This is a genomic window from Psychrobacillus sp. FSL K6-4615 (genome assembly GCF_038008225.1).
Classification (GTDB): domain Bacteria; phylum Bacillota; class Bacilli; order Bacillales_A; family Planococcaceae; genus Psychrobacillus; species Psychrobacillus psychrotolerans.
Genome location: NZ_JBBOYQ010000001.1, coordinates 461,371 through 519,041, shown reverse-complemented (window position 1 = coordinate 519,041; position 57,671 = coordinate 461,371). Strand labels below are relative to the sequence as shown.

Genomic DNA, 57,671 nt, shown 5'->3' with positions numbered 1-57,671 from the left:
TCTCAAATATCGAGCTACTGGATATTCATCGGAGTATCCATATGCACCATGTATTTGCACCGCATCATCTGCTGCCTTATTAGCAAAATCGCATGCCTGCCATTTTGCTAGAGATGTTTCTCTTGTGTTGCGCACACCTTTGTTTTTTAGTTCGCCTACACGGTATACGAGAAGGCGACTCATTTGAAGTCCGGCCTCCATCTTAGCAATCATCTGTTGAACAAGCTGATGTCTGCCAATCTCTTTTCCGAACGTTTGACGTTCTTTGCTATACTTCACACTTGCTTCCAAACAAGCTATTGAAAGTCCAACAGCTCCTGCTGCTACTGTGAATCGACCATTATCTAGGGCTGACATGGCAATCTTAAATCCTTCTCCCTCTTTCCCAAGAAGATTTTCTTTTGGCACCCGCATATTGTCAAAAAATAGCTCTCCTGTATTTCCTGACTTAATACCATATTTACCTTTAATCGCTTTAGATGAAAATCCGCCCAGTGTACGCTCCACGATAAACGCACTAATACCATGGTGCTTTTTAGATTTATCGGTATAAGCAAAAACAATAAAATGATCAGCCACATCACAAAGAGAAATCCATGTCTTTTGGCCATTTAATATATAGTCGTCACCATCAAGCACTGCTACTGTAGACATCGAAGCTACATCTGAACCTGCACCTGGTTCTGTTAAACCAAACGCTCCAATTTTTTCACCATTTGCTTGTGGCAACAAATATTTTACCTTCTGCTCTTCTGTTGCCCATTGCATTAAGGTCATGGAATTTAAACCGGTATGAACAGAAACTGCCGTCCGAAAAGCCGTATCTCCGCGCTCCAATTCCTCACAAACAATAGCAAGTGAATTATAATCCATTCCACTGCCACCATATTTTTCAGGTATACAAACACCCATCAATCCAAGGTCTGCGAGTCTTTTCCAAATGGCAGGATCAAATGCACCGTCTAATTCCCATTTTGCCATATGAGGAATTATTTCATGATCTACAAACTGCCGAACTGTTTTGCGCAACAGTACTTGTTCCTCTGAGAAGTCAAAGTTCATCTTTACTCACCTCTAGTACTAGATTCTTTTATTTCTACGCCTCTTGCTGCCATCTCTCTTATATATAATTCGCCAGGAACGATTAATTCAGGAGGATATACTCCACGATTTTTGATGACGTTGTTTCCAATCATTTGCGCAACAATGGAAATCGTATTTGCTGTAGCTCTAGCCATTGCTGTTTCACCTGAAAGGGAGTCTTTTTTGGTCGCCAGTTCGTAAGTGAAGCTTGTAGGCATCCCATCTTTTAAACCTTCTACAATTACCCGCAGCAATACTGCATCCTCTTTATCCCCGAGTAACAACTGAGGTGTTAGGACTTCCTTTAATACATCTCGAGCCTTTACCATATTGCCATTCACATTAACAACTGTATTTTTGTTTGTTAGCCCTAAGTCTACGAGCAGTTTGAATTTTTCTGCATGTCCTTTATATCGAATCGTTTTGTATTCAAGTGTATCCACATTCGGAAAAGATTTAGGTAGAGTTGAAGTCCCACCTGCTGTATGAAATGCCTCCAGTTCACGATATCCTTCAAAAGTAATCGGTTCTACTTCTGAAAGTGAAGGAATTTCCTGAAGTTTCCCTTCTCTCACGACATGTGAAGCATCTGTGTAATGATCGAAGACCCCTTCCAATGAAAATACAATATTGTAACCAAAAATCCCCTCTGGTTCAACTGGTATTCCACCGACATATAAACGAATAGCATTCACTTCATCAAGTTTGGAAGCTCCGTATCCAGCCAATATATTAATCATTCCAGGAGCAACACCTAAATCTGGAATTAGAGTAATCCCCTTAGCTTTAGCTTTTTCATGAAGCATTAATACGTGATCCGTTGCTCCTCCAATATGTCCTCCCAGATCAATAGAATGGATTCCCTCTTCTACAGCAAGCCGCGCTATTTTTTCGTTAAATGTATAAAATAATGCATTTATAACTACATCCGCTTCTCTCATGATTTTGCGTATGCTATCATCCTCGTTAGCATCTAGTCTTAAAACTTCAATCTTGGAGTTTTGCAATCTTTCCTTAAACATCTTCGCTTGACCTACATCTAGATCACATAAAAGAACCTTATCCACGTTTGGGCTTAACACTAAATCGCGAGCTGCTTCTTTCCCCATTAACCCTGCACCTAATACAGCAACTATCATATAATTTTCCCCCTATTATTCTGTGTCTATTTGTGCGCGTTGTAATTTCCCACTGTAGTCTATATATATGCTCTTCCATTCTGTATAAACATCTAATGCTGCTACCCCTGAATCGCGATGTCCGTTTCCAGTCCCTTTTGTTCCTCCAAAAGGCAGGTGAATTTCTGCGCCTGTTGTACCTGCGTTAATATATACAATTCCAGTATCTAAATCACGCTGTGCACGGAATACTTTGTTGACATCATTCGAATAAATTGAGCTGGATAATCCAAATTTCACTCCATTATTTACTTCAATTGCTTCTTCTAGAGAACCTACTTCTATCAAGGAAACAACCGGACCAAAGATCTCCTCCTGCGCTATTCGCATATTTGGCTTCACGTTTGTAAATAACGTAGGGGCATAATAATTTCCTTTTGCCAACATACCCCCACTTAATATTTCCCCTCCAGTTAGGAGAGTTGCCCCTTCATCTTGTCCAATTTTTATATAGGAATGGATTTTTTCCAGAGCATTTTTATTAATAACTGGACCAATTTTCACCGTTTCATCTAGTCCATCGCCAATCGTTAGTTTTTCCATTTGTTCTAGGAGCATTTTTTCTAAGTCTTCTTTTACATCTTTATGCACAATAACTCGGCTACATGCTGTACATCTTTGTCCCGCTGTTCCAAAGGCACTCCATAAAATACCTTCCACTGCTAATGGTAGGTCTGCATCCTCCATGACGATTACTGCATTCTTTCCACCCATCTCAAGAGAAACTTTCTTTAAGTGACGACCACCAAGCTCGGCTACCTTACTCCCTGTTTCTGTAGAACCAGTAAACGAGATTACCTTTACATCTGGATGTTCAATCATAGCTTTCCCAACTTGAGAACCTGACCCAAAAACGACATTAGCCACTCCAGGTGGAAGTCCGGCTTCCTCAAAGATTTTAGCCATTTCATATGCCATCATCGGAGTTTCCGTTGCCGGTTTCCAAATAAATGCATTTCCTGCCACTATAGCGGGAAAGGATTTCCACGTAGCAATTGCCACTGGAAAATTCCATGGTGTAATGAGCCCCACTACTCCAATAGGTGAACGGACGCTCATCGCAAACTTGTCTGCCAATTCCGATGGGGTTGTTTCTCCAAATAATCTGCGCCCTTCTCCTGCCATGTAAAACGCCATATCAATGCCTTCCTGAACTTCTCCGCGTCCCTCTTCAATTACTTTTCCCATTTCTTTTGTTAACACTTGAGCAAGGTGCTCTTTCTTTTCTTTCATTATCCTACCAATTTCATATAAATAATCTGCACGTTTAGGTGCAGGAACGAGTGCCCATTTTTTTTGTGCTTTTACTGCGGCTTCTACCGCAAGATTTACATCTTCTTCCGTAGATAGCCTCACCTCTGATAGCTGTTCCCCATTTGCAGGATTTACCACTGGTGTATAATCTGCACCCTCGGAGTCTTGCCAATTGCCATTAATAAAGTTAGTTAGTTTCATTTTATTCCCTCTTTTCACTTTTAAATGTAAACGCTTCCATTATTCATATATTCTATAAAATTTCATAAATCCCTTTAAAAATCTTTGGATATTTAGAATGAAACTTTTTCACCCTGCTTTCGTATAAATGGTAGAGAAAAATTTAAGGAGGAAATTGTTCATGAATAATCATGAAATTGACTACAAATTATACGGTGATGATATGCAATTTGTTGAAATCGAATTAGATCCCAAGGAAACAGTTGTTGCCGAAGCAGGAAGTTTAATGATGATGGAAGACGGTATTTCTATGGAAACTATTTTCGGCGATGGCTCATCCGGTTCTGCTGGTAGCGGCGGTGGTCTTATGGGCAAATTAATGGGTGCAGGTAAGCGTATGCTTACAGGAGAGAGTTTATTCATGACAACTTTCACTAATACAGGTAGTGGAAAAAGACATGTCTACTTTGCATCACCTTACCCAGGTAAAATTATTCCATTGGATTTAAGTCAATACCGTGGCAAAATTATTTGTCAAAAGGATGCTTTCTTAGCAGCAGCAAAAGGTGTTACAATTGGCATCGAATTTCAACGTAAGTTAGGAGCAGGCTTTTTTGGTGGTGAAGGTTTCATCATGCAAAAACTAGAAGGTGATGGCCTCGCTTTCGTTCATGCTGGTGGGGCAATTCATAGAAAGTCTCTTCAGCAAGGAGAAGTTTTACGCGTAGATACTGGGTGTCTCGTAGCAATGACTGCGGACGTTGACTACAATATAGAAATGGTCAAAGGAGTTAAAACTGCCTTATTTGGTGGAGAGGGATTATTCTTCGCTACTCTTCGTGGTCCAGGTACCGTATGGATCCAGTCACTTCCGTTTAGTAGATTGGCTAGTAAAGTATTTGCAGCAGCTCCCCAAACACCTGGTGGTGGTTCAAAAGGTGAAGGTAGTATAACTGGTGGATTATTTGACCTGCTAGGTGGGAAATAAATCAGAGTCCTTGAGAATGGCTTGCTTTTTAAGCCATTCTTTTTTTTATGAAATTATAATATTTTATACCTTGAACTAAGTGCCCCAAGTATTTTGAACAATATAATCCAACTAATATAACCCTGATTTCTGTTTCAAGTGACGCTTTTCACATTAATCAATAAAAAATATATTTCTCAACAAGAGGATTTTGTAATGTAATTTATTGAACTGTACTTTTACTCCAATTATCGGGAGAGTATTCCTGAAATACGGACCAAAAGTCCATATTACAGCAGTTATCCGTTACATGCTCTATGTTACAATAAAGACAGATACAGCAACTTGGATGATTAACTTAACACATATAATTTGGAAGCTAGGTGTAGATATGGTTCTAGCTTCAACCAAATATATAAAAGGAGGAGATGTAAACAATGGAAAATCAATATAATAGTATTATAGTAGCGGTAGATGGTTCAAAAGAGGCTGAATATGCATTCCGCAAATCGATTGATATTGCATATCGAAATGAAGGAGCGCAATTACATATCGTAAACATTATTGATACGCGTTATTTTGGAGCTTTTGATCAAGAAATTGCGGAGGAAGTTAAAGAACAATCTCGGGAAATCTTAGATCGCTATAAGGCTCGCTCTATAGCGGCTCGTGTTGAAAATGTAAATATCATTATTGAATATGGTTCACCTAAAACAGTAATAACAAAAGAGATTGCTAAATCAGTGGAGGCAGATTTAATTATTTGCGGCGCTACTGGACATACGCCAGTAGAACGCTATTTAATTGGTTCGGTATCTGAAGCAATCGTGCGTTCAGCTAAATGTGATGTATTAGTCATTCGTGAACCTGGTTCAACAATATAAAAAAAGCGGCCAGACTTTCAAAAGTCTGGACGCTTTTTTTATGGGATTAACTTATTCACCTTTTAGGGAACCGACATTGGAGGATTACTTAAAAAAGTAGAGAAGCTACGTGACTGTATCTCGTAGCTTCTCCTGATTCATTTACCCTATTACAGAAAGCTTCATCCGATGTGTAAGTGCAATGTCCATGTACCTTACTTTACCTAGATACTTTGTGTATTTGTTTGAACTAATGCTTTTCTATCTTGAGCTTCATGCATTTTAACCATTACAAAACGTGCAATCGGTTGAATAACCAAGCTTTCTAAGAATAGAGCTATTAAAAAGTTACGTGGCCAAATTTGGATAAAGTTAGTAAAGATTTCAGTTGTAAATCCATTCCCCATGATATCTCCAACAATAGTCATTGTAAATGACATACCTAAAACTGTGAACAGTGTACGGAACATAATACGAGCAGCAAAACCGTCTGTTGGTGAAATAAATTTAGATGCTAAAAATTCAGCAAAACGACCGATAGCTAACGGTTCAATAATCATCACAATAACCCAAATAATAGGCAACAGGATTAACATATCCATTGCAACCTCACTGTTAAATCCTCCAGCTGCAAGAATTATGTTGATTGATCCTATAAATAGTACTGATAATGTACAAATGATTGCGCCGAATATCGCGCCTTCTTTACCATTCCTTGGTAGTCTTTTATCTTGATGCATATCTTACTTATCTTCCTTTCAAAAAGCTTATTTAGACCTTGGCAATTAATATGAAGCAAAACAGTCGATTTTTATAATAGAGGATAACGTTATAGAGAGAAAAACTCTTTGAAGTGTCCAAGATTTTTTCATTTAAATCCAATATGCAAACCATGTTATTATGGTGGTTTTCGCTTGGATTAAAGATAGTCCACAGATTCCTAAGTGCACTATTAAAAGCTGTTTCATTAAACAGCTGACAATTCCTACAATATTACAGAGTTACTGTACTCTTTTTTAGATATTGGTTTTCCTTTTCAGAAATTCTTTAATAAAGTTGGTAATAGTTTTGAAATTTTTATTAAGGGATTAGTTGATTGCTGAGTTAAACAAAGCATCATTGCTCCTTCAATTGAAGCAGTCAATAATAATGAAATGGCAGTAGCCTTTTCAACCGAAAAACCATCCGCTAATAGTTTAATGTAATAAATTTGCTCTATATTTTCATACAAATCACTACAAGCGGTTCGGACAGGCTCACTCATTGTCGCCATCTCACTAACGATACTGCTAAATGTATAGCCAGTGATGGTCCCATCCTTTTCAAAACTACGAATTAACTTATCGATCATGGAAATTATGGCATCTTCAGTCGAAGGATGCTTACTGAAAATCACTTTAATATCTGTTGTAATATCTTCTTTTAAAGCATGTAAACAAGTTATTAAGAGTTCGTCTTTGCCATTTGGAAAGTGGTGGTAAAGGGCCCCTTTTGTAACGTTACATGCTTTTAAAATTTCTGTTAGTCCTACAGTTTTGTAGCCTTTTTGTTGAAACAGTGTTGTAGCAGTTTCAATTATGAGTGATTTAGTATCCATATCTGAATTTCCTCCTAACATACCGACGGGTCTGTTTGTTAGTATAACAAATTTTTAACAACATTCTAGTATTTTGTTTATTTAATTAAATGGCAAAGTACCCTATACACCCTCCGATTGTTTATCTCCCTTTCTTACACCTTCATATAATATTACGAGGAGCATTATGCCTTATGTTCCTACAATACAAGATAGGAGGTGGATACGATGGAGTCTTCTACAGGATTATGGGTTGGTTTGTTAGGTATCGTTTTAGGGGTGCTAGGTTTCTTTTATGCTCCGCTTTGGCTAGGTGCTGGAGCAGTTCTTTTGGGGCTAGTAGCTTTAGCTTATTCTCACAAGTTAATAGTAGGTTGGATATCATTAATACTCGGTGTAATTGTTTTAATATGGACATTTTTGTTATGATGTTGAACAAAATGCATCTTGTTAAAAGAATGGCAACGTGTTAAGCTTATTTAAATTAAAAATTTTGATAATTTAATATATTTTTCTTATCCAGAGAGACGGAGGGATTGGCCCGTAGATGTCTCAGCAACCAGCCACGTTTAGGTATGGTGCTAATTCCAAATAGACGTTTGACGTCTTGAAGATAAGAAGACAAACTTCAATATTACTTGAGGGTTCTCTTCTTATTAGAGAATCCTCTTTTTTTTATTTTAATTGTAAAGGATGAGCATCTAATGTCAAAGAACAGTATCGATACACAGTTAGTTCAATTGGGCAACCATAGTGATGAGAAAACTGGTGCGGTAAATCCCCCTATTTATCTTTCAACAGCTTACAAACATAATGGGATCGGGCAGTCAACAGGATATGATTACACACGAACTAAAAACCCAACTCGCGCTATTTTAGAAGATGGAATTGCAAAGTTAGAAGATGGAGATGCTGGCTTTGCCTGTAGTTCTGGCATGGCTGCTATACAATTGGTTTTGTCCCTTTTTCGCTCAGGGGATGAATTAATTGCGCCTGATGATTTATATGGTGGAACCTACCGGTTATTTAACCAGTATGCAAATTCTTACAATATTCGTACCACTTATGCAAAGTTTGAATCAGCTGAAGAAGTAACAGCATTGATAACCAAAAATACAAAAGCTTTATTTATTGAAACCCCAACAAACCCTTTGATGTTGGAAATTGATATCCAACTATTTGCTGAGGTTGCAAAAGAGCATAATCTACTTTTAATCGTAGACAATACATTCCTTACTCCTTACTTACAGCGACCTATTGAAATGGGTGCTGATATTGTCATTCATAGTGGTACCAAATATATTGGTGGACATAATGACGTTCTTGCGGGACTTGTCGTCTCGAAGGGTGCGGAACTTAGTGAACAGCTGCAAACTAATCATAATGCAGCAGGAGCCGTCCTTTCTCCTTTCGATTCTTGGTTACTCATAAGAGGATTAAAGACGCTTCATCTACGTATGAAGCAACATGATTTAAACGCTAAAAGAATTACAGAATTTTTAAAGCAAGAGCCTGCAGTTAAAGATGTATTATATCCCGGGGTTGGTGGGATGTTGTCCTTCCGTTTACATAAAAGCGAGTGGGTTGCCCCTTTCCTAGAGAATTTGAAATTAATTGTATTTGCAGAGAGTCTTGGCGGTGTGGAAAGCTTTATCACTTATCCTGCTACACAAACACATGCGGATATACCGGAGATGGAACGAACTGCACGAGGGGTTGATAATAGTCTCCTTCGTTTTTCGGTGGGAATTGAAGAGGTCGAAGATTTAATAACAGATTTACAACAAGTATTTAATACTTTAGAAAGTGAGGTTTTAAAATGAGTGATTTCAAAGAGTCATTGGAAACTAGTCTAGTCGTCGCCTCTACTCGTGGAAAATCAGAAATAAAAACGGGAGCTGTCAATGTTCCTATTTATTTATCCTCCACTTTTCATCAAGAAAGCTTTGATAATTTCGGCCCTTATGACTATAGTCGATCGGGAAACCCTACAAGAGAAGCACTTGAAAAAACCATTGCGGAACTAGAGGGAGGAACTAGAGGACTTGCATTTGCTTCGGGAATTGCAGCTATTTCTTCTACTTTTATGCTTTTGTCTTCTGGCGATCATATCGTTATTACAGAAGATGTATACGGCGGTACCTTTCGCTTTGTTACTGAAGTATTGCCTCGTTTTGGGATTGAGCACAGCTTTGCAGATTTTACTGACATCGATGCAATTACAAGAGCAATACAACCCAATACAAAACTAATATACATTGAGACACCCTCGAACCCTTGCTTGGGTATCACTGATATTCATGCAGTAGTAGAGCTTGCAAAGTCCCATGACTGTTTAACCTTTTTAGACAATACATTTATGACACCATTATACCAACGTCCACTGGACTTGGGAGTAGATGTCGTTTTACATAGTGCCACAAAATTTTTATCCGGACATAGCGATGTTATTGCAGGACTTGCAGTTACAAAAGATGATGATTTAGGTAATCGTTTAGCATTTATCCAGAACTCATTCGGTGCTATTTTAGGTGCACAAGATTCATTTTCTCTCATACAAGGGATAAAAACACTAAGTGTACGATTTGAAAAATCTGCTGAAACTGCGAGAAAAATTGCCAACTATTTAAGTGGGCATGATTTAGTCGAAAAAGTATATTTTCCTGGACTGTCCACTCATCCAGGATTTGATACACATAACAGACAGTCGAGTAGTGCCGGTGCAGTTCTTTCCTTCCGTTTACCAAATAGATCCATTGCTAAGTCATTCGTAGAAAATATTAGGATTCCTGTATTCGCAGTTAGTCTTGGCGGAGTAGAATCCATACTCTCCCACCCTGCTCAAATGTCTCATGCAGCAATGCCTAAAGCAGAAAGAGAAAAGCGGGGCATAACAGATGGCCTTCTACGTTTTTCCGTTGGATTAGAGAATGTTGATGATTTAATAGCTGACTTTGAACAATCGTTAGAAATAGCATCCAAACAACAGGAGAAAGTAGGAATATAAAATGTCAAAATCACTAGTTGTAAATACACCATTCAAAGCAGATCACGTAGGAAGTTTTTTACGACCAGCTCGCTTAAAAGAAGCTCGTCTACAATTCGAAAATAATGAAATAACTGCAGATCACTTAAAACAAATAGAAGATGAAGAAATTACAAAACTAGTCACCAAACAAAAAGATATAGGACTCCAGTCTATTTCGGACGGAGAATTTAGACGTAAATGGTGGCATTTCGATTTTCTTAGTGGATTTGACGGGGTAGAGTTTTATGAAACAGACAAAGGATTAACGTTTAAAGGTGTACAAACAAGAGCACATGGTATTAAAGTAACCGGAAAGATCCGGTTTAGCACGCACTATATGATTGAACACTTTAAGTTTCTTCAAGGAATAGTTGGTGAAGCTGTAGCTAAATTTACTATACCTAGCCCTAATATGTTATTGTACCGTGCTACTATTGAAGAGGGAGTTTATGCGAGCCAAGAAGAATTGTTTGCAGATTTAGTTGTTGCTTATCAAGATGTGATTCAAGCGTTATACGACGAGGGCTGTCGTTACCTTCAAATTGATGATACTTCTTGGGCAACTACTTTTTCTGAGGAAGGCATTGCTTCTTTAAAAGAAAAAGGGATGGAATTAGATGAGGCATTAGCTTTATCGGCACGTGCCATCAATGAATCTATTGCAAAACGTCCCCATGATCTGTTAATTACTATGCATATTTGTCGAGGAAACTTCAAGTCCACATATATTACAAGCGGTAGTTATGAGTTAGTCTCAGAAACTATTTTTGCAAGACTAGATGTAGACGGTCTTTTTCTAGAGTTTGACGATGAACGCTCAGGTGGATTTGAACCACTTCGTCACGTTACTCGTTCAGACTTATCAATTGTATTAGGATTAATCACATCCAAACATGGAGCTTTAGAGGATACAGAACTTGTCAAAAATAGAATTACTGAAGCAACTAAATATGTTCCTCTAGAACAACTTTGCTTGAGTCCTCAATGCGGGTTTTCTTCAACCGAAGAAGGAAACCTTTTAACGGAGAAAGAGCAATGGTCTAAAATTCATCATGTGATTCAAATTTCTCAGGATGTATGGAAGTAATGAGTTTTTAAACTAAAGGTGTGCATCCAGATAGTATGGATGCACACCTTTATAAATTTCTCGCTTTCTCATACTTCTATCTGCTTTGCTTGTACTACTAAACGATATTTATTAGATCTTGGTGGAGAGACTTAGCTTTACTTAGATGTTACCTCCCCGAATTGATAGTATTAAACCTATTTAGTTTTACCTGTCAGGTTTTAGGTAGGTTGCAATGGGTAAATATAGAGCAGAGGTTATAAACATGAAGGAGGAATTTAACATGGATAGTCAACAGTACGAGCATGCAACAGATGAAGTAGTAGAAGAAACCGGTGCCTATACATGCGAAGCCGGGATTACTAAAAGATTAAATAAGGGTGATAAATTCCCTTCTTGTCCAGAATCAGAAGTAGTTACTTATTGGAAGCATGCTGAAGGTCATCACCATAATTCAGGTGAACCAGTAACAGAGGCAGGCCGATATATAGATGAAGATGGTGATGAGTTAGACCTTGCAGAGGGTTCTACTTTTCCAAATTGCCCTAAGGCAGATACTCCTACACAATGGAGACATGCTGGAAACTAATTAATTGAAGAAAAACAATAAAGCTCGGCACAATGAAACTTAATTCATGTGCTGAGCTTTAACTATTTTAAACTATAAACCTAAATTTTTTGAGATAATTACCTTCATTATTTCATTTGTTCCAGCGTAAATAGAAGCAACTGGAATGTCTCGATATCTTCGTGCAATTTTGTATTCTTCCATATATCCGTACCCACCATGTAGTTGCATACATTCAATTGAAATTTCTCTGGCAGTTTCGGTTAGCCAATACTTCGCCATCGATACTTTAGTAACTACTTCTTTCCCTGCAATATGATCCTCAATTAGTGATTCCAAAAACGATTTGCCAAGTTCTATTTTGGTAGCCATTTCTACTATTTTGAACTGTGTATTTTGGAAGGATGCAATTGGTTTTCCAAAAGCTTTACGAGACTTCACATAGTCCATTGTCATTTCTAACATGTCCTCTGATGCAATTTGAGCAGAGATAGCTACTACTAGTCTTTCCTGCTGTAGTTTCTCCATCAAGTAACCAAAGCCTTTTCCTTCTACTCCGATTAAATTAGAAACTGGAATACGACAGTCCTCAAAGTACAATTCGGATGTATCCTGTGCATGTAAACCAACCTTGTCTAACTTGCGCCCTTTGGAAAATCCAGGAGCACCCTCTTCTACAACCACTAAACTTATACCCTGATGCTTCGGTTCTGCTTTTGGATTCGTCTTGACTACTACTAAAAATAGGTTGCCATTAATACCATTAGTGATGAATGTCTTTTGTCCATTTAAAACATAATGATCTCCATCGCGGATTGCTGTAGTTTGAATATTAGCCAAGTCTGAACCAGCTCCTGGCTCGGTCATCGCAATTGCAGTGATAAAGTCGGCATTTATACAGCCTGGAAGCCAGCGTTCTTTTTGCTCCTGTGAACCAAAGGACTCTATATAAGGCACAACAATATCATTATGCAGTCCGACCCCTACTAGACTTGAACCAACCCTTTCTAATTCCTCCGACATAATTACTCCAAAACTAAAGTCTAAACCTAGCCCACCATACTCTTCTTCTACTTGTGGGCATAAATATCCCATCTCGCCTAATTTTCTCCAAAATTTCTTTGGAATTAATCTGTCCTTTTCCCATGAATCATAATGGGGGACAGCTTCTTTCTGTAGGAAATTTTGTAAAGATTTACGGAATATCACATGCTCTTCCGTCTCAAATCTATATCTGCCCATTATTAGACCCCCTATTCAATTCTTTCAATAATCGTTGCATTCGCCATACCCATACCTTCGCAAATAGCTAGTAGACCATAGCGTCCACCAGTGCGTTCTAGCCTATGCAGCATCGTAACTAATAGCTTTGTCCCTGTAGCTCCTAACGGATGACCGAGTGCTATAGCTCCTCCATCTGGATTTAACTTTTCAGGGTTGGCACCCGTTTCATGAAGCCAAACTAGTGGAACTTGCGCAAAAGCTTCGTTCACTTCATAGGTGTCCATGTCTTCAATTGAAAGACCAGCTTTTAAAAGGACTTTTTTGGTCGCTTCAATAGGACCAGTTAACATAAGCGTCGGGTCAGACCCCGTTACACTGCGAGCAATAATACGAGCTTTAGGTTTTAGGCCAAGCTCATCTGCCTTTTTACGAGACATCAGAAGAACTGCAGAAGCTCCATCACTCATTTGACTGGCATTCCCCGCTGTAATTACACCATTTTCATCAAATACTGGTTTCAATCCACTTAATACCTCAACAGTTGAGCCTGCACGGGGCCCCTCGTCAATTTTGAAGCTTGTTATTGTTCCATCTGCTTGTAAAACGTCTACTGGAATAATTTCTTTTTCAAAATGACCTTTTTCAATTGCTTCGAAGGCCTTAATATGACTTTCTGATGAATACTTATCCAACTCTTCACGGGTTAAATTCCATTTCTCTACCATTCGCTCTGAAGATAACCCTTGATTGATAATTTCATATTTCTCGCTAAGCTTAGGACTTACTTTTGTATTTCGTACATTTGAAAACATAGGCTCCCGTGTCATGCTTTCTACGCCTCCAGCTATGACTATGTCCATATCTCCCGAGGCAATTGCTTGCGCCCCAAAATGGACTGCTTGCTGACTCGAACCACATTGACGATCAATAGTAACGCCTGGTACATGTATTGGGAAACCTGCAATTAACGCTGATGTTCGAGCGATATTCCCACTTTGTTCCCCTATTTGTGTCACACACCCTAAAATGACATCATCTACATCTGCTTTATCCACACCTGCACGCTTTACTAACTCATCTAAAACAATAGCTGCAAGTTCATCAGGACGATATTCTGAAAATGCCCCTTTTCTTCTACCTATTGCTGTTCTAACCCCATCTACTATTACAACCTCTGTCATCTCATTTCCACCCTTCGTTTTACTACTTCCAACTACAGCACCTTTACTCGAAATCCTTCCAGTGCTTTTAGGCCCGCACGATGCGGGTCATGCAGTCATTGCGACACGATGTCGCGAACTTAGACTGCCTTCCCCATAGGCGCTTTCGCTTTTCTTCCTGTCCAGCTCTGGGCACCAGCCTCTCTAGTCGCTTCAGTATTTCGATAAAGGCAAAGGACACCTTTACTCGAAATCCTTCCAGCGGTTATCGAGGCTAGATGGTGCCCTCCGCTTTTCTTTTTGTCTAGCTACAGCGCCTAGCCCTTCGAGTCACTTCAGGATTTCGATAAAGGCAAAGGACGCCTTTTCCGAAATCCTTCCAGTGCTTGTCAGGGCTTTCTCAGGCGCTTTCGCTTTTCTTTTTACCTCGGTTGCATTCGGATTGCTCCGTCTAATCGAATTACTTCTCCATTGATATATTCGTTTTCAATCATAAATACTACTAAATTAGCAAACTCCTCTGGTCTACCTAACCTTTTGGGAAATTCTACTAGAGACTCTAATTTTTCTATTACCTTTTCTCCTAAACTTTCTGCCATCGGTGTATGGAATAATCCTGGGGCAATTGCATTTATACGTATGCCAAATGAAGATAAATCTCTTGCAATTGGAAGTGTCATCCCTACTATTCCGGCTTTGCTAGCACTATAAGCTGCTTGCCCCATTTGACCCTCAAATGCCGCAACTGATGCTGTATTGATAATAACGCCTCGTTCAGTGGATTCCTCGTTTATATCATTTTTGGTCATTTCCGCAGCCGCTAACCTTAAGGTATTAAACGTTCCAATTAAATTAATATCTATAACTTTCTTGAAGTTTTCTAAAGGCATTACTCCAGATTTTCCAACTACTTTTTGTGGAGGAGCTATACCTGCACAATTCACACAAATATGTATGGATCCTAACTTTTCTACCGTATGCTGTATTGCCTTAATGACAGATTCTTCGTTGGTCACATTAACTATTTGGTATGTGACGTTATCTCCGAATTCTTGAGTGGCCTTTTTTGCTAATTCTTCATTTAAATCATAAATTACTACCCTAGCCCCTTTTTCAAGTAAACGTGTAACAGTAGCAAGCCCCAACCCCGATGCTCCACCTGTTACAATTGCTACTCTGTTCTGAATATCCATTGCCACACCCCTTTTATATTATCCGAATATTTTCAATAATACATTTTAATTATAACGTAAAAAGTCCAAGGGAAAAGTATTATTCCCTTGGACTCAATTACCTTTTGTTTACCGTAGTGTTTTTAAAGCACCACTCCACGCTAGTAATTGATCTAGCATTTTATTTGCGTTACCTTCATGATAATCAGCAGGCTTGAATAAGGTCATATTTTGAAAGTCAGTCATTAACGAGAAGTTCACTGCGGTTTGAACATCTGCCACCTGTAGTTCTCCTAAGATTAGACGCATGTTTTCATGTGCACGTGCCCCTCCTAAACTTCCGTATCCTACAAAACTAGCCGCCTTATTGTTTAATTCAGGTTTTAAGTAATCTAATGCATTTTTTAAAGCCCCGCCTACTGAATGGTTATACTCCGGAGTTATAAAAATATAGCCATCATATGTAGCCATTTTCTGAGACCAATTTCTTATGGCAGAGTTTGCTTCTTCCTGCTGTTCTGCATGTATCTCTTGGCCAAGAAGTGGTAATCTATAATTTATCAAATCTACTAATTCATAGTCAGCATCCTGTCGTTTGCAAGCAAAATGATACATCCATTTCGATACAGCCTCCGCGTTTCTCCCTTTTCTAACGCTTCCTACTACAATGCCAATTTTAAGTTTTTCTATTGCCATAATTTTTTCCTCCTTCAGACTCTTATCAATTATTGATAGTCTTCTGCACTACTGACATAATATATATCATTTCCATTTGAGTAATTTCTACACCTATCATTCTATATTTTTAAAATATGCTATAGTGGTTTTAATAATTATAAAATGACCATTTAGATTGAAGGTGTTGAATTGGAGCTGGTGTTGATTATTTTGCCGGTTTTTATTATTTTCTTTATCGGATTTGTTGGACAAAAATTTATTGGTTTTGATATTAAATCTATCTCAACTGCTGCACTATACCTAATGTCTCCATTTTTAGCTTTCCGAACATTTTATACAGCTGCCTTAACGCTGGAATATTTATATATCGTAATATTTTGCCTAGTTTTAGCTTTTATATTACTAATAATTACTTGGGTTACTGGAACTCTTATGAAATCATCGCGGTCGCAGCTTTCTGCTATGATTTTAGGTGGCATGTTTATGAATAGTGGAAATTATGGAGCTCCAGTAGTGTTATTTGCTTTAGGGGCTACCGGTTTTGACTATGCCGTAATGATTATGGTTTTACATGGTTTGTTTATCAATACATTTGGTATATTTTTTGCGTCTCTTGGTGGAGGGGAGAAAGCAACATGGCAACAATCACTGCACCGAGTTATTAGAATGCCAGTCGTTTATGCAGCTGCACTTGGAATTCTTTTACAAGAAACACAATTGACTGTGCCACAGGCAGTAATGGAAGGAGTCGGGCTTGTAGCAGATGCCTCGATACCAACCGTAATGCTCGTTCTCGGGATGCAATTAGCCGTCATTTCTCGTAAAAAGGTTGCCTATCGGTATGTAGCCGCAGTTTCTGTTATTCGGATAATTATTTCTCCCTTACTTGCTGTTGGAATTTTATACTTCCTGCCAGTTAATGACACGGTTAAGCAAGTTGCGATTATACTAGCAGCTATGCCAACCGCTGCTAATACCACGATGCTAGCATTGCAATTTAATACGGAACCCGATCTCGTTTCATTTACAACTCTTGTTACCACACTTATCAGCATTATTTCTATTCCGCTAGTTCTATTTTTCTTAGGGATATCTTAAGAGTGTAATAGAGAATTTTTCATTAACGAATCCTTATTAGTTTTTCTAAACTTTTAAGGATTTTTTATATTTAAGAATTAGACAAGCTCTTGCTCCATAGGATGAATAGAAGGAGTGATTGCATTTGCAAAATCCAAGTTACCGAGGAAGTTATAAGCCTTTCGTTTCACCACGAGACCCATGTCCCCCTATTACCATAAAGTATTTTGTGTTACCACCACAAATTTTCACTAACTTCCAACAACCAGGTCTACCTCAAAATTCTCCAGAGGAAGCACTAATGCAAGGTTCTCTTTGGCCCAAATTTGTGGATGGCTTTTCCCGAGAGGAAGGAATTTCATGAATGTTTTTGATGAAAGAATGAGACTGTTAAAAACAGTACAACAAATGGATTTCGTTGTGGTTGAATGGACATTATACACGGATACACACCCAAACGATGAAGATGCTTTAGAACAATGGAGAGAAGCTATTAAAAATGCTGCAGTGGCACGCAAACAATACGAAAATAAGTTTGGTCCATTATCACTTAAATCCATCCCCTCAAGGCAGGCGCTTGAATTAGGTTGGCGTTGGAACCAAGATCCTTGGCCATGGCAGTTATGAGAAAGGAGAAATTAGATGTGGGTTTATGAAAAAAAGTTACTTTATCCAGTTGAGGTAACAACTTGCAATCCGATGCTCGCTAGATATCTGATGGAACAATATGGAGGTGCTGATGGAGAACTAGCGGCTGCTCTTAGATATATGAATCAGCGTTATACCGTTCCGGATAAAGTAATCGGACTCCTTACAGATATTTCCACCGAAGAATTCTCACATCTTGAAATGCTTGCTACGATGATTTATAAATTGACAAAGGATGCTACCCCTGAACAATTAGAAAAAGCTGGTTTAGGTGCACATTTCGTTAATCACGGACACTCCCTATTTTATGAGAATGCTGGGGGTGTTCCTTTTACAGCTACGTATATTCAATCTAAAGGAGACCCTATTGCAGATTTATATGAGGATATTGCTGCAGAAGAAAAAGCACGTGCCACCTATCAATGGTTAATCGATATATCAGATGATCCCGGTATCAATGATGCTTTACGTTTCTTAAGAGAACGAGAAAATATTCATTCACTTCGTTTTCGTGAGGCAGTTGAATTACTAAAAGATGAAAGGGATAGAAAGAAAGTCTTCTAAAAAAAACCGCATGGTCCTCTTAGAATTATTCTAAAAGACCATGCGGTTATATTATTTTTTATCTTTTTCAAATAGGACAATCAATGCAGGTAATAGAATACCGCGTATTAAGAATGTGTCCAAAATAATTCCTACAGCTACGATAAATCCAAAAACGAATAACAGTTGGATTGGCTGCGTCATCAATACAGCAAACGTTGCTGCAAGTAGTATCCCTGCAGATGAAATAACTCCACCTGTGTGAGATACTGCAATTTCTACAGCCTTTTTCACAGGATGTTTCTCTCGTTCTTCCAAATACCTAGAAATAAGAATAATATTATAATCGATTCCTAGTGCTACTAAGAACACGAACGAATACAACGGAACACGATTACTAATCGTATCGATATCGAAGAATAAATTCGATAAGAACATACCTAGACCAAGCGCTGCCAGGAACGACAATAGAATAGTTCCCATCATGTATATTGGCATTTTGACAGATTTCGTTAGCACGATTAACAATATAAAGATTAATATTGTTTCCAGTACAACGATAAGGATTAGATCGCGACTATTTACTGAACGATCATCTACTTGTGAAGCTGTTTCACCCGCAAAGTATAAATCACCCTCAGCATTGCTATCTTTAACAATACTTTCCTCATCCTCTATCATTTTTTCAAGAGCATCCATCGACTCTGTTGAATATGGACTTTCCTCAAATGTTAATTGGAACTGTGCTGCAAGTCCATCTTCTGAAATCCCCGTAGCTCTAACAGTACTAACTAAATCTTGCTGTAATAACTGCTCGATTAGACTAGCTTGTGTCTCTTCCGTAATTTCACTTTCAGATTCAAATAATACAGTTGTAGGAGCTAAATCCCCTTTTGCAAATTCATTCTCTATAATTTCATACCCTTCCCGGGATGGCATATCATCAGGGAAAGATTTCATCGTATCAAATTCATAATTTAAATTGAACAGATTTAATGCCGAAACGATTAAAATAACTAATATAGAAACGGCAGCAACTATAGGTTTATGGACAACAAATGATGCAATTTTGCTCCATAGAGAGTTTGCTTTTACTTCTGTCTCCCCGTACTTTGGAATACGTGGCCAAAATGATTTTCGACCGAAAAGTGTAAATAATGCTGGGATTAATGTGACAGCGGCAAGCATAATAACAAGCATTGTTGTTCCAAAAATTGGTGCGAAATTACGATAATCTCCGAATGATGCAAAGAATAATACTAGCATTGCAGCTAAAACTGTACCACCTGCAAAAAATACAGGAATTCCTGTCTCACGCATTGCGTACTTCATAGCGTCAAATTTAGTTTCATAATTCTTTAACTCTTCTCTGTAACGAGAAAATACAAACAATGAATAATCAATTGTTGCCGCAAACAATAAGATGGACATGATTGATAATGACTGACTTGCTAAATCTAATCCGTTAGCTCCTAGAATCCCAAGCAACTGGTTTACTACTTGATACACAATACCTGCTGCTAAAAGCGGAATTAGTGCTAATAATGGAGAACGATAGATGACAATTAAAAGAATTAAAATAATGCCTACTGTCGATAATATTAAAACAAGATCAGCACGTTCAAATAGATTTGTGGTATCTACAGCAATTCCAGCTGGTCCAGTCATATATACTTTCGAACCGGTTTCCTCGGTCACAATCTCACTCACCTGATCCAGGCTTTCCTCTAATTCAGAGGTTTCCAAAGAAGTAATAAAACTTAGTGGAATAACAGATGTTTTCTTATCTGCTGAGAAAAATCCTTCGAGTGCTTGTGGTGGCAAACTACTTAAAGGAATCATCTCCTTCAAACCGTTTATATTTGCAGCCGCAACTTTATCTAAGGCTGCTACAAGAACTTCCATGTCTATTTCCTCTTTAGACTGTAGAACTAAAATTCCCGGTAAACTTTCTGCATCTTTAAAATGCTCGTCAATATTTTCCTGTGCAATAACCGACTTGGCATCCTCTGGTAATGAGGCTACACTAGAAACTTTATGATCGCCTGCACCTGGTGCAACTATTGTAAGTACTACAGTAATTGCTATCCAAATACCTAAAGTAATCCACATACCTTTTCGAGTTGCAATAAAATCAGTTACTCTACCTAGTACCTTTTTCAATAAGTCCACTTCTTTCTTTTTAAATTTAAGTGACATCAGTGTCACTTTGGATAAAAAAACATACCTGTCATTTACATTATGTGTAAAAGTGACTTGTATGTCAATCAATCGCGCTGAAACATACCTTCACTTAAAATTTCTTTAATAGAAGCTACCCATTCGTCACGTGGTATACCAAAATGATTGGGAATAGCAATAGTTTGAAATATCATTCCCAGAATTATACCATCCGATAGATGTCTCTTAATCACCTGCTCATTCTTCCCTTGCTCAATTAAACCTTGAAACTGTTTATACATATCCCTGTAGTATCCAGTTAACTGTGCCTGATTGGATGAAATGACTTGATTGGGAGATTTTTTAGGGATTTGGCTAATAATCTCCAGTATTTGATGAATTTCACTATGCTTAAAAATAAAATCAATAACTATAGAAAACTGTGTTTGGAAATCCCCATTTTTATCAAGTTCATTAAATTCTTGAAGAAATCGATTCATTTCATACATGAGAAACTCTAAGATTAATTCATCTTTGTTTTCATAATATTTATATATACTTCCACGAGAAACTTCCATCATCGAAGCTAGCTTACTAAATGTGAAAGCATCGTAACCATCCCCAATTAGCAATAACTTCGTTGCTTTAAATAACTCTTCATCAGTAAACTTACGTTCACGCGCCACATAACTCACCTCACTACACAAATAGTATAGTACATAGATGTACAAATTTAAACCATACTTACCTTAGTGAACTAAATTTATCTTTTTATTAACTTAGAGTTAAAAATATTTAAAGAACAGTGTGAAATCGAGTTAATTGACAATTTTTGACTACTATACTATCTCGTATTCAAAGTAATTTATATAAAAAGGGAGTTTTTTTTATGGGTAAATTTGAAAATAAGGTAATAATCGTAACAGGTGCAGCAGGTGGAATTGGAAAAGTAACAGCCAAAAAATTAGCTGATGAGGGAGCAAAACTTGCTCTTGTAGATTTAAATTTAGAAGCTGTTCAACAAGTAATCGTTGATTTGGGCTTAGATAAAACTCGTGCAATTGCTCTTCAAGCCAATGTGGCAAAAGAAGAGGAAGTCAAGGCTTATGTAGATGCCACAGTTCTTAAATTCGGTCAAATTGATTGTTTCTTTAATAACGCAGGTATTGAAGGTACAACTAAACAAATTGAAGACTATCCAATTGAAACATTTGATTTGGTTTACAATGTCAATATAAAAGGAGCCTTCCTAGGCTTGAAATATGTGTTACCAGTGTTGAAAAAACAAGGATTTGGTGCTGTCGTTAACACAGCAAGCGGAGCAGGACTAATGGCTTCTCCAGGTATGGTTGGTTATATCATGTCGAAACATGCATTGATTGGTATCACCCGTGTAGCAGCTCTTGAAGCAGCACCCTTCGGTGTACGTGTAAATGCCGTTGCTCCGGGAATCATCAATACACGCATGATGCGTCAAATTGAAGAGAATACTCTACCTGGCCAAGGTGAAGCAGCTACAAAAGCATTCGCTTCAGCCGTTCCAATGGGACGCTACGGCGAAGCTGAAGAAGTCGCAAATGTGGTATCTTTCTTATTATCTGATGAGGCTTCCTATGTTACTCAATCCATCTACACAGTCGACGGTGGACAATTAAATCAATAAGACACATCCCTTAGATGGGGATCTAACACCTATTTGGTTTTTTCGTATTAATAATATAATCGGTACCAACTCTAGATCTATAAAATATTATTAACCCCATATTAAAAGCGCCACCCTTTCTTTTGAAAGGGTGGCGCTTTTAGCATTAATAATTAGCAATTGTTGTGGCGATTTGATCGATTACTGGAATTGTACTTGACTTATTTTTTTCTGTTAACACCGTGAATATAAGTGTTTCACCACTTTTAGTTTTTGCATAGCCAGCGAGAGATTTTATGTTTTTTAGACTACCTGTTTTGGCCGTTACATTACCTCTAGCAGGGCTTGCTTTTAATCTGTTTTTAAGCGTACCACCAATTAATCTATCGGAAGATCCCGCCACTGGTAGACTTTTACTATAGATAGGATACCAAGGCTCCAAGCGTACTAAGTACAAAAGTTTCGAAAGTTGGCTAGAAGTGACTTTATTGGAATAGGACATTCCGGAGGCATCTTCAAAAGTCCATTTGGAAGCATCCAGCCCAATCGATAATGCGTATTCATTCATAACAAGAAGGCCTGCCTTCCAGCTTCCTTCATCATGTATTACTTTTCCCATTTCCTTTGCCAATACTTCTGCATGTGTGTTATTACTTAGTTTCATAAATGGAATCATTAAATCCTTTAGTTCCATGGACTTCCTTGAAGCAAGAGCTTTTGCATTTACTGGCACTTTACCCTGCACAACTTTTGAAGCTGCAGTGAACGTAATACCTTTTTCTGCTAATGACTTTTTAAATACATCTAATGAGTAGGCTGTTGGATCCGTAACAGAAATCCATTCTTTTATACCGGAAGTTCCTAATGGAGAGTTTCCAGTAATAATTACTTTATTAGTTCCCACTTTACGAGTTACCTTTAATGTGTTTTTATATCCTTTAGGTACCGTTTTGGAGTTATTGACTACTTGTAAAACACCTGTTGCAGGTGTTAATGTAATACTTGTTGCTCTACCATTCTTACTTGGTTTTGCTGTAACAATAACCGATCCTGCATCATAATCCCCGTTTGGCGAAAGCGTTAACGCCGAGATAGGTGCAGCATAGTAATATGGCTCGTCCTCAGCTAAAATACCTGCAGAAAGTCGAACTTTGTCATACCAAGTATCATCTCCGACTAAATTTCCATTAACCTTTTTGATACCTTGTCTTGCCAATGTTGCTGCAAAATTATCTAAATGTGTTTTTAATAATGTTGGATCCCCTTGACCTTTTAAATAGAGATTTCCTTTTAATATACCCTTTTCTACTTTACCTTCCGTCAAAACTGTCGTAGAGAAACGATACTTCTCACCAAGTGTTTCCAGTGCAGCTGCACCTGTTAATAATTTCATTGTGGAAGCAGGAGTAATCCTTTTGTCTCCGTAATGTTCATACACAATTTCTCCAGTAGCAGCATTCCTTACCGTGACACTTGTAGAGGCACTTTTCATGCGATTATCAGCCATAATAGTATTGAGTTTAGTTTTTAAACTACTATACGAAGTAGCTGCCTCAACGGTATTATTTTCACTTGTAGAAATAAAAACAGATCCACTAATCATCACAATTGATACAACAGAAACTAATAGCTTTCTCCAAATCCTCACTCTATTCCTCCTAATTCGTCATTTAGTTACTGTTAGTTTAACACGTAATTGTCAGATAATAAGGAACTTTTTTAATCCTTACAATAAAGTGAACAATTTACCTAGTAGACATTACTACAAATTAAATTTATACTTACCTTAGCTACTTTGCAAAGCAAGGTAGCATTTCTTTATACAACTACTTTGTTATGCAAGTTAGTGGGAGGGAGAAATAAATGTCCATTAGAAGTCAACTACTCAAAGGAATACTTGATGGCTGTGTACTTGCCGTTATCGAAAAAGAACCAGTCTACGGTTATGAACTTTCTAAAAAACTCCAAAAAGTTGGTTTAGAGGATGTAAGCGAAGGCACGATTTACCCTGTTTTATTAAGACTTCAAAAAAACAAGCTTATTATTGGTGAAATGAGACCTTCTGAATCTGGACCCAATCGCAAATATTATTCATTGACTTCAGCCGGACAAGAAGCTCTTGAAACAATTTCTATAGAATGGAACCAGTTATCAGTACCTATTAATGCTCTATTATCGAAAGGGGATGAACCATTTGAAAGCACGTGAGTTAATCGAACAAAATAACAAACAAAGAGCACTATTGACGGAGGAAAATGAGAAATATTACACGAACTTATTACTTTATATTCGAACGAAGCTAACCTTATCAGAGCAACAATCAGAGGAAGTTTTGATGGAGATGTTAAATCATCTTACGGAAGGTCAACTAGATGGTAAAACAGCGCAAGAAATCTTTGGCAATGATCCTAAGGGTTATGCAGATGAGATTATTAGTCATTTACCGCGTGAAAATAAACGCAAGAGCTTCATATTCGTAAGTGAAATAGCTATAAACTTGGTTGGATGGTTTTTAATAATGAGAAGCATAATTATTCCTATAATTGGTACTAAAGCTTCTGAAGAAGTATATATCATTTCTTCCCTACTTCTCATCCTATTGATAATGGTTATGACAGCTTTAGGAGTAAAAATGATATTCGGTTTAATAAGTCAAAGATCTTTTGATGAAAATGCTACTGATAAAAAGATGATGATTAGGGCTGGTTTATATGGGCCAGGAGGATTCTTAGTTATTTTGATCACTAGTTTTTTTGTAAAAGAGATAGGTCCATCCTTTATATTACCGTGGCAGTCTTCACTTGGTATAAGCGCTATATGTTACTGACTTCCTGGACCATGAAGAAATCTAGAATTTAAGTAACATAGACAGATGGAGAAATTACTCCCTCTCCATCTGCACTCAATATTTAGTCAATGGGTGATATAGCATTCGTTTTATCTATATAGATAAAGGCATCGTATCTGCTCCCAATTCTAGAAGGAACGTAATTTCCATAGGCTTCGAAGTCTGGATTATACACGACACCAATAGCCCGATGCCCCACCCAATCATTAAAGAATGTTCGATTCTCCTCGTCAAAAATCAGAAGCTTATCAGAAGCTTCTACACCATGCAGCATATCTTCCCATGAGTCTTTTCTTGCAGGTGGCACAGTCATTCTCTTAGGAGTAGTTCCCCACTCATCTGCCGCAATAACCTCGCCACTATAAGTACCAAATCCAACCGAAAACACATTTTCACGCTTGTTCTGCATACGAAGAATTTCTCCTACGTTTGTCAGACCTTCCTTTTTCATATCTGTTGCCGATGCATCTCCAATATGAGTATTATGTGCCCAAATTATTATTTTCGAATCTTTCCCATGATAATCCATAATTTCGTTAATCACTTCGACCATATGCTCATCACGAACATTCCAGGAAAGTTCATCACTGCGAACCATCGCTCTGTAATATTCTTCTGCATTTTGTGCGACTAATGCATTTATCTTTAAATTTAAATGTGCCTCTTCCTTATCTTCATACTGCTTTTCATTTGTGCGAATAGATGAAACTAACTTTGTTACTTCCTCCACACAAGCATCCGAGATGTGAATAGAGGAAAATGCATACGTTTCGGGATGACGGTTAAAAGGCTCAAAACAGGATATTGCTTTTTTTGCAAAAGCCATATCAGTTCCTTCCGGATTTGTTTTCCGCAAATAGTTTATCACTTCATCTAAAGATTCCCATAAACTATATACATCAATTCCGTAGAATCCTATTTTCCTGTTATTTTTTAGTTGCTTATTATGTTTTTCTAACCACAAAACTAATTCCGAAATCTCTTCATTTGCCCACATCCAAGTAGGCCAGCGTTCGAATACATTTAGTACATTTTGTTTGTTGAGGTCTGTATCGTATCCTTTTATAAATCTATTTACTCGCTGAGTAGATGGCCAATCTCCTTCTACCGCAATTAGAGTAAATCCCTTTTCTTCAATCAGTCGCTTTGTTAACTCTGATCGAACTTTATAAAATTCTGAAGTTCCATGACTAGCTTCTCCGAGTAATACAACTCTAGACTCTCCTATAGCTGTTAAAAGAGGAGTGAAATCCCCTGGAGTATTAAATGGGAATGCAAACTTTTTAATAGCTTCTGTAAGTGATGTTATCGTAAACACTCCTTTTCATAGAAGTTTGCGTTACTCCAGTATGCTTTATACTGATAAAAAGTTATTGCAAAAGATAAAAAACAACTAGTATTTAGAAGTGGATATGGTATGATAGGAAAAATTAAAAAGCTATGAAGAGAAGAGTAGGTAATCGAATATCTTCAAAGAGAGCCCTAGTAGCTGTGAATGGGTAAGAATGAAGTTACCGAAACAAGCCTCTGAGCTTCACATAGGACTTGTACAGAACAAGGTATTATGTGACAGTTGCTCCTGTTATCGAGCTAGAGTATAAGCATGTATACATGCCGTACTTGAAAAGGTCACTAATGGCGACATTAGGGCAAACTAGGGTGGCACCACGACATATTAATCTCGTCCCTAAGACAACAGTCTTGGGGGTGGGATTTTTTTATTGACCAAATTTAAATATGTCGGAGGTTTTAAAATGTACTCATTCAAATGGAAGTTCCCAATTTTATATTTGAGTTCCGTTGGAGTTGCCAATATTGGAGGATGGATATACCTATTAGCAATTAACCTAATGGTATTAGAAATAACAGGATCTGCTTTAGCAGTTGCCACTTTATATATTATCAAACCTATCACACAGTTGTTAGTCGGACCTTGGGCTGGAAGTATAATTGACCGTGTTTCTACTAAACATATTATGGTCTACTTGGACCTATTTAGAGCAATATTAATCTTCTTCATCCCTTTTTCTAATTCCATCTTCATTATTTTTACACTAGTGTTTTTCATACAAATGGCTGGTGCAATTTTTGAGCCAGCCTCCTTCACTTATATGACGCTTTTACTACCTGAAAGTATAAGACATCGATTTAATGCAATCCTTAGCTTTGTCCATTCGGGTGCATTTGTAACTGGTCCATTAATTGCGGGGATTTTATTTATGATTGGTTCCCTCAAGGAGGCATTATTTGTAAATGTCTTTATTTTTCTATTATGTGCGGCTCTTGCACTTCTTTTGCCTAAGCAAATGTCTTCAGCTTCTCATGAAAATTCAAGAATTACTTGGTTAAATATCCGGAATGACTGGAGTTTAGTTGTACGTTTTAGTAAAAAGGCTATCCCATTTTTCGTCTTATACATGATGTTTCAAATGGTAATGCTACTTACTGCAGCATTAGATTCCATGGAAGTAACATTTGCCAAGAAGATTCTCAATCTCTCCAATACTGCCTATGGTTCCCTTGTCACTATCGCTGGTATCGGATTTTTAATAGGTGCAATCTGCACTAATGTGCTAGTAAGATTCGTTCCCGCTAAACTTTTAATGAGTATAGGAACACTATTTGTCTCCATTGGTTATATAATCTACAGTTTTTCTACAACCTATTTGTTAGCTAGCATCGGTTTTTTTGTACTTTCATTTTTTCTCTCTATTTCTAATACGGGATTTATGACATACATTCAATCGAATATCCCTACCGATATGATGGGAAGAATCTCAAGTATTTATGAGATGTTTGCGAGTTTTATACAAGTCATCACTATTCTTTTAGTGGGACTAGCCTCTCACTGGTTTTCTGTAAAAGAGGTTGTCATAGGATGTTCTACTCTAATGTTTAGTACAGCTCTTTACTTAACCTTACTTTCAGCTAGTAAAGTTAGGAGTAAATTAGCCTAATAGTATTCAACTTTTTGGTCTTTACAAAATTCATTTGAATATCTTTATAAGAATAGACCTTAAAAGTTTTTTAGTAACCTTAAACCGTGGTACGATTGGACAATAAATGTGTGAAGGACCAGGTGACGTTAACAAATGAAGAATAAAATTCAACATCTTACAAAAAGACAATGGATTATTTGGGGCGCCTTGCTATTAGTTTCAGTTTTCGTCTTATTAAACAAAGATATTGTGACGTCCTTATTACAAGGAGATATAGATGAGGTCCAACTCTTTCTAGAAAGAAATATCGGCTATGCACTATTTTTTATGGCACTAGTCATGATCATACAAAATTCATTTACTATATTTCCACTTATTCTCGTGATTACGATCAATATCACATTGTTCGGATTTATAAATGGCTTTTTGTGGAGTTGGTTTACGAGTATTATTGCATCCGTTATTGTGTTATATGGGGTTCGCTATGTTTTCCAAGAAATTATTATCGAGAAATTCAACAAAGGTTTAATAGATAAGGTAGATGCAAATGGTTTTGCCTACGTACTTCAAGGTAGACTCTTTCCATTTATCCCAACTAGTCTTATAAATATTTTGTCTGGACTAAGTACAATTCGTATAATACCTTTCACAATAGCTACTGCAATTGGGAACTTCTTATATTTCTTTGTTCTTGCATTGATTCCCGTTGGAATACTTTCATCGGATGTAGATGAGTATGTCATTTTCGGTGTTATTTTTGCGACTATCCTTATTTATTATTTAGTGAAATATTTGAAACACCATAAAAAGAAAGAGAAAGAAAAAACGGAGCCGGCAGAATAAGTTGTAGGAGTGATTTTTTGAAAGTAGCTATTTTAACGGATATACATGGAAATGAACTCGCATTACGAGCAGTATTAAACGAAATAGATACTAAAACAGATGTGCAAGAAATATGGTGTCTGGGGGATATGATTGCTATGGGACCAGATACGAACGAAGTTCTAAATATACTATTTGACCGCTCCGATGTTCGAATGATTACCGGAAATCATGATGAAGCAATACTAGCCCTTATTTCAGGGGAGGGACATCCCGAGAGCTACAAGCATACACGTGAACATCATGAGTGGATTGCAAATCAACTATCCCATCAAAATATCCAACGACTAGAGCAACTCCCACGAGTTATAACGAAAGAAGTTAATGGTACACGCCTTTTGGGAATTCACTATCATATCGAGCCACATCTCTTAGAAGCTAATATAAGAGAGGAGCCTTTTCATCCTATTTTAAAACCTACATTAGAAAATACGTGGAGTATGTTCAGTGAATATCCGGCGGATATCATCTGCTTTGGGCATAATCATCCCGAGCATTTATTCCAAATGGACAACAAGATAATGCTGAATCCAGGAGCTCTTGGAGTGTCTAAAGGAAATACCGCACCATATGCAGTATTAGATTTTACTTCAAGCAAACCAAATGTAACCATCCATCACGTCGCTTATGACAAAGAAGCTTTTCTACAAAAGTTCGAAACACTTCAAGTACCACAAAGAGAAATACTGTTTAAGCTTTTTTATATTTGATGTATCCAAATCTCTCCCAAGTACTACACTTTGGAGAGATTTTTTACTTACTCTCTGTCATATACTTACGCTACTGATTTCTTTATTTGTATTCACTTGCATAACGAAATTTAATTACAATTAAAAATAAAAGGACATGTTAGCTAAATACGATCAATTGATTTTCCATAAGGAATTATTTTTAGCCTCTACCTATACTCCCCTTTATTAAGATCCCAATATATTTTAACGTTTCTTTTGTCCTTGCACCTTGAATAATGCTTTGTGAAAATTGACAAGACTATTCCCTATAATTCCACCTATAATAGCACCAGTCCCTCCTGTACCAATAGCAGATAAAATAAACACAACGAGTGGTGGGTTATTCCCAGTTGCGATTAATATATAAATAGCAAATAATATACCGAAAATGCAAAAGAGAATGATCCAAATATAATGGTGTATTGTTAAAGACACCATTGATTCCTTAGCCATATAAAATCCCCTTCCATTAAATTAAATGAAAAAGGACAGAAAATGGAACTCTCTGTCCTTCTTTCATCTAAAATCACTCACTGCACTAATTTTACTTTAAAAAAGCAGCAGTTAATCTCCTACATCAACTAGTTCTTCGAGAATATAAACTTAGTCAAATAACGTTACACTATATAGCCACCAACAACATTTTTGGAGAATATCCCTTTAAGTAAATACTCTCCATCTGCTCCCAAAACTAAACCTCTAACTACGTGAATGTAGAGATTTCCACCACTATGCAACATTGTACAACCTTTACTTTTACTGACAGCTTCGGGATTTTGCAGGCTAAAGAAGATTCCTAGGAATATTTAATTTGGACAAAGGCTAAATAACCCCTTCTTGAGCAATAATATTTTTGGATTTTCAAGCTATAACATAAAAAGGACATCCATCTGGATATCCTTTTTGTCTATAATCATTTATAAAATTCTGTCGGTATCGCACCAATATTTCTGCGGTGGTACAGTAAAGGCTCTTTTGCTGCATTTTGAATATGAAGAACCTCGCCTATCATAATTGTATGGTCACCAGCTTCTACTTTGTTAAATACTTTACATTCTAGTGTTGCTAACGAGTTAGAAAGCACCGGCAAATTCAATTCTGATTTGTTCCATTCACACTCTGCAAATCTATCCTCCACTTTACTAGCAAATAAATTACATATATCTCCTTGGTCAGCAGCTAGAATATTTACTGTAAACTTATCTACTTTTAAAAACTCTTCATATGAGTATACTCGCTTATCAATAGACCATAATATTAATAATGGATCTAACGAAACTGAGGCAAAAGAATTTACAGTCAATCCCATGGGCTTCCCATCACTATTAAAAGCTGTCACTACTGTAACTCCTGTAGGATAATTTCCCATTGCTGCTTTAAAGCTAGCTACTTGATCTATTTTATTGTCCATCTTATAACATCCATTCTCTTTTTCTTTTAAGCATATCAAAACCATACATTTCTTTCACACATTTGGATTCATTCCACGCTATTTTGTTTAAACTCCCTATTATCGGGTAAATATATACTAGAACACATTACTAACAAAAATGGAGGAATTATACATGACAGTCAAACTAACAGTTGAAAATGCAGTTCAAGCAAAACAAGAAATTGAAAAACTTGAAACACAAGGATACGTTCGAGACAATATTCATATTTTCGCCCATTTTAAAGAAAGAGCCGACGATATCAATGATGCATTAGACACTTCAGATGTTGGGATGAAAGAACAAGGCTTTTTACAATCATTTAAAAACATGTTCACTTCTCGAGGAGACGAGCTTCGTAACAAAATGGAAGCTGCCGGTATTTCTAAGCAAGAAGCAGAAGCAGCTGAAAAAGAATTAGATGAAGGTAAACTAGTAATCATTGCTCATAATTAAATAATCGAAGTATATCCCATTCCTTCATAGGAATGGGTTTTTTAATTATTTTATTCACTAATTGGCGTTCTGGTGATGAACACTTGTAAATGGATCAAGCGATATATGCTGTTAATGTATTATGTACGGAATTCATGACTTAAACTTCAGACTTTCCAATTGACTAATCGAGCAAATATTTTTTCTTACCCAAAACATGTCGTGCATTTTCAATGAAATTCGTAAAGCTTCACTGTAATATCCTTCGGTTTACTCTTCCCTTTTAAAAGACCTCTCATGCTGAAGTAACCACTCTTTTCTCCACAAACCACCTGCATAGCCTGTTAGTCTTCCATTTGATCCGATAATTCGATGGCATGGAATGATAATACTTAATCTATTTTTGCCATTGGCGGTTCCTACTGCTCTAACAGCTTTTTCATTATTAATGGCAGTGGCAATATCTTTATAGGACCCGGTTACAGCGTATGGAATCGTTGTCAAAGCGGTCCATACCTTTTTTTGAAATTCTGTACCCTCAAAGTTATAAGGAAATGAAAATACATGACGCTCACCCTTAAAATATTCGTCCAGTTGAATAGAACAATCCACTAAAACCTGTGGGGTTTCAGAGTTTACTGTATTACTCACTTCATCCCCTTCAATAAACATAATAGAACTAACTACTTCCTCTGTTCCCACTATTTCTACTATGCCAATTGGAGATTTGTAATCTAATTTATTCATATAAAGACCTCCATAGATAAAAGGTGGCATACGCTTGCCAACCTTGCCAATTTGTTGCTACTTCTTTAATTTCCTCTATTGTCGGTTTACGATTAAGCCCTAATGGAACCTTTAAAGCATTATGAAGTCCGACATCTGCTATCGGAAAGGCAGATGATTGATGTAAGCATTTCATCAGCGCATAATCCGCTGTCCATGGTCCTACTCCCCTTATCCCCAGTAACGACTTTTTTGCTTGCTCATACGTTGGTTCTTGCAGCAACATTTCTTTTGTTAATTCTCCATTTGTCATAGCTTTTGCAACTCCAATTACATATTCAGCCTTCCGAACAGTAAATTGTAGTGTTATTAACTCCTCTACGCTTAGAGTCGCAATTCTTTCATATGTTGGATATAGCCAAAAAGTATTCCCTTCAAAGGTAAGGCACTCCCCAAAGTGTTCAACAAAACGTTGCTTTAATTTGTACGCAAAGGTTAAATTTATTTGCTGCCCCATTATTGCCCAAGTCAACGCCTCAAATAAGTCTGGTATACACATCATCCGTAACCCGTAATATCTCTTGTGAATTTGTTGTAATACCTTGTCTTGTTTAGCAACCTCATAAAAAAGGCTCAAGTCCTGATCCAAATCAAACCATTCCCAAATATACGATGCTATTTCTTCATGACTGGTGATAGACAATGGTTGTGAGGGAAAATCTACATGAATTACATGTTGAGCAAACCCGATTCTACACAAGATTAATTCTCCATTTACTTTAATCAGCTTATATAGTATCTCATCTCTAATTTGATGTAACACTTCTTCTTGGGACCTACCCAAGAACACTAGGCATTCATCAAAACTGAATTCCTTCGGTGGATATATCTCAATAAACGTTCCGTGATTGCTCCATTGCATTACAGTAGCTCCTTTTTCGCAAGAATTCGATATTCACTTGGTGAACAATTCTTCAAACGACGAAACGCCTTATAAAAACTTGAAGGACTTTGAAATCCAACTTTATAGCAAATCTCAAGATTTGATAGATTTGCACTGCAAAGAAGATAGGCTGCTTTATCAATTCTTATTTTCTCCAAGTAAGTACGCGGAGTTTCTAACGTTTCCTGCTTAAACAAACGCTCCAGATAAAAAGGACTAACACCGACGCTATTCGCAATGTCCTGTAATACCAACTTTTCTTTATAATGATTAATTAAGAAGGCGGTTACATTTCTGACTAGTTCAGTACGCGGGGAATGGTCAACTTCTGGCTGACATCTTTTACAAGCACGAAAACCAGCATGTTCAACTTTATTGATGTCATAATAGAAATCTACATTTATTTTTTTCGGCTTTCTAGATTTACACGATGGCCGACAGTATATTTTAGTGGTTTTTACTGCCGTAAAAAATAATCCATCATACTTTTGATCGCAAGCCATGACTTTATCCCACATTTCATCAAAAGAAAGATTAAGTATATCCTCCATTGAATTCCACACCCTTCTAGGTCAGTAATCGTATAACAATGAAGTATCTTGTAGCTCCATTAATTGTGCAGCATTGCTGTCTAAAAAGGAAATGATTTTATCAGATAGGGCATTACCAAAGCTAAAACGTTGCACTCCCAATTCCTGCAGTACATGACAATTTGTAAGTTCCGGTAAAGACAATACATTAATTGGAGCATGTATGGCCATTGTGATTTCTTTAATCTCGTCATAGTCAATCATTCCAGGGACAAATATTCCACTAGCTCCACTCTCAACATAGGCCTTTGCACGATTTACTGTTTCATAGAAAGGGTTTTCTGTTTGAAAGTATGTATCAGTTCTAGCATTAATATAAAAATCTTGATAGCCATGATTATCTAATGCCATTCTGATTGCTGATAAAAGAGTACAATGTTCTTTCATTGTTCTGAGCCCCATTTGTTTTTTGAGTGAGTCTTCAATATTAATGCCAGCAACCCCAACATCTGCCGTCCTTAATACATTTTCAACAATTGTTTCCTTATCTTCTCCATAGCCTGCCTCAATATCTGCAGTAACAGGTATTTTCACATTTGCTGTAATCGTTTTAATAACTCCAAGATGTCTTTCAAAATCAATTAATTCTCCGTCAGCATATCCAAATGAGTTCGCAATTCCCCAACTTGTTGTACCAATTGCTTTAAAACCCACCTTTTCTAAAGTTAAAGCGGATAACAGATCCCATGCATTACCTAAAAATAATATTTCTTTTGATGAATGTAATTTATTGAATTCCTGAATGAGATTCATTATAACTCCTCCTAATGGTTGTTTACATTCATTTTACAAGGAGTTTGCGCCTACTTCGTCCTCATTCTTGCGCTTATGGTCGACAAAGTAAAAAATGCCAGGACCCATACGATTCTAAATTCGATGGGTACCAACATTTAAATTTTAATTTTCTTTTCTTCCAAAACCTGAAAGGACATTTAGGGATTGGACTGAATATATCAATGAAGTTTTTTTCTAACTGTATCGATTTCATTTTTAGTTTGGCTTCTGAAAAATCCAAGGTCATTCATGATAGTAACAAATTGGAAACCTTGTTGAATTCGTTTTACCGCGTCTTCCGCCGTTCCAGCAACGATGCCGGGTACAATATTGTACTTCTTACAGGTATCCAGTACCTTATTGATCACAACTTGTAACTCATTGTTGTTATTGTCACCAAAACAACCCATATCCTGTGACAAATCAGCAGTTCCAATAAAGATACAATCGAGACCTGGTGTCTGACAAATCTCTTCAATATTTCCGACAGCCTTTAGAGTTTCACACTGCATAATGACATAGGTATTATCGTTCACTTCACCTTTGTTATAATCCTCATACCAACCCCATCTTGGTCCACGCCCAGCGCCTATCCCTCTTTTTCCAAGAGGTGCAAGCTTCATATTTTCAATAATATATTGTGCTTGCTCTTTAGTTTCCACCATGGGGATCATCAGACCATGAATACCCACATCCAGCATTCTGGACATCATAGGACCATCATTTGGATGATAAACGCGAGCGAGCGGTGCCATATCATACAGTTCCGCAGCTCGTATCATATTCACTGTGGTTTCCATATCGGTTTGAGCATGCTCCATATCAATAAGGACAAAATCGAAATCATTAAGTCCTAAAATCTCTACATTAGTCGGTGAGCTTGAAGCAACGAACGCACCTAAAACATGCCCTTTCCTCTCTAGCTTCTCTTTGACCAAATTACGCATCTTCATGAAAACTCTCTCCTTTTAACCACTGTAGATATTCAGCCAAGCATAGATTCGTATTTACTTACGGTAGTTTTCTATGAATTTACCGTAGGATTCATTGTACTCTTCTCTTAAAGGATAGAAAATATCCATGTTGAGCACCGGTACAGGGCTGTCGTAGACAGAAATATAATGCTCCACACCGGCCGGAACTGTAATCCAAGATCCTTTGGTCATGCGGTAAGGCACACCATCTACATAATAGTCACATTCACCTTCTAAAATAAGCGCAATCTGCTCATTTTCTTCATGGATATGCGGGTTCTTCTCATTCCCATTTTCAACTTTATTGATTGTGGCGTTGATATGTTCTGCACCCATTCCGAATACCTTCCGCGTGATGCCTTCTCTTACAAATTGCCAAGGTAGATTGTCCAGATTACCGTAATCAATTTTTGTCATTTATAGTTCCTCCTGTTTTAAATTATTATTTTACCCTGTTACTTTTTGTCTTTATTGGAAATCGAACAATTTTTTCGGATTCTTTTTAGTCATGATGTTAATTTCTTCTTCGGTGATTCCAAACTGTTTTTCTAAAGCATTGACGAAATTATACATTCCTTCTACCGGCGAGCCATTAGCGGCCTGACCGTAATCTGTATCAATAATTATACTGTCCACACCACAGGCATCTATCATCTCTTTCGCCACGGACAGATCTACTACTGCTTCCACTTTCGATCCACTATCTTTAAACACACAGGCGTTAATCTCAATATAAGCACCCATGTCCGCCCATCTCTTCATATCATCAATGCTTGCTCCAACCTGATAATGCGGGTGTGTTACCAAGACACGTTTCATCCCCAGTTCAAATGCTTTTTTGACTGTAGCTTCCACTTCGATTTCATTGCCATGTCCGGTTGCCAATACCATATCATGCTTAGCCAAGTACTGAATTACTTCTACAACCTTAGGATTAAGAGTTCCATTTTCATCGGCAATAACTATCGGTTCTTCCTCTACATCCGAAGTACCTGCTCCGCCAACAAATCCAGATTCCTTGTGTCCGTCGATATGGGTTTTAGAAGAAACGGTTGGAAGGTAAACCATTGCCGTGCCCATTTGTCTGGCCTTATCCACAGCATCGACATTAAGGCCACCAACTGCATTATTCAGAACAAGGCATCCGTAAACCTTACAGGTGCCATTTCCTAAATGCTTCTCTACCATTTTCGTTCCCAAAAGTGCTGGAATATAGTGATCCTTTACTACGAATCCTGCATAGCCGGCTTCTTCCGCCAACTTCAGCATCTCTGCTGCATCCACTGCTCTGTTTGCTGTGGATGGCCCACAGTGTACATGCACATCATACATACCATTTAATATACTTCTATTCATTTCTATTCCTCCTCGGATTATATAGTTAAGAAAAAGCCATTTTCCTATTGAGCTAACAAGACTACAAGCTAGTAGTTATTCTATATATACCGGTATTTGCCAAGATTCCAGCGATAATAGAAATCACTATTGCCACTAGGAACAATTTATTAAAGACTTTCGTTCTTTCTTCAGCGCTAGGTTTGAATAATGTTCCATAAGCAGCCAGGACCATTGCTCCACCTAGTGACAAAGGACTAATGGCAGCAGTGAATCCACCATTAATAACTGTACTTATCAATTCAATATCCATAAACGAATTACCGGTCGAAAAATTCAACACTTGAATTGAGGGAATTAAAGTCGGAATAGGTCCCGCAATTGCTAGTGAGAAAAAGGACATGATCGACGAAGTGATGCCTAGTAAAGGTGCCACCGTCCATTCTGTAGAAATGGAAGATAACAAACTACTTAAAAGTGTTAAGCCTCCCATCGATTCAATAACACTAAGGAGGTTCCCAATTCCTATACATAGGAATATTGTTTCCCAAGGTACACCGACAAAAGCATCTTTTTCATCGGCAGCCTTAGCCAATAGCAAGACTATACTAAAAACTAATGCTGTAAGTCCTGCATGGGTATTTAAAAACATAATGGAGAGAATCATCAATATCAGCATCAGTAAGGTTAACTTTTGTTGACCATTGAAAGCTGGAAGGTCTATTGGTGCTGCATTATCTTCCAATGACAACATATCCTCAGCGTGTTGTTTTCTCTTCCATCCGCGAAACCCTATATAAACTAAAATCCCGGCGATAGAGAACAGGATTGTACCATTTAGTAGAATTTGAGTTGCATAATTAGGGAAGCCAGCATCATTGACAATCAAGTTCGCAGTATTCCCAAATACCCCGACTGGTGTCATAAGCGTAGCGTTGGCTCCAAAGATGGTCAGAACGCCAATCATAATCGGATTGTAGCCCATCTGGTAACCAACACTCATCGTAATTGCAGGTAACACCACATAACCAGTCAAACCACCTGGATCGACAATTGTTATGAGAGCACTTACCAAAAAAACTATAAGAGGATACACAATAGCATAACGGTCAAATGATACAAACAATTTCTTGGATAGAAGCTCCAAGGATCCATTATTTTGTGCAATCGCAAAGAAGAAAAACATCCCAAACAAATTCAGAAATAGACTCGTAGGAAAACCACTGATAACCTCACTGCTAGACAACCCGCCTATCATTCCTAGTACTATTGCAACTGCAAGGGAGATAATTCCTATATTTTTTTTCGTGTATACTCCCACTGCGATTACAATAATTAGGAATAATAAAGAAATTACTGCCATTTGATCCCTTCTTCCTATACTTTTTTAGCAGTTAGCCAATATAAGTGAAGCAACCTTCATTTGCTATCTTCAACTGTTTTAGTAATTATAGATTACCAAAACTGTGAAAGCGTTTTCTATATCATTTGATACATCTGTTTTTTATTAATTCAATAAATTACGAAAGTAAAGAGATATTGGAGAGCAAAATTAGTATAATGAATGAAATGAGTATCGTTTTTATAGGTTCATTTGTAATAAACAATTGTCATTACTACAATTTGCACAGAAAAATTTATAGAGGGGGAATTGAACATTGTGGGAAAAAACAATCTTTTTTTCGAGGATCAGTTTACAGAATTTAAGCCTCTCTTATTAGAAATTGGGGAGAAGTACTTACTGGAGAAAGGCAGTGTCATAACGAATAATCTTGATACTTTATACTTGTACTATGTAGAAAGTGGAATCTTTAAATTATCAGTCAACCACATTGAAGGAGACAGCAAGACGATTTGCTTTCACGGGGAAGGTTCTATTTGCCCCTACTCCTTAAGCAGACCTATTAATGGTAAATTCCATATTGATGTTGATTTCTTTATGATAACTGCAATCACCGATATTAATACGATTCGCATCCGACCAAAGGATTTCTATCAAGCACTGAAGGAGAATCCCGATCTTAGCATCACTATGCTAGATTATGTCATTATGCACTCTAATCTATTTATGCATGAGTCGGTTACCCTCAGCTATGATTCAGCCTTTGTTAAGACCTGCAATATCGTTTACATGTACAACCACTACTTAAACAAGATCGGTATAAACCTTACCCAGCGAGAAATAGGTGAGATTATTGGAGAAACAAGGCTAGAGGTTGCCCGTTCCCTAAAAAAATTACGTGACCAGAGAATCATTAAAACATCTCGAAATTGCATTGAAGTATTAGATCCAGAAGCCCTCAAACTCAACTGTAATCTGGATTTTGTTTACTGATTTAGTAGCCAAAATTCAGTTTACAAAGCACCACCATATTTTAAGAAGTTCAGTTCTTCATTTCCAGTGATTCCTAATAGTGAGATTGTTCTTCCCTGCGAAAATAATTTCTAAATTAGTTTTCATGTTATCGGTAGCATTCTAATCTTTAAATACATCTTTACATCCACACGTTTACACTCCTTTTATTTGGCCGCTTTATAAAATCAGTACCCTCTCTCGTTTCCCTTTCTATAAACTCCCAGTCAATTTCTATGTTTTTTCTAACTCTTTGTAGAAGATCAAAAGTGTTTCTATTTCACTTATCTCGTTTTATTGACGGGTACACGTTTTCCTTTGGATGTTGGAAGGAGTTTTTTTATAGCACAAATTATTTGTAGTAAAAAAATAGCTTTTAATCCGGTAGGACTTGCTAGGAAAACTTACGTAAGAATTTCTTAAGAATCTAGTAAGATAAAAGAAAGTTTCCTCTTTTATACTAAGGTAAGTCAGAGCAGGAGAGAAAATTCATCTAACTTGTCTCTCCCCCAAAAATCGACTTACAAAATTAGTAAAATGGAGGAATTAAAAATGAAAAAATTTTTATTATTAATGATTGTTACTTTGTTATTATCACCCATCCGTTCACTTGCAAGTGAAAATACTGTTCCATCAGGTATGTTGGTTAGGGATATTGAAAAAACCGTTGATGAAATCATGGATAAGTATATTGGTAAGGAGATTCCAGGTGCGGCAATTTCCATAGTTAAGGATGGAGAATTTGTCTTATTAAAAGGATACGGTCAGTCCGATATCGAGACAAAGTCACCTGTAGACCCAGAAAAAACAGTCTTTGAAGCTGCTTCTGTTTCTAAGGTTTATACCTGGAGTGCCATCATGCAACTTGTAGAAAAAGGTAAATTGGATTTACATGAAGACATTAAAGAATACCTTCCTAAAGATTACCTGAATTTAGAGTTTAATAAGAAAATAACACTACTTGATTTAATGAATCATACTGCTGGCTTTGAGGATAAAGCGGAAAACTTATTAACATATCAGCCTGAAAAATTGATTCCTCTTAAGGACTTCCTCACAAATAAAAATCAGCCTAAGCAAGTCTTCGAGCCTGGTACAGTGATTTCTTACTCTAATTTTGGTACATCGTTAGCCGGTTACATTATTGAACGGATATCCAAGCGACCTTTTGCAGAATATATGCAAGAAGAAATTCTTGAAAAACTACAAATGGAAAACTCTACTTTCGAACAAGAATATGATCATATGGCTAACATTCTAAACAACAAAAGTAATGGATATGAGAAGCAAGGAGATCAGTTCGTACCAATGGAAAGAGTTTATGTAAATGATGCACCCGCCGGGTCCCTCAATACAACGGCAAAAGATATGGGCAATTTTATGCTTGCACATTTAAATAAAAGCCAAACAGGGACATATCAGTTATTTGAACAAAAGGAAACACTAAGCACAATGCACGAACAAACATACACTGTAAACCCTAATTTACCAGGAGTTGCTCATGGTTTTTGGGAGAGGTTCAGTGGAGATAATCGTGTAATTGAACATTCCGGCAACTTAGTTGGCTTTACTTCACAACTCGCTTTAGTTCCTGATCAGAACTTTGGATTAAGTATTTTAACCAATGTCGCTGATGAAGCTACTGGTATTCGAACAGATTTAATTACAGCATTGGTTGGTGAAGCAGAGAAACCCTTACAAGTTTCTCCGAGTGAAAATGATGGGGTTGTACAAGGTACTTATAGAATGGCACGCGGTATTTACTCCAACTTCCTAAGTATTTTGCCTATCATTAGCAATGGCGATATTGTAGTAAGTGAAAATGCCAAAGGCGGCATTGATGTAAAAATACCGGGTGAAAAAGAGACCTTTCAATATACCGAGACAAACCCATTTTTTTACGAAAGAGTTATTAACCATAAAACCATTCTGGATAAATCGGGTATGGATACCAATCAACTAGCTTTTGAGGTAGACAACGAGCAAAAGGTCACTAAGATGTCCTTTGGAATTGTTTCTGATTTTACCTCCGTAAAAACGATAGATCGTGTATCCTTTAATATGATTTTAATCTCGATTTGTTTGCTGGCATTCTTTTTATATACACTCTTCTTCTTATTCAATTTCATTAGAAGATTCATAAAAGCGAGGAAAGAACCAGTTCGAAAATTATCAAAAGGTTACGTTACTGCTGCTATTCTTGCTAGTACAGGAACTATTGTAACGCTAAATATAATTATCTTATTTGTTCGTTTTACGTCCGATAATTTCCAAATTTTATCGCCCTTACGCATTCACTTGTTCGTCAACTGGTTACTTCCTCTAGCGACGATTATTTGCACTTACTTTATTTTAAAGAATCTCAAGCAAGCGACACCTTTAAGTAAGGTTTTACAATTATTTCCAGTTATTTTATGTATCCTATTTTCTATTATATTATCCCAGTTCCATTTCTTTTTCTAAAAAATCCAATCAGTGCTTTTGAAAAAGAGAAGCTTTTAACAGGTGTCTCAGACCCAAGTGGCTAGCAAAAGTAAGTATTGGTCAACGATTATTCACGTAACGTTGACCCCTACTATTTTTGTATATATAGCTTCTTTTGCTGATTCTAGTGTCCACTCATACTTACATTTCGGGCACACCAAGAGACTTCCATCCTTGTATGTTTACTCTAAATTACTAGGAAACCAAGGAAATTCCACATAGTTTACATTTACCTTTTATCCTAACCATTGATTAGAAATGCTTCTGAATCTATGCGATAATAGTAGAACTATCATTTTTACCAGTGAAAGAGGTCTTGTCATGAAGCCAGTAATTCTTGCTGAAAAGCCTAGTCAGGCAAAGGCATATGCAGATGCTTTTAAAGTAAAACGTCACGAAGGATACATAGAAATTAATCCATGCCCTATTTTTCCAAAGGGAGCCTATATTACATGGGGAATTGGTCATCTCGTTGAACTTAAAGAACCAAAAGCATATGATCCAAAATGGAATAAATGGTCATTAGCTAGTTTGCCTATTTTACCAGATAGCTATGAATTTCAAGTTGCCAAAGGGAAATTCAAGCAGTTTTCCGTAGTAAAAAAATTACTTAAATCTACTGATACTGTTATTAACGCTTGTGACGTAGACCGTGAAGGGTCCAATATTTTCTATAGTATATACAATCAAAGTGGAGCACGTGGACAATTGATTAAACGCTTATGGATTAATTCATTGGAAGTAGATGAAGTTCTGAAGGGTTTCAGTAATTTACAAGATAATCGTAAAGATCTTTTATTATACGATGAGGCCAAGGCTCGTCAAATTAGTGACTGGTTAGTAGGCATGAATGGATCCAGATTATATTCACTTCTGTTGCAGCAACAAGGTATTAAAGAGGTATTTCCTATAGGACGAGTTCAATCACCGACTATATTTTTGATATATCAACGTCAAAGAGAAATCGAACAATTTGTATCGGAGCCTTTTTATGAGATAGAGGCAACTTTCCAGGCAGAAACTGGGGAATATAAAGGGAAAGCAAAAGCGAAAGATTCCAACAGAGAAAAGATTCGAGAACTCCTTTCCCAACATAATATTCAACCTAACTCTCCTGGAGTAATTAGTTCAATAGAAAAAGTCGATAAGCGGATACCACCACCTCAGCTTCATTCATTGTCGACACTACAGGCTACCGCCAATCGATTATGGAAAACGAGTCCTGCAGATGTACTGAAGACAATGCAGGGTCTTTATGAGAAAAAGTTAGTTTCTTATCCGAGAACTGATGCAAGACATATTACGCCAAACGAATTTTCCTATATAGCGGCTCAGGTTTCTGCTTATCAACAAATTATTGGACATCCTTTTGGAGTAGCTTCACTAGCTCCTAAAAAACGATATGTCGATAGCTCGAAAGTTCAAGAGCATTATGCTATTATTCCAACGAAGAAGCTCCCAACGCCTGCGAAATTAGCAGGACTTTCAAATATTGAGCGAAATCTCTATGAAGAGATTGTCCGTACTACATTGGGTATGTTTCATACCGATTACTTATATACAGAAACAAAGGTTACAACAGAGGTGAATGGTTTAGCCTTTTTCACTACTGGAAAAACGGAGCGAGATCAAGGATGGAAAGCATTATTCTCCCGCTCAACTAAGGATAAAGAAGAACAACCTCTCCCACCTCTACAGGAACAGGAAAAGGTAGAAAGTAATATTGGTATAAAAGAAGGAAAAACGCTGCCTCCGAAGCCATATACGGAAGGCCAGCTTATTGCCATGATGAAAACCTGTGGGAAGCTTGTAGAGGATAAACTGGAAACTGAAATCTTAAAAGAAGTGGAAGGTCTCGGTACAGAAGCAACTCGAAGCGGAATTATAGAAACGATAAAACGCCATGGCTATATTAGTGTAACGAAAAATATAGTTTCTATAACCGATAAAGGACGCGTCCTCTGTCAGGCTATTGAAGGTAATCTTCTCGCTAGTCCATCTATGACCGCTAAATGGGAAACCTATTTACGTAAAATTGGAAACGGAGAAGGCTCGATGGATCGTTTTCTAGGTAGTATCGCTAAGTTTATCCAAAGCTTGATGGACGAGGTTCCAACCCAATTAAAAACAAAGCAGATTAATATAAAGCTAGCGCCTCGGGCTTCAAAGTATGACTCTAAATTTAAGAGAGATCCAATAGTAACATGTCCTAAATGTCAAAAAGGGTCCATCATTGCACATAAGAGCTTTTATGGATGTACAGAATACAAAAATGGTTGCACCCAGACCTTTAATGGCTACTTTTTAAAGAAAAAAATAACCGCTAGCCAAATAAAACTGCTTTGCACTAAAGGAAAAACAAACGTGATCAAGGGATTTGAAGCTGAAAACGGTCAAAAGTTTGATGCGAGCTTAACTTTTGTTGAAGGTAAGATAAAACTAGAGTTTAAAAAAGACTAATTTTTAGTGGTCGATCGATTTTTCGGAGGCATCAATCGATTATCGGCGTTGATCGATCGATTATTTAGGGACATCAATCGATTTTGAGCTGTGGTCGATCGATTATTATCAAATACCTGGTTTGAGAAGTCACTACTATTGAAAAGGCTGATCTTCATAACGATGATCAGCCTTTATTCATTCAAACGGGTACGGATATACAACAGTTCCATTTCTCCCTGTTGTGGTTTCGGCCTGTGACAAAGAATTTAAAATCGCCTCTTCCGTAACCTCTGCCACTCCTTGGAATAAGTCATTCATAATGGGATGATCATCTCTTAATTGCTGCCTTGTCTCCACACTTTCTTCCAAACTGTGTTGAATTTTATGAGCTGTCGAAAAAGCTATGACGATATCACCACTACCATTACTAAAATGACTACCAGTTCTACCAAGCCCTACCCCACATCGCTTAGCAAGTCGAGTAAGTTGTCTATTGCTTAAAGGTGCGTCTGTTGCCAATACAATCATGATTGAACCATCTGCAGGCTCAGGAAAGTTTGGGACATTCACATTTTCATTCACCAAATACCGTGAAGCTTGGAATTCCTCTTTTCTTCCGAAGTTACTAAGGACCATACAACCGATAGTATAGACTGCATCACTAACTTGAACAATACGTGAAGAGGAGCCAATGCCCCCTTTATAACCAAAGCAAATCATCCCTTTACCTGCACCAACAGCTCCTTCAGGTGAAGTTTCTGACGAAGCATTTTGAATACACTCAATCGCATGCTTCGGTTCAATAGGTAGCTTTCGAATTGAATTTAACCTACAGTCATTGCACTCTCCTACCACTATATTAATAGTCCCAGTAGAATCCCCTATTGTAGGATTTCTTTCTAGCATATACTCTAAAGTTCCCTGCGCAACCGCTGGAATACCAAATGTATTCGTCAGCATGATAGGTGATTCAATTAAGCCAAGTTCGTTCACTTGTATAAGTCCTGTGGTTTTTCCAAAACCATTTAGAATGTAACTCGCCCCAACTACTTTCTGTTGAAATAAATTACCCCCATGAGGCAAGATTGCTGTGACTCCTGTACAGGCATATTCTCCTCCTCCAAGTGAGCTATCTAATGTAATATGTCCGACTTTAACATCTTGTACATCTGTTATGCAGTTCTTTTTCCCAACAGGGAGTCTTCCTATTGTCACTCCCATTTGTCTAATTTTTTTAGGTTCCACGTTTTCTATCCCCTTATTTTAGAGACTTCTTTCCATTTATGACTAAAAGACTCCTCGCAAAATTCTAATTTTTCACCATATAAACGAAGAACATCTTTTATTTCTTCTGCTAAGTATTTTTCATTTCGATTGTTCGCAAGACAGGGATATCCAGAACCTCTTTGTAAATAATCAGAGCTACCTACTAAATACCATTTATCATCTTCTAATATTTCGTCATTTACATAGATTGAATGAATTCGCTTCCCATCATGTTCTATTTGAAGTCCTGATGCATGCAGCCTCCCGACAAATCGTCCTCTAAATCCTGGACCTCTTCCATCTGCCAGACATACTTGAGAATCTAACGATTGCTCTAAAGCTTCTTTTAGATACTTACCTTGAATTTCAAAGGAAGTTGGATTTAACGGAGAAGGACATATCTCTATAAGTTTTTTTTCTGTCATTTCATGAAATATTCCCGCATTACAAATACCACTATTAATAAGACCAATTTCTGTACCTAACATATCCTTCAATCCGTCAGCTATTAGGTTAGAAATAGGGTTCTCTTCCATCACGTCATGCCATAAAGAATGTTCTAGTGAATACAAAGGTTCACTTAAAACTTTTACAGCTCTTTCTTTATTTAACCTTAAAATAGAGTCTATCTGTTCACTCTCTTGTATATCCTTTGTAGAGATAGTCTGTGAATGGAGAAGATGTACTGTTCCACCGTCTATTTCTATTTCCATAATACCTATATGTTCTCCATAATTTCCTGCACTATTCATAAATGTCTTATTAATAACCTGTGCCTGTTCAAATAATTTATGATCATGTGCAGAAACAATAATATCAATCTCTTTAATCTCTTTAGCAAGCAGTTCATCTGCAAAAGTACCTACATGGCTAAGTAATATACATATGTCATAATTACCTTCATTATTGGTTATTTCTTCTTTTATAGCATTCGTGTAATCAGTCAAATAAATACCTAATCCTTCATTAAATACTCCCATATCGGGAGAAGATCCCGTAAGGAGAATTCGAAGCCCGTTTTTTTCTAAAATAACACTAGATTTAACACCACTTATATGAGAACGATCTTTTTTATACAAGTTATTACTTATAAAAGGAATAGGACTATTACTCGCCATATTCTCTAGAGTATCTATTCCATTGAACATCTCATTGTTACCTATTGTAATCGCATCGTAGCTACCAGCTTCTAATAACTCTATAGCTGCCATTCCTTTAGTTCCTTGGAGCTCAATGCTTTTAAAATCAGCAAAATCTCCGCCATCTAAAACAATTGTATTCGCATCTTTATGTTGATTTATTAACGTAACTACTTTTTTATAGTTCTCGAAATTACTATGTACATCATTAGTATGAATAATTTTAAGTCTCATTTATACACCCCTAGTCAGATTTCCCTTGATAATTATACCATATTCTAATTTTTCTAATTATTTATTTTTACCAATATAGATTATTTCGGAGTGTTTAGGGAATGAAATAATAAATAGAACTAGGAGGTTGTAAAATGGAATTACTACAAGTGAATGGTCGGATAAACAAAAAGAAATTAGCACTTAGTATTCTTATACCGGTGGTTGGCGGCTCTATCACAGGTTGGATGGCCAATAAAAATGCCCAAGAAAAATATAAAAAACTAAAACAGCCTTCATTTTCACCCCCTGGGGCAGTCTTTCCGATTGTATGGACCACTCTTTACGCAACAATGGGAATTGCTAAATATCGTGTAGACCAAAAGGTGAAAGATATGAGAACGGACTCAACACCAGCTATCCCCTTATACGACTTACAGTTAGGTTTAAATTTTTTATGGTCATTCCTATTTTTCCGTTGGGGCTTACGAGGAGCTGCACTTGTAGAAATCTGCCTTATGCTAGCATCCATTGCGTTAACTGCGTATGAGTTTCAGAAATTGGACAATACTGCAGGAGTTTTAATGATGCCTTATGTAGGATGGGTTACCTTTGCACTTGGTCTGAATTATTCCGTATGGAAATTGAATAAATAAATTCTTTAGTATGCATGAAGTCTATGTATGGGTCCCGGCTAAAATCAGGACCCTTATCTTCTTCCCCTCAATATTTCTGTACTACTTAAATAGTCTAAGAACTAATATGATAAATTTTAATTCTTTACAGTAAATGAACAAATTCACACAATAATCTAGCTGTAAATTTACCGGTGAAAGAATTACAAATGAGAGTAATTAATGTATTATATGATTATTATAGGTTTTAAATTATTTAGGAGGAGAGTCCCATTTATCTTCAACATACTATTGGAAAAAAGGTTAAGGAAGCTAGGTTAAATAATACTTTAACTCAACAAGAACTAGCCGAAAGATGCAGTCTTACGAAAAGTCATATTTCAAAAATAGAAAATGGACAAGCCGCCCCTGCTGTGGCAACTCTATCAAAAATAGCACAAGAGCTAGATACTCCCTTGTCTTGGTTCTTAGAGTCCAATCTTCACAATAAATTATCCATAGTGAAAAGCAAGGATAAAAAATTAAAAATTGGAAATAAAGACATTGGCTATACTTATGAAGCGCTCGCAAATCGTCCTCGCTTTAGTAAAGTAGAACCAGTAATAGTCACCGTCCTACCTGAAGCTGAATATGTAACGCCATTTACCCATAGTGAAGACGAGTTTATTTATATTCTAAACGGGTCGATCAACCTTTACTATGATGGTGAGTTACATTACTTGGAACAGGGTGATAGTGCTTATTTCGAAGGAAACACTCCTCATATTTTTATTTCTGCAGATAAGAACAAGGAAGCAAAAGTACTGACATTTTTTATACAAAATACCCCCCTTTAATTTATGGAACTGCCCATATTTTTACCTTTCTCATATTTACTAGTCCTCATTAATAATTATTTCTCTATTTTTTGAATTTACTTCGATTTCTGAATAAATTTTAGATTTGGTGTTTACAAGTAATAATTATTAATGTATTTTTGTGTAATAGCATTCAACTAGGTTGAATGCTATTACACAAAAATAAGGGGTGTATGTCATGTCAAACACAAGAGTTCCAGGATTTTATCGTTTATCACCTAAAGAAAGATTTGATATTGTTACGGAAGGTCGCAATTTAACAGATGATCAGTTAAAGCATTTATCTGGGGAGAATCCACTTTCGATGGATTTAGCAGACTCAATGATAGAAAACGTAATTGGACAAATAGGCATTCCACTTGGAATTGCAACCAACTTTAAAATTAATGGAAAAGATATGTTTATCCCAATGGCTACGGAAGAACCTTCTGTTGTAGCTGCTGCTAGTAATGCAGCAAAAGCAAGTTATGACCATGGTGGTTTTTTCACGTCAATGAGTGGAACAATCATGCGTGGTCAAATTCAGGTATTAAATGTAGCAGATCCTTATGCTGCAAAAGCCAAAATCTTTGAACATAAAGATGAAATTTTAGCTTATTGTAATGTGCAAGATCCAACATTGGTTTCATTGGGTGGAGGGGCAAAGAATATAGAAGTTCATATTATTCCAACCAACTCTCAAATAATGTTAGTAATTCATCTAATTGTAGATACAAAAGATGCAATGGGTGCAAATGCTGTTAACACAATGGCAGAAGCAGTCTCTCCAACTATTGAGACAATTACTGGTGGTAAGGTTGTATTAAAAATAATATCTAATTTAGCAGACCTTAGACTTGTTCGCGCAAGAGCAATTTTTTCAACAGAGGCACTTGGTGGCAAAGAGGTTGTGGATAACATTGTAAGCGCTTTCGAATTTGCGGATTATGATCCTTATCGAGCAACTACACACAACAAAGGAATAATGAATGGAATTTCTGCTGTGGTATTGGCAACTGGAAACGATACTCGTGCAGTAGAAGCCGGAGCACATGCCTATGCTTCTATATCTGGACAATATAAATCTTTAACAAAATGGGAAATAAATGCGGATGGCAACTTATCCGGTTCTATTGAGTTACCAATGGCTGTTGGGATTGTTGGTGGAGCAACGAAAACACATCCGGTTGCACAAGCTGCCCTTAAAGTAATGGGAGCTAGCTCTGCTGAAGAACTTGCAGGTTGTATAGCAGCTGCAGGACTAGCACAGAATGCTGCAGCATTACGTGCCTTATCTGCTGAAGGTATTCAAAGAGGTCACATGTCTTTACATGCTAGAAACTTAGCAGTAATGGCTGGCGCAAAAAAATCAGATATAGATAGAATCGTCGCACAAGCTGTCAAAGAGAAAGACCTTAGATATGACCGTATCTTAGAAATAACGAAAGCAACTCAAAGAGGTGAATAGGATGGCAAATAACCATAAATCACCAACTACTGATTTGAATAAAAAAACAAAAACATATTTAGAAATACTCGGAGATACAATTCTACCAAATCAATTACTTTTCGCTGTTTTAATAAGCGTAGGCATTAGTTTAGGAGGTTACAATATTGGCCTTTGGTTACTCCCTTCTATCGCTAGTGAAAGTATGGTAGCTTCTTACTCATTGCTTATTGGGATTTTAGGTAGTGTTTTCTCTTTAGTACTTTGTTCCATTCTTTTTAAACCAAAAAGAATATTAGTTGAAGAAGAAACTTCTTCTGAAAGTATGAGACAAGTTTTTGAAGATTTACAATTAGATCCTCTAGAAGAATTAGAACTAATCGAAAATGATCCAATCACTAAGAAAGAATTGGAAGAATTCGGAGTTTTAAATAGTTTTCTTGCACTTAGAGAGGAGCAGAAGAAATGAGTTTACTAATTACAGCTATTTTATTTGCATTACTTGGTGCGATTGTCTTCTCTTTAATAGGATTAATATCTGGTACTGATGAGACAGCTATTATGGTCCCACTTACTTTGTTAGTAATCCTTCTTGGTGCACCTCCAGCTGCCGTTTTTTCATTTTTTATGGCAGCAGTTCTAGCAAAACATCTTACACATGCCGTACCAACTGCATTAATGGGTATACCCGGTGATACTACAGCTGTTCCATTAATAGATCATGCGAACACTTTAAGAAGAATGGGTATGCCACATATAGCACTTAGGAAAATGATTTCAGGTGGAATTATTGGTGCATTCATTGCTTTACCAACTGCTGTTCTATTAGGCCAGTTTTTGGGTCAATTCGCTGACTTCTTCAAGTCATCAACAGGAATAATTTTTACACTAGCTGCTATTCTAATCGCCTTTTTCTCTAAAGGTAAATGGGTAAGTGTTTTAATGATTATTCCATTCGCTTTCTTTATTAAAAGTTTAGATTTAGTGAGTTTTAGCATACTCGATAAGCATTTATCTATCAGTTTCTTTTTAGGAATTGCTATAGGTCCAATTTTTTGTGATCTTTTATTCGCGACCTCCTCTAGCGCTAGAAAGACTATTGAAAGAGATAAAGCTAAAGAATATCATCTGGCTCCTGAAACAAAAACGTGGAAAGGATACTTTCCGAACCCTTTAAAAATTTTAACTGGAAGACAACAAGTATTCACTTCCATTACAACTTTTATTTCTTCTCTTTCTTTTGTTTTTAGTCCTGTAGGAATGACTTCCCTAATGGGTGAAATTGTCGGTTCCCGTACAAAAGGTGCCTATAAGAAGTCTACTACTAGTTTAGCAGTAATGAATGGGGTAACAGAGTCTACGTATATCGCAGAAGTAATCATCCCATTAATAGCTTTTGGGATTCCACTAAGTCCTGTTGCTCTTGGTCCAGGGTCACCATTATTTAATGCACCACCAGTATTCACTGTCGACCCTATAAATAATTTGCATACTTATTTAACTTCATGGGAATTTTTCCTTTACGGTGCAATTGGACTCATTATCGCTTCGTTAATCGCCTATCCTTTTTCTATGAACTATGCAAGAAAAGCTTCTGTACTAGTGATGAAGCTTGTAAGTCAAGAAGCTATTGTTGCTATGTTCATTGGACTTGCTTGTTTACTTGCCTTCCACGAAGCACAACTTGTTGGTATTGTACTTACGTTCACAGTGGCAGCAGTTGGTGGTCTGCTAAATCGCATTCTTGGAATTGGCGCTGGTGTACAATTTATGATTTTCTATGCGTCAACTTGGATTATGATGACGCTCTTCGGAATATAAGTAAAAGGAGTTTTTAATATGACAACACCCAGGTTTCCTAAAAGTGTAAGCATTAGAGAAGTAGGACCACGTGATGGATTACAAAATGAAAGCAAATTTATTCCAACAGATGAGAAAATACAATGGATAGATCACTTATCTAATTCAGGTTTAAATTATATAGAAGTAACTTCTTTTGTAAATCCTACTTGGATTCCTGCACTTTCGGATGCAGAGTATGTTGCAAAACATATTAAGAAAAATCCAGACGTCACTTATGCTGCCCTTGTTCCAAATACAAAAGGGTTATTCCGCGCCTTAGAGAGTGGTATTGATGAAGTCGCTGTTTTCATCTCTGCAAGTGAGACTCATAATAAGAAAAATATTAATAAAACTATTTCAGAAACAGAGATTGTCTTATCGGAAGTTGTTAAAGAGAGTATTTCCAATAAGAAAACAATTCGAGGATATATTTCCACAGTTTTCGGTTGCCCTTATGAAGGAAATATAGACACTGATCAGGTAATACGATTAGCAGATTCCCTATTTGAAATGGGTATAAATGAATTATCATTAGGTGACACAATTGGGATTGCTAATCCCGTTCAAGTGAAGCAAGTTTTAGAGAAACTTCTTAAACGATACCCCGCAGATAGTATTGCAATGCATTTTCATAATACCCGAGGAACTGCTTTAGCAAATGCACTGGCTTCATTGGAAATGGGTATTTCTAAATTCGATAGCTCTCTGGGTGGTTTAGGTGGATGTCCGTATGCTCCAGGAGCATCAGGCAACTTGGCAACTGATGACTTAAATTACATGCTCACAAATATGGGTATTGAAACAAATATAGATCCAAAAAAACTCAACGCAGCCGCACTGTATATACAAAGTAAACTTCAAAAACCTTTAGATAGTTATAGTGTGAAATACTATGAATCTCAACATAAATAATGAAAAGAAAATAAATTGACTAATTTCTAGTACCAAGTATCAAATGGCAGATACTTGGTACTTTTTTCTTCCTTACTAATACCTGCTACACTCCCCTCAACTTTCATCATTTTTCTAGTTTATAGCAATTATATAATTACCAAACACCTTAAATTTACACGCAACTTTGCAACGACATAAATTTTATTTTTCCAGTTCTTTATATTCAATAGTAATTAGTTATTTTTTATCAGAGAATAAATTACTCCAACTACTTCTTACCTGTTTTTAAGGAGATATTATAATTTTTACAATTTTCCCTCAAACCTGTCATTTTCTTTTGCTATAATCTATCCGAAATATAAATTTGTTTAGGAGTGGATAAAATGATAAAAAAGAGTCTTTGGAATCATGCTTGTAATAAGGTTGCCGTTTCCCTCATATTAGTAGTTTCCATGTTTGTCCCATTTATAATTGCACCTAGTGTTCAAGCTGCAGAACCTATTAGCGTCTCAGAAGCAATTTCAAATAACACAGGGACCGCGACAGTTCAAGGATATATCGTGGGAACTGCTAATTCTGGAACTTCCTATGATCAGGAAGCTCCTTTTACAGTAGCTACAAATATTGGATTAGCAGATTCACCAAATGAAACAAATCCATCTAATATTTTACCGGTTCAATTACCGACTGGAGCACTTCGAACAGCACTGAATCTAAAAGATCATCCTGAAAACTTAAAAGCAGAAGTAACCGTAACTGGATCATTAGAAGCTTACTTTTCTGTTCCAGGTCTAAAAAGTCCAACTGCTTACACGATAATCTCTGATGGAGAAATTCCACCCGAATCTCCAGAAGTAGAGGTGTTGGAAAATATTGCTGCTGCTCGAGTAATTACTAACCCGGACAAATTAGTTAAAATCACCGGAACTGTCACTACTGGGATGGGGTATTGGGGCGGCAATGCCTTCTATCTTCAAGACACGTCGGCAGGTATTTATGTATATACCTCTTCGGCAGATGTAAATCCTGGTGATGTCATTGAGCTGGAAGGTAAAGTTAGTCCATACAGTGGAGAATTACAAATTCAACCTACTAAAATATCAAAAGTTTCCTCAAGCAATGAATTACCACTAGAACAAATCATTACACCAGCGGGAGTCAATGAAGAGACTCAAGGTGAACGAGTAAATTTGAATAATGTAATAATTAATAATTTGACTAAAATCAATGACTATGGAACATTCGAATTTACTGCAACACACGAAAATGGAGAGTCAGTTGTTATTCGAAATGACAATAGGAATGGTCTTGACTACAATACGTTTGTTCAACGCTATAAAGCAGGCGATTTAGTTAATGTTTCTGGTATTGCGTCTAAATTCAATACAACTTATCAAGTAAAGACACTTGGTTTAGACAGCTTTAACTTAGTGAATAAATCTGCAGTCTACACGGATATATTCCCTGGGACAATATCAGAAGGAACTGAAATTTCTTTATTTACTCCAATCGATGGTGCAGCCATCTATTACACACTAGATGGGTCAACACCTTCTACTGAAAGCATGCTATATACTGGACCAATTACTTTATTAACGAATACGACGATTAAGGCCATAGCTGTTACCGATACTACATCAGAAGTATTTTCTTTTACATTTGATGTGTTAAAAACAAATAACCTATCAATTCGTGATATTCAGGGACTATCCCACTTCTCAAATTATGAAGGTGCAACAGTTCAAGAGATTACTGGTGTTGTAACTCATCTCTACAATTCAGCAAACTTTGTCATTCAAGATGTTAATGCCGATGATGACAATACTACATCAGAAGCATTAATCGTCAATAAGGCTTCTAATGGTTTAGCAGTTGGAGACTTAGTTACAGTAGCAGGATCCGTGGAGGAATGGTACTACGAGGGCTATTCAGATATGAAAGCAAATGATCTTCCTATTACTAGAATTCGTGCAACTTCGGCTACCAAATCTGGAACAGCAGAATTACCCGAACCTTTAGTAATTGGTGAAGATATTTTTCCTCCAACCGAAATAATTGATAATGATAGTTTAACTACGTTCGATCCATTAGAAGATGGAATAGACTTTTGGGAATCCATTGAATTGATGCGTATAGCTGTACCAGATGCAAAAGTTATTGGACCGCAAGAATATGGAGAAATACCTGTAATTGCAGGAAATTCTACGAACACACAGTTCAATGTATTAGGCGGAGTAAACATTTCTGCAAATGACTATAATCCTGAGAGAATATTAGTATTAACAGGAAATGAAAAATATGATGCTAAATCAGGTGATTATTATACTGGGGACATTGTGGGAGTGATGGGCTTCGGCTTTGGTAATTTCAAGCTTTGGGCTGAGGAGTCTACTCTACCTCCAATTACTCGAGTTGAAAAACCAAATGTAGTGACAAATATCGAACCTAACGAAGATAAATTAACTGTTGCAGCATACAATGTTGAAAACTTTTCAACAAACACTGAAAACACCCCTGATGAAAAAGTAGCGAAAATTGCCAAGTCTTTTGTGGAGAACATGAAATCACCTGATATTATCACTCTTGTAGAAGTTCAAGATAACGATGGCCCTACCGCTTCTGGAAATACAGATGCCTCGGCAAGCTATCAAAGGTTAATCACAGCAATTGTAGCTGCTGGTGGACCAGCTTACGCTTGGACCGATATAGCACCGGAGTACGACCAAGATGGTGGACAACCTGGTGGGAATATTCGTGTTGGTTACTTGTACAACCCTAATCGCGTATCCCTTTCCGAAGGAGTAAAAGGAGGTTCCACTGATAAAGTAGCATGGGACGAAGCTGGAAACCTCACTTTGAATCCTGGCAGAATTCTTGACTTACCACAAAAAAATACACGTAAGCCATTAGCTGCACAATTTGAGTTCCAAGGAGAGAAAGTAGTAGTAATTGGTGCTCATTTAAATTCTAAAGGTGGAGACCAGCCATTATACGGTAAAAACCAACCTCCATTCCTTGGCTCTGAGGCAGAAAGAATTGAGTTAGCTACGATGATTAACCAATTTATCCAATCTGGTATAGAAAAGAATCCAGATTTAAATGTAATCGTTGCTGGAGATATGAATGATTTCGAATTCACCCCAACACTTGCTGCACTAAAAGGTGACATCTTAACAAATATGGTAGAAAAAGTACCCGTGGGTGAGCGTTTCTCCTATTTCTACCAAGGGAATAACCAAGTACTTGACCATGTTCTAGTTACAAATAATCTAGCAAATAAAACTGAAGTAGATATGATTCACATTAATGCTAACTATATGGACATTCATGGACGTGCTTCCGACCATGACCCAGTTCTTATTCAAGTGGATTTGAACGAGCCGGTTACTAAGACTCTTACAGCAAATAAAACAGCATTTGAATTAGAAAAAGGCAAAAAAGCTAATATTAAGCTAACTGAAACAACTGAGGGCTCAAATACAACTGAGGATGTTACACAAAAAGCTAACTATAGCGGTTTTAATAGCAAAATTATTTCCGTAAACAAAGGTGAAATTACCGCTAAGTCAAGTGGGACAACAATTATTACAGCAACGTATGGTGACAATTCAGTAACGATTAAAGTAACTGTCCATACGGCAAATAATGGAGAAACTATTATTACTGAAGATAAAGTAGATACTTCAAAAAGTATTATTACGGTGGATGGCTCTGTGATGCATAATGCTGGAGATGTTAAAATCCGTTTTACAGAAGCAGCTTCAAGCAAGATTAACGCTACAAATAAAGACGTTGTGATTAATCTTATGAATGGGACATTCTCGATAACTGCAAAGAACTTTGATGTACTTGCAGCAAGTGGGCAATTTACTTTGCACTTGGATTACCATGTACCACCAGGGTTACTAAAGGAAAAAAATAATCATAAAGTTAAGGACGACTTGAAACTTAAAGATATGAATTTCCTTGATAGCAGTAACCAAAAAATTACAAAAGGATTTACTGATTATTTTATCATCACTACTGAAGGGAAAAAAGGAACTAAGGAAGCCGCTTACTACGACCAAAAGTCTAAAAAGTGGAAGTTCAAAAAGATTAAGTAGATATTAAATAACGAGGGTCATAACAAACGTTATGACCCTCGTTTTCTTTTTCAAATTATATAAGGTTTGATAGTCTTTTTACACCACCATTTTTGTATTCCTACTTATTAATACGCATGAATTCTATAACTTTAGTATCGATATAACCTCTTTCTTGCACTCGTTCATCAAAATTTTCAATTAGGTGGTAAGAATGAATAGCATCCAATAAGTCATCCATTTCCGTAAGATCCCTGTCTAAAAAACCATTTTCATATAACATATTTTGAATCTCATTTGCTAACATTCCTTCAATAGCCACAATATCCTCTGGAACTGTTTCTGTAAAATATAGTTGATGTAGCTTTAAGAGCCTTGCTAATTCTTTCACGGGATCAGCATGATCATCCACTCGAAGATCGATATACCGGTCCGTGTAGCCTCCATAACTACCATTTTCTTTTACTATTAACAAAGCAGCAGACTGTTTACCTCTTTTATCTCCTCCTGCACTTTCTCCAGCTTGTAATGCAGCTAATAGGCGTTCCGCAAAAGCTCCCTCATGTTGAAGGAAAACTGTCTTCATCGCCTGAACTGTATCTTCATTGACCAATATGTTCCCTTGAATTGCAAAATTTGTTCCTGCAAATCCTCCTGCCCATTCAATACAATCTTCTCCAGTATATATGGCACTACGACCACTTGCATCCACTATACCAACTTGTCTAGCGCCTGACTTTTCATCATTCGCAACCAACTCTTTTAGAACTTCTTCCGGTGACATGCCATCTTGTAGCATGTCCAAGCCATCGATGCCATAATCTAAATTAGCCCAAGACTGAGTCGCAATTGCTCCTACACCTGCTTTTGCAAATGGGACAACTGCTCCCACACACAAAAACTTGGAAGCAACGGCAATTCCTAATTCTTTTGTTTGCGGATCGAAGCCAACAATGGAAAATGTCATTTGCATACCCCTTTTCACTCAATCTATTTATATTTTAACTTTTTATTCTGACAATTAAAAGAGATCCCATTATATGAATGAGATCTTCTATTTTCACTGTCATTATTCTTTTACATATTTTCCATGGCGCGGCAATGCTATCGAGTCAAAATCCGTGACTAGCAAGTGTAAATTGCTAGTAAGTAAATCTCCCTTCATAGGTAAACCATGTCCCGTTATTGCTACTTTAGGTTTTAAGTTCGAAAGCTTGATTACCGATTCCCTAGCTTTTTCCCAGTCAGGCGTGAGATATCTTGGAGGACCACTTATTTCCTGTTCCTGTGTGAACACCTTATACAAATACTCTTGTTTCACTGTAACAAATGCATCTCCCACTATTAATACCCCGTCTTTCTCT

General features: G+C 37.0%; 54 protein-coding genes, 2 pseudogenes, 1 riboswitch and 1 other annotated feature (2 of these 58 only partly in view). Of the genes and pseudogenes, 27 read left to right on the top strand and 29 right to left on the bottom strand.

Going from position 1 to position 57,671, the window contains the following annotated elements; all coding sequences use genetic code 11:
* The 3 genes in view from MKX53_RS02540 to MKX53_RS02530 are tightly spaced (at most 15 nt apart) and all read right to left on the bottom strand, a layout consistent with a single transcriptional unit that may run on beyond the window.
* Window positions 1-1,062: the 5' portion of an acyl-CoA dehydrogenase family protein gene (locus MKX53_RS02540; protein WP_340908827.1), read on the bottom strand. It extends 132 nt beyond the left edge of the window; only the first 1,062 of its 1,194 coding nucleotides appear in the window; its start codon is at window positions 1,060-1,062; its stop codon lies beyond the left edge, outside the window.
* Window positions 1,063-1,064: 2 nt separating this feature from the next.
* The gene (locus MKX53_RS02535; protein WP_340908825.1) at window positions 1,065-2,222 is read right to left on the bottom strand and encodes a saccharopine dehydrogenase family protein; all 1,158 of its coding nucleotides are present in this window, start codon (window positions 2,220-2,222) and stop codon (window positions 1,065-1,067) included.
* A 15-nt stretch (window positions 2,223-2,237) separates the two neighbouring features.
* Window positions 2,238-3,716, bottom strand: coding sequence for an aldehyde dehydrogenase family protein (locus MKX53_RS02530; RefSeq protein ID WP_340908823.1), 1,479 nt, complete (start codon window positions 3,714-3,716; stop codon window positions 2,238-2,240).
* Window positions 3,717-3,876: 160 nt separating this feature from the next.
* On the opposite strand from MKX53_RS02530, the gene MKX53_RS02525 reads away from it, so the two are divergent.
* Both MKX53_RS02525 and MKX53_RS02520 read left to right on the top strand, forming a co-directional pair.
* Window positions 3,877-4,683, top strand: coding sequence for a TIGR00266 family protein (locus MKX53_RS02525; protein ID WP_093535949.1), 807 nt, complete (start codon window positions 3,877-3,879; stop codon window positions 4,681-4,683).
* Window positions 4,684-5,099: 416 nt separating this feature from the next.
* Window positions 5,100-5,546 (top strand): universal stress protein, encoded by a 447-nt coding sequence (locus MKX53_RS02520; RefSeq protein ID WP_340908820.1) that lies wholly within the window; start codon window positions 5,100-5,102, stop codon window positions 5,544-5,546.
* A 203-nt stretch (window positions 5,547-5,749) separates the two neighbouring features.
* Here the strand turns inward: MKX53_RS02520 and MKX53_RS02515 are convergent, their stop codons facing one another.
* Together MKX53_RS02515 and MKX53_RS02510 are read right to left on the bottom strand one after the other, a co-directional pair.
* Window positions 5,750-6,265 carry a DUF2798 domain-containing protein gene (locus MKX53_RS02515; RefSeq protein ID WP_340908817.1) on the bottom strand — a complete coding sequence of 172 codons (516 nt, stop codon included), beginning with the start codon at window positions 6,263-6,265 and terminating at the stop codon, window positions 5,750-5,752.
* 296 nt (window positions 6,266-6,561) lie between these two features.
* Window positions 6,562-7,122 (bottom strand): TetR/AcrR family transcriptional regulator, encoded by a 561-nt coding sequence (locus tag MKX53_RS02510; RefSeq protein ID WP_340908815.1) that lies wholly within the window; start codon window positions 7,120-7,122, stop codon window positions 6,562-6,564.
* A 207-nt stretch (window positions 7,123-7,329) separates the two neighbouring features.
* On the opposite strand from MKX53_RS02510, the gene MKX53_RS02505 reads away from it, so the two are divergent.
* The 5 genes from MKX53_RS02505 (at window position 7,330) to MKX53_RS02485 (ending at window position 11,784) form a co-directional block, all read left to right on the top strand.
* Window positions 7,330-7,530 (top strand): hypothetical protein, encoded by a 201-nt coding sequence (locus MKX53_RS02505; RefSeq protein ID WP_093535957.1) that lies wholly within the window; start codon window positions 7,330-7,332, stop codon window positions 7,528-7,530.
* A gap of 83 nt (window positions 7,531-7,613) precedes the next feature.
* Window positions 7,614-7,721: riboswitch (SAM riboswitch) on the top strand.
* 84 nt (window positions 7,722-7,805) lie between these two features.
* A complete protein-coding gene (locus MKX53_RS02500; RefSeq protein WP_340908814.1) occupies window positions 7,806-8,924 on the top strand; it encodes a methionine biosynthesis PLP-dependent protein in 1,119 nt (372 codons plus the stop codon).
* Entirely contained in the window at window positions 8,921-10,108 is a 1,188-nt protein-coding gene (gene metC / locus MKX53_RS02495) for a cystathionine beta-lyase (protein ID WP_340908813.1), read from the top strand. The genes MKX53_RS02500 and metC overlap by 4 nt, the downstream gene beginning before the upstream one ends.
* A gap of 1 nt (window position 10,109) precedes the next feature.
* Window positions 10,110-11,216: a 5-methyltetrahydropteroyltriglutamate--homocysteine S-methyltransferase gene (locus tag MKX53_RS02490; RefSeq protein WP_340908812.1), complete on the top strand. Its 1,107-nt coding sequence runs from the start codon at window positions 10,110-10,112 to the stop codon at window positions 11,214-11,216.
* A 262-nt stretch (window positions 11,217-11,478) separates the two neighbouring features.
* Window positions 11,479-11,784, top strand: a complete 306-nt coding sequence (locus MKX53_RS02485) for a hypothetical protein (protein WP_340908808.1) — start codon at window positions 11,479-11,481, stop codon at window positions 11,782-11,784.
* Window positions 11,785-11,856: 72 nt separating this feature from the next.
* Here the strand turns inward: MKX53_RS02485 and MKX53_RS02480 are convergent, their stop codons facing one another.
* The 4 genes from MKX53_RS02480 to MKX53_RS02465 form a co-directional block, all read right to left on the bottom strand.
* Window positions 11,857-13,005: an acyl-CoA dehydrogenase family protein gene (locus tag MKX53_RS02480; RefSeq protein ID WP_340908805.1), complete on the bottom strand. Its 1,149-nt coding sequence runs from the start codon at window positions 13,003-13,005 to the stop codon at window positions 11,857-11,859.
* 11 nt (window positions 13,006-13,016) lie between these two features.
* Entirely contained in the window at window positions 13,017-14,168 is a 1,152-nt protein-coding gene (locus MKX53_RS02475) for a thiolase family protein (protein ID WP_340908802.1), read from the bottom strand.
* Window positions 14,169-14,569: 401 nt separating this feature from the next.
* Window positions 14,570-15,340 carry a 3-hydroxyacyl-CoA dehydrogenase gene (locus tag MKX53_RS02470; protein ID WP_340908799.1) on the bottom strand — a complete coding sequence of 257 codons (771 nt, stop codon included), beginning with the start codon at window positions 15,338-15,340 and terminating at the stop codon, window positions 14,570-14,572.
* Window positions 15,341-15,448: 108 nt separating this feature from the next.
* Window positions 15,449-16,015, bottom strand: coding sequence for an NADPH-dependent FMN reductase (locus MKX53_RS02465; protein WP_340908796.1), 567 nt, complete (start codon window positions 16,013-16,015; stop codon window positions 15,449-15,451).
* Between the two features lie 192 nt (window positions 16,016-16,207).
* On the opposite strand from MKX53_RS02465, the gene MKX53_RS02460 reads away from it, so the two are divergent.
* The 3 genes from MKX53_RS02460 (at window position 16,208) to MKX53_RS02445 (ending at window position 18,286) form a co-directional block, all read left to right on the top strand.
* On the top strand, window positions 16,208-17,095 hold the full coding sequence (locus MKX53_RS02460) for an AEC family transporter (protein WP_340908794.1): 888 nt from the start codon (window positions 16,208-16,210) through the stop codon (window positions 17,093-17,095).
* 339 nt (window positions 17,096-17,434) lie between these two features.
* The gene (locus MKX53_RS02450) at window positions 17,435-17,701 is read left to right on the top strand and encodes a spore coat protein CotJB (protein WP_340768146.1); all 267 of its coding nucleotides are present in this window, start codon (window positions 17,435-17,437) and stop codon (window positions 17,699-17,701) included.
* A 15-nt stretch (window positions 17,702-17,716) separates the two neighbouring features.
* A complete protein-coding gene (locus tag MKX53_RS02445) occupies window positions 17,717-18,286 on the top strand; it encodes a manganese catalase family protein (RefSeq protein ID WP_093535987.1) in 570 nt (189 codons plus the stop codon).
* Window positions 18,287-18,337: 51 nt separating this feature from the next.
* On the opposite strand, the gene MKX53_RS02440 is transcribed toward MKX53_RS02445, so the two are convergent.
* Window positions 18,338-20,428 (bottom strand): MMPL family transporter, encoded by a 2,091-nt coding sequence (locus MKX53_RS02440; RefSeq protein ID WP_422194297.1) that lies wholly within the window; start codon window positions 20,426-20,428, stop codon window positions 18,338-18,340.
* 104 nt (window positions 20,429-20,532) lie between these two features.
* Window positions 20,533-21,111, bottom strand: a complete 579-nt coding sequence (locus MKX53_RS02435; protein ID WP_340908792.1) for a TetR/AcrR family transcriptional regulator — start codon at window positions 21,109-21,111, stop codon at window positions 20,533-20,535.
* 203 nt (window positions 21,112-21,314) lie between these two features.
* Here MKX53_RS02435 and MKX53_RS02430 point away from each other — a divergent pair, with 203 nt between their 5' ends.
* Window positions 21,315-22,088: an SDR family NAD(P)-dependent oxidoreductase gene (locus MKX53_RS02430; RefSeq protein WP_340908789.1), complete on the top strand. Its 774-nt coding sequence runs from the start codon at window positions 21,315-21,317 to the stop codon at window positions 22,086-22,088.
* A 145-nt stretch (window positions 22,089-22,233) separates the two neighbouring features.
* Here MKX53_RS02430 and dacB read toward each other — a convergent pair whose 3' ends face one another.
* Complete coding sequence (gene dacB, locus MKX53_RS02425; protein WP_093535993.1) at window positions 22,234-23,715, bottom strand: D-alanyl-D-alanine carboxypeptidase/D-alanyl-D-alanine endopeptidase; 1,482 nt, start codon at window positions 23,713-23,715, stop codon at window positions 22,234-22,236.
* A gap of 215 nt (window positions 23,716-23,930) precedes the next feature.
* Here dacB and MKX53_RS02420 point away from each other — a divergent pair, with 215 nt between their 5' ends.
* Together MKX53_RS02420 and MKX53_RS02415 are read left to right on the top strand one after the other, a co-directional pair.
* The gene (locus MKX53_RS02420; protein WP_340908786.1) at window positions 23,931-24,275 is read left to right on the top strand and encodes a PadR family transcriptional regulator; all 345 of its coding nucleotides are present in this window, start codon (window positions 23,931-23,933) and stop codon (window positions 24,273-24,275) included.
* On the top strand, window positions 24,262-24,894 hold the full coding sequence (locus MKX53_RS02415) for a DUF1129 family protein (protein WP_340908784.1): 633 nt from the start codon (window positions 24,262-24,264) through the stop codon (window positions 24,892-24,894). Before MKX53_RS02420 ends, MKX53_RS02415 begins: the two co-directional genes overlap by 14 nt.
* Window positions 24,895-24,976: 82 nt before the next feature.
* Here the strand turns inward: MKX53_RS02415 and MKX53_RS02410 are convergent, their stop codons facing one another.
* A complete protein-coding gene (locus MKX53_RS02410) occupies window positions 24,977-26,224 on the bottom strand; it encodes an erythromycin esterase family protein (RefSeq protein WP_422194313.1) in 1,248 nt (415 codons plus the stop codon).
* Window positions 26,225-26,346: 122 nt separating this feature from the next.
* Window positions 26,347-26,607 (top strand) — a binding site (T-box leader).
* A gap of 62 nt (window positions 26,608-26,669) precedes the next feature.
* Here MKX53_RS02410 and MKX53_RS02405 point away from each other — a divergent pair.
* The 3 genes from MKX53_RS02405 (at window position 26,670) to MKX53_RS02395 (ending at window position 29,446) form a co-directional block, all read left to right on the top strand.
* On the top strand, window positions 26,670-27,872 hold the full coding sequence (locus MKX53_RS02405) for an MFS transporter (RefSeq protein WP_340908780.1): 1,203 nt from the start codon (window positions 26,670-26,672) through the stop codon (window positions 27,870-27,872).
* A 135-nt stretch (window positions 27,873-28,007) separates the two neighbouring features.
* Entirely contained in the window at window positions 28,008-28,697 is a 690-nt protein-coding gene (locus tag MKX53_RS02400; protein ID WP_340908778.1) for a TVP38/TMEM64 family protein, read from the top strand.
* Between the two features lie 17 nt (window positions 28,698-28,714).
* Entirely contained in the window at window positions 28,715-29,446 is a 732-nt protein-coding gene (locus tag MKX53_RS02395; protein WP_340908776.1) for a metallophosphoesterase family protein, read from the top strand.
* A gap of 225 nt (window positions 29,447-29,671) precedes the next feature.
* Here the strand turns inward: MKX53_RS02395 and MKX53_RS02390 are convergent, their stop codons facing one another.
* Window positions 29,672-29,920 carry a hypothetical protein gene (locus MKX53_RS02390; protein ID WP_340908773.1) on the bottom strand — a complete coding sequence of 83 codons (249 nt, stop codon included), beginning with the start codon at window positions 29,918-29,920 and terminating at the stop codon, window positions 29,672-29,674.
* Window positions 29,921-30,380: 460 nt separating this feature from the next.
* Entirely contained in the window at window positions 30,381-30,878 is a 498-nt protein-coding gene (locus MKX53_RS02385; protein ID WP_340761375.1) for a flavin reductase family protein, read from the bottom strand.
* 154 nt (window positions 30,879-31,032) lie between these two features.
* Here MKX53_RS02385 and MKX53_RS02380 point away from each other — a divergent pair, with 154 nt between their 5' ends.
* On the top strand, window positions 31,033-31,353 hold the full coding sequence (locus MKX53_RS02380; protein ID WP_093536009.1) for a general stress protein: 321 nt from the start codon (window positions 31,033-31,035) through the stop codon (window positions 31,351-31,353).
* A gap of 249 nt (window positions 31,354-31,602) precedes the next feature.
* On the opposite strand, the gene MKX53_RS02375 is transcribed toward MKX53_RS02380, so the two are convergent.
* The 8 genes from MKX53_RS02375 to MKX53_RS02340 all read right to left on the bottom strand — a co-directional run bounded on the left by MKX53_RS02375 (window position 31,603) and on the right by MKX53_RS02340 (window position 38,037).
* Window positions 31,603-32,079, bottom strand: coding sequence for a methylated-DNA--[protein]-cysteine S-methyltransferase (locus MKX53_RS02375; RefSeq protein ID WP_340908771.1), 477 nt, complete (start codon window positions 32,077-32,079; stop codon window positions 31,603-31,605).
* Window positions 32,072-32,980 (bottom strand): DNA-3-methyladenine glycosylase family protein, encoded by a 909-nt coding sequence (locus MKX53_RS02370; RefSeq protein ID WP_340908769.1) that lies wholly within the window; start codon window positions 32,978-32,980, stop codon window positions 32,072-32,074. Before MKX53_RS02370 ends, MKX53_RS02375 begins: the two co-directional genes overlap by 8 nt.
* Window positions 32,980-33,552 carry a bifunctional transcriptional activator/DNA repair enzyme AdaA gene (locus tag MKX53_RS02365; protein ID WP_340908766.1) on the bottom strand — a complete coding sequence of 191 codons (573 nt, stop codon included), beginning with the start codon at window positions 33,550-33,552 and terminating at the stop codon, window positions 32,980-32,982. Before MKX53_RS02365 ends, MKX53_RS02370 begins: the two co-directional genes overlap by 1 nt.
* A 21-nt stretch (window positions 33,553-33,573) precedes the next feature.
* On the bottom strand, window positions 33,574-34,344 hold the full coding sequence (locus tag MKX53_RS02360; protein ID WP_340908765.1) for an isocitrate lyase/PEP mutase family protein: 771 nt from the start codon (window positions 34,342-34,344) through the stop codon (window positions 33,574-33,576).
* Window positions 34,345-34,544: 200 nt separating this feature from the next.
* Window positions 34,545-35,318, bottom strand: a complete 774-nt coding sequence (locus MKX53_RS02355) for an HpcH/HpaI aldolase family protein (protein WP_340908763.1) — start codon at window positions 35,316-35,318, stop codon at window positions 34,545-34,547.
* Between the two features lie 54 nt (window positions 35,319-35,372).
* Window positions 35,373-35,756, bottom strand: a complete 384-nt coding sequence (locus tag MKX53_RS02350) for a cupin domain-containing protein (protein ID WP_340908761.1) — start codon at window positions 35,754-35,756, stop codon at window positions 35,373-35,375.
* Window positions 35,757-35,807: 51 nt separating this feature from the next.
* The gene (locus MKX53_RS02345) at window positions 35,808-36,695 is read right to left on the bottom strand and encodes a DUF6282 family protein (protein ID WP_340908759.1); all 888 of its coding nucleotides are present in this window, start codon (window positions 36,693-36,695) and stop codon (window positions 35,808-35,810) included.
* Window positions 36,696-36,756: 61 nt separating this feature from the next.
* Complete coding sequence (locus MKX53_RS02340) at window positions 36,757-38,037, bottom strand: SLC13 family permease (RefSeq protein WP_340908757.1); 1,281 nt, start codon at window positions 38,035-38,037, stop codon at window positions 36,757-36,759.
* A 297-nt stretch (window positions 38,038-38,334) separates the two neighbouring features.
* On the opposite strand from MKX53_RS02340, the gene MKX53_RS02335 reads away from it, so the two are divergent.
* The gene (locus tag MKX53_RS02335) at window positions 38,335-39,009 is read left to right on the top strand and encodes a Crp/Fnr family transcriptional regulator (RefSeq protein WP_093536027.1); all 675 of its coding nucleotides are present in this window, start codon (window positions 38,335-38,337) and stop codon (window positions 39,007-39,009) included.
* Window positions 39,010-39,215: 206 nt separating this feature from the next.
* On the opposite strand, the pseudogene MKX53_RS02330 reads toward MKX53_RS02335, so the two are convergent.
* Window positions 39,216-39,371 (bottom strand): annotated as a pseudogene (locus MKX53_RS02330) (MarR family transcriptional regulator); the annotation flags it as partial.
* A 208-nt stretch (window positions 39,372-39,579) separates the two neighbouring features.
* Between MKX53_RS02330 and MKX53_RS02325 the strand changes: the two are divergent.
* The gene (locus MKX53_RS02325) at window positions 39,580-41,490 is read left to right on the top strand and encodes a serine hydrolase domain-containing protein (protein WP_340908755.1); all 1,911 of its coding nucleotides are present in this window, start codon (window positions 39,580-39,582) and stop codon (window positions 41,488-41,490) included.
* Window positions 41,491-41,582: 92 nt separating this feature from the next.
* Here MKX53_RS02325 and MKX53_RS19670 read toward each other — a convergent pair.
* Window positions 41,583-41,693: pseudogene (locus tag MKX53_RS19670) on the bottom strand (hypothetical protein); the annotation flags it as partial.
* A 139-nt stretch (window positions 41,694-41,832) separates the two neighbouring features.
* Between MKX53_RS19670 and MKX53_RS02320 the strand changes: the two are divergent.
* A complete protein-coding gene (locus MKX53_RS02320) occupies window positions 41,833-43,971 on the top strand; it encodes a type IA DNA topoisomerase (RefSeq protein WP_340908752.1) in 2,139 nt (712 codons plus the stop codon).
* A gap of 177 nt (window positions 43,972-44,148) precedes the next feature.
* Here MKX53_RS02320 and MKX53_RS02315 read toward each other — a convergent pair whose 3' ends face one another.
* A complete protein-coding gene (locus MKX53_RS02315) occupies window positions 44,149-45,174 on the bottom strand; it encodes a DmpA family aminopeptidase (RefSeq protein WP_340913214.1) in 1,026 nt (341 codons plus the stop codon).
* Between the two features lie 29 nt (window positions 45,175-45,203).
* Window positions 45,204-46,592 (bottom strand): bifunctional metallophosphatase/5'-nucleotidase, encoded by a 1,389-nt coding sequence (locus MKX53_RS02310; RefSeq protein WP_340908751.1) that lies wholly within the window; start codon window positions 46,590-46,592, stop codon window positions 45,204-45,206.
* Window positions 46,593-46,726: 134 nt separating this feature from the next.
* Here MKX53_RS02310 and MKX53_RS02305 point away from each other — a divergent pair, with 134 nt between their 5' ends.
* From MKX53_RS02305 to MKX53_RS02275, 7 genes are all read left to right on the top strand, one after another.
* Window positions 46,727-47,227 (top strand): TspO/MBR family protein, encoded by a 501-nt coding sequence (locus MKX53_RS02305; RefSeq protein ID WP_340908750.1) that lies wholly within the window; start codon window positions 46,727-46,729, stop codon window positions 47,225-47,227.
* Between the two features lie 251 nt (window positions 47,228-47,478).
* Complete coding sequence (locus tag MKX53_RS02300) at window positions 47,479-48,042, top strand: helix-turn-helix domain-containing protein (protein ID WP_093536035.1); 564 nt, start codon at window positions 47,479-47,481, stop codon at window positions 48,040-48,042.
* A gap of 199 nt (window positions 48,043-48,241) precedes the next feature.
* Window positions 48,242-49,510 (top strand): hydroxymethylglutaryl-CoA reductase, degradative, encoded by a 1,269-nt coding sequence (locus MKX53_RS02295; RefSeq protein ID WP_340908749.1) that lies wholly within the window; start codon window positions 48,242-48,244, stop codon window positions 49,508-49,510.
* 1 nt (window position 49,511) lies between these two features.
* Window positions 49,512-49,958: a hypothetical protein gene (locus MKX53_RS02290; protein ID WP_340908747.1), complete on the top strand. Its 447-nt coding sequence runs from the start codon at window positions 49,512-49,514 to the stop codon at window positions 49,956-49,958.
* Window positions 49,955-51,310 carry a tripartite tricarboxylate transporter permease gene (locus tag MKX53_RS02285; protein WP_340908746.1) on the top strand — a complete coding sequence of 452 codons (1,356 nt, stop codon included), beginning with the start codon at window positions 49,955-49,957 and terminating at the stop codon, window positions 51,308-51,310. Before MKX53_RS02290 ends, MKX53_RS02285 begins: the two co-directional genes overlap by 4 nt.
* Before the next feature lie 18 nt (window positions 51,311-51,328).
* Window positions 51,329-52,243, top strand: coding sequence for a hydroxymethylglutaryl-CoA lyase (locus MKX53_RS02280; RefSeq protein WP_340908745.1), 915 nt, complete (start codon window positions 51,329-51,331; stop codon window positions 52,241-52,243).
* 365 nt (window positions 52,244-52,608) lie between these two features.
* The gene (locus MKX53_RS02275; protein WP_340908744.1) at window positions 52,609-56,328 is read left to right on the top strand and encodes a DUF6359 domain-containing protein; all 3,720 of its coding nucleotides are present in this window, start codon (window positions 52,609-52,611) and stop codon (window positions 56,326-56,328) included.
* Between the two features lie 100 nt (window positions 56,329-56,428).
* Here the strand turns inward: MKX53_RS02275 and MKX53_RS02270 are convergent, their stop codons facing one another.
* Both MKX53_RS02270 and MKX53_RS02265 read right to left on the bottom strand, forming a co-directional pair.
* On the bottom strand, window positions 56,429-57,274 hold the full coding sequence (locus MKX53_RS02270) for a DUF1028 domain-containing protein (protein ID WP_340908743.1): 846 nt from the start codon (window positions 57,272-57,274) through the stop codon (window positions 56,429-56,431).
* A 102-nt stretch (window positions 57,275-57,376) separates the two neighbouring features.
* Window positions 57,377-57,671, bottom strand: partial view of an MBL fold metallo-hydrolase gene (locus tag MKX53_RS02265; RefSeq protein WP_340908742.1) — the 3' end only. It continues 554 nt past the right edge of the window; the window shows 295 of its 849 coding nt (coding positions 555-849); its start codon lies beyond the right edge, outside the window; it ends in the stop codon at window positions 57,377-57,379.

What these genes read in the sequence shown, in the direction of transcription:
- MKX53_RS02275 (WP_340908744.1), top strand. Translation starts at nt 52,609, where the DNA reads ATGATAAAAAAGAGTCTTTGGAATCATGCTTGTAATAAGGTTGCCGTT.
- MKX53_RS02295 (WP_340908749.1), top strand. Translation starts at nt 48,242, where the DNA reads ATGTCAAACACAAGAGTTCCAGGATTTTATCGTTTATCACCTAAAGAA.
- MKX53_RS02365 (WP_340908766.1), bottom strand. Translation starts at nt 33,552, where the DNA reads ATGGAGGATATACTTAATCTTTCTTTTGATGAAATGTGGGATAAAGTC.
- MKX53_RS02320 (WP_340908752.1), top strand. Translation starts at nt 41,833, where the DNA reads ATGAAGCCAGTAATTCTTGCTGAAAAGCCTAGTCAGGCAAAGGCATAT.
- MKX53_RS02325 (WP_340908755.1), top strand. Translation starts at nt 39,580, where the DNA reads ATGAAAAAATTTTTATTATTAATGATTGTTACTTTGTTATTATCACCC.
- MKX53_RS02270 (WP_340908743.1), bottom strand. Translation starts at nt 57,274, where the DNA reads ATGACATTTTCCATTGTTGGCTTCGATCCGCAAACAAAAGAATTAGGA.
- MKX53_RS02505 (WP_093535957.1), top strand. Translation starts at nt 7,330, where the DNA reads ATGGAGTCTTCTACAGGATTATGGGTTGGTTTGTTAGGTATCGTTTTA.
- MKX53_RS02405 (WP_340908780.1), top strand. Translation starts at nt 26,670, where the DNA reads ATGTACTCATTCAAATGGAAGTTCCCAATTTTATATTTGAGTTCCGTT.
- MKX53_RS02290 (WP_340908747.1), top strand. Translation starts at nt 49,512, where the DNA reads ATGGCAAATAACCATAAATCACCAACTACTGATTTGAATAAAAAAACA.
- MKX53_RS02465 (WP_340908796.1), bottom strand. Translation starts at nt 16,015, where the DNA reads ATGGCAATAGAAAAACTTAAAATTGGCATTGTAGTAGGAAGCGTTAGA.
- MKX53_RS02345 (WP_340908759.1), bottom strand. Translation starts at nt 36,695, where the DNA reads ATGAATAGAAGTATATTAAATGGTATGTATGATGTGCATGTACACTGT.
- MKX53_RS02520 (WP_340908820.1), top strand. Translation starts at nt 5,100, where the DNA reads ATGGAAAATCAATATAATAGTATTATAGTAGCGGTAGATGGTTCAAAA.
- MKX53_RS02510 (WP_340908815.1), bottom strand. Translation starts at nt 7,122, where the DNA reads ATGGATACTAAATCACTCATAATTGAAACTGCTACAACACTGTTTCAA.
- MKX53_RS02515 (WP_340908817.1), bottom strand. Translation starts at nt 6,265, where the DNA reads ATGCATCAAGATAAAAGACTACCAAGGAATGGTAAAGAAGGCGCGATA.
- MKX53_RS02350 (WP_340908761.1), bottom strand. Translation starts at nt 35,756, where the DNA reads ATGACAAAAATTGATTACGGTAATCTGGACAATCTACCTTGGCAATTT.
- MKX53_RS02485 (WP_340908808.1), top strand. Translation starts at nt 11,479, where the DNA reads ATGGATAGTCAACAGTACGAGCATGCAACAGATGAAGTAGTAGAAGAA.
- MKX53_RS02285 (WP_340908746.1), top strand. Translation starts at nt 49,955, where the DNA reads ATGAGTTTACTAATTACAGCTATTTTATTTGCATTACTTGGTGCGATT.
- MKX53_RS02430 (WP_340908789.1), top strand. Translation starts at nt 21,315, where the DNA reads ATGGGTAAATTTGAAAATAAGGTAATAATCGTAACAGGTGCAGCAGGT.
- MKX53_RS02340 (WP_340908757.1), bottom strand. Translation starts at nt 38,037, where the DNA reads ATGGCAGTAATTTCTTTATTATTCCTAATTATTGTAATCGCAGTGGGA.
- metC (WP_340908813.1), top strand. Translation starts at nt 8,921, where the DNA reads ATGAGTGATTTCAAAGAGTCATTGGAAACTAGTCTAGTCGTCGCCTCT.
- MKX53_RS02305 (WP_340908750.1), top strand. Translation starts at nt 46,727, where the DNA reads ATGGAATTACTACAAGTGAATGGTCGGATAAACAAAAAGAAATTAGCA.
- MKX53_RS02355 (WP_340908763.1), bottom strand. Translation starts at nt 35,318, where the DNA reads ATGAAGATGCGTAATTTGGTCAAAGAGAAGCTAGAGAGGAAAGGGCAT.
- MKX53_RS02535 (WP_340908825.1), bottom strand. Translation starts at nt 2,222, where the DNA reads ATGATAGTTGCTGTATTAGGTGCAGGGTTAATGGGGAAAGAAGCAGCT.
- MKX53_RS02475 (WP_340908802.1), bottom strand. Translation starts at nt 14,168, where the DNA reads ATGACAGAGGTTGTAATAGTAGATGGGGTTAGAACAGCAATAGGTAGA.
- MKX53_RS02500 (WP_340908814.1), top strand. Translation starts at nt 7,806, where the DNA reads ATGTCAAAGAACAGTATCGATACACAGTTAGTTCAATTGGGCAACCAT.
- MKX53_RS02390 (WP_340908773.1), bottom strand. Translation starts at nt 29,920, where the DNA reads ATGGCTAAGGAATCAATGGTGTCTTTAACAATACACCATTATATTTGG.
- MKX53_RS02490 (WP_340908812.1), top strand. Translation starts at nt 10,110, where the DNA reads ATGTCAAAATCACTAGTTGTAAATACACCATTCAAAGCAGATCACGTA.
- MKX53_RS02360 (WP_340908765.1), bottom strand. Translation starts at nt 34,344, where the DNA reads ATGAATCTCATTCAGGAATTCAATAAATTACATTCATCAAAAGAAATA.
- MKX53_RS02420 (WP_340908786.1), top strand. Translation starts at nt 23,931, where the DNA reads ATGTCCATTAGAAGTCAACTACTCAAAGGAATACTTGATGGCTGTGTA.
- MKX53_RS02310 (WP_340908751.1), bottom strand. Translation starts at nt 46,592, where the DNA reads ATGAGACTTAAAATTATTCATACTAATGATGTACATAGTAATTTCGAG.
- MKX53_RS02445 (WP_093535987.1), top strand. Translation starts at nt 17,717, where the DNA reads ATGTGGGTTTATGAAAAAAAGTTACTTTATCCAGTTGAGGTAACAACT.
- MKX53_RS02400 (WP_340908778.1), top strand. Translation starts at nt 28,008, where the DNA reads ATGAAGAATAAAATTCAACATCTTACAAAAAGACAATGGATTATTTGG.
- MKX53_RS02530 (WP_340908823.1), bottom strand. Translation starts at nt 3,716, where the DNA reads ATGAAACTAACTAACTTTATTAATGGCAATTGGCAAGACTCCGAGGGT.
- MKX53_RS02315 (WP_340913214.1), bottom strand. Translation starts at nt 45,174, where the DNA reads ATGGGAGTGACAATAGGAAGACTCCCTGTTGGGAAAAAGAACTGCATA.
- MKX53_RS02385 (WP_340761375.1), bottom strand. Translation starts at nt 30,878, where the DNA reads ATGGACAATAAAATAGATCAAGTAGCTAGCTTTAAAGCAGCAATGGGA.
- MKX53_RS02380 (WP_093536009.1), top strand. Translation starts at nt 31,033, where the DNA reads ATGACAGTCAAACTAACAGTTGAAAATGCAGTTCAAGCAAAACAAGAA.
- MKX53_RS02375 (WP_340908771.1), bottom strand. Translation starts at nt 32,079, where the DNA reads ATGAATAAATTAGATTACAAATCTCCAATTGGCATAGTAGAAATAGTG.
- MKX53_RS02525 (WP_093535949.1), top strand. Translation starts at nt 3,877, where the DNA reads ATGAATAATCATGAAATTGACTACAAATTATACGGTGATGATATGCAA.
- MKX53_RS02480 (WP_340908805.1), bottom strand. Translation starts at nt 13,005, where the DNA reads ATGGGCAGATATAGATTTGAGACGGAAGAGCATGTGATATTCCGTAAA.
- MKX53_RS02280 (WP_340908745.1), top strand. Translation starts at nt 51,329, where the DNA reads ATGACAACACCCAGGTTTCCTAAAAGTGTAAGCATTAGAGAAGTAGGA.
- MKX53_RS02470 (WP_340908799.1), bottom strand. Translation starts at nt 15,340, where the DNA reads ATGGATATTCAGAACAGAGTAGCAATTGTAACAGGTGGAGCATCGGGG.
- MKX53_RS02450 (WP_340768146.1), top strand. Translation starts at nt 17,435, where the DNA reads ATGAATGTTTTTGATGAAAGAATGAGACTGTTAAAAACAGTACAACAA.
- MKX53_RS02370 (WP_340908769.1), bottom strand. Translation starts at nt 32,980, where the DNA reads ATGCAATGGAGCAATCACGGAACGTTTATTGAGATATATCCACCGAAG.